The 57,671-nt window shown below is 51.1% G+C and carries 54 protein-coding genes, 1 tRNA gene and 2 pseudogenes (1 of these 57 running past the window's edge); 18 read left to right on the top strand and 39 right to left on the bottom strand.

Features of this window, described 5'->3' with window-relative positions; genetic code table 11:
• A protein-coding gene (locus ACTRXD_RS17175; protein WP_442433006.1) for a hypothetical protein crosses the window boundary here: on the top strand, window positions 1–116 show its 3' end. It extends 127 nt beyond the left edge of the window; 116 of the gene's 243 nt are visible here — the last part of the coding sequence; its start codon lies beyond the left edge, outside the window; its stop codon occupies window positions 114–116.
• A gap of 136 nt (window positions 117–252) precedes the next feature.
• Here the strand turns inward: ACTRXD_RS17175 and ACTRXD_RS17170 are convergent, their stop codons facing one another.
• Window positions 253–1,623 (bottom strand): alanine/glycine:cation symporter family protein, encoded by a 1,371-nt coding sequence (locus ACTRXD_RS17170; RefSeq protein ID WP_442433005.1) that lies wholly within the window; start codon window positions 1,621–1,623, stop codon window positions 253–255.
• 1,309 nt (window positions 1,624–2,932) lie between these two features.
• On the opposite strand from ACTRXD_RS17170, the gene pgm reads away from it, so the two are divergent.
• Complete coding sequence (pgm, locus tag ACTRXD_RS17165) at window positions 2,933–4,582, top strand: phosphoglucomutase (alpha-D-glucose-1,6-bisphosphate-dependent) (protein WP_442433004.1); 1,650 nt, start codon at window positions 2,933–2,935, stop codon at window positions 4,580–4,582.
• Between the two features lie 337 nt (window positions 4,583–4,919).
• Here the strand turns inward: pgm and ACTRXD_RS17160 are convergent, their stop codons facing one another.
• Window positions 4,920–5,216 carry a hypothetical protein gene (locus ACTRXD_RS17160; protein WP_442433003.1) on the bottom strand — a complete coding sequence of 99 codons (297 nt, stop codon included), beginning with the start codon at window positions 5,214–5,216 and terminating at the stop codon, window positions 4,920–4,922.
• Between ACTRXD_RS17160 and ACTRXD_RS17155 the strand changes: the two genes are divergently transcribed.
• Window positions 5,217–6,404, top strand: a complete 1,188-nt coding sequence (locus tag ACTRXD_RS17155; RefSeq protein WP_442433002.1) for an NnrS family protein — start codon at window positions 5,217–5,219, stop codon at window positions 6,402–6,404.
• Here ACTRXD_RS17155 and ACTRXD_RS17150 read toward each other — a convergent pair.
• Window positions 6,362–7,132, bottom strand: coding sequence for a hypothetical protein (locus tag ACTRXD_RS17150; RefSeq protein ID WP_442433001.1), 771 nt, complete (start codon window positions 7,130–7,132; stop codon window positions 6,362–6,364). The genes ACTRXD_RS17155 and ACTRXD_RS17150 overlap by 43 nt on opposite strands.
• Here ACTRXD_RS17150 and ACTRXD_RS17145 point away from each other — a divergent pair.
• From ACTRXD_RS17145 to ACTRXD_RS17135, 3 genes are read left to right on the top strand one after another with little or no spacing between them, the layout of a single operon-like run.
• Complete coding sequence (locus ACTRXD_RS17145; protein WP_442433000.1) at window positions 7,116–7,298, top strand: hypothetical protein; 183 nt, start codon at window positions 7,116–7,118, stop codon at window positions 7,296–7,298. The genes ACTRXD_RS17150 and ACTRXD_RS17145 overlap by 17 nt on opposite strands.
• A 35-nt stretch (window positions 7,299–7,333) precedes the next feature.
• Complete coding sequence (locus tag ACTRXD_RS17140) at window positions 7,334–7,405, top strand: hypothetical protein (protein WP_442433434.1); 72 nt, start codon at window positions 7,334–7,336, stop codon at window positions 7,403–7,405.
• Window positions 7,402–7,584, top strand: coding sequence for a type II toxin-antitoxin system RelE/ParE family toxin (locus ACTRXD_RS17135; protein ID WP_442432999.1), 183 nt, complete (start codon window positions 7,402–7,404; stop codon window positions 7,582–7,584). Before ACTRXD_RS17140 ends, ACTRXD_RS17135 begins: the two co-directional genes overlap by 4 nt.
• Window positions 7,585–8,184: 600 nt before the next feature.
• Here ACTRXD_RS17135 and ACTRXD_RS17130 read toward each other — a convergent pair.
• The 4 genes from ACTRXD_RS17130 to ACTRXD_RS17115 all read right to left on the bottom strand — a co-directional run bounded on the left by ACTRXD_RS17130 (window position 8,185) and on the right by ACTRXD_RS17115 (window position 14,260).
• Complete coding sequence (locus tag ACTRXD_RS17130; protein WP_442432998.1) at window positions 8,185–9,204, bottom strand: hypothetical protein; 1,020 nt, start codon at window positions 9,202–9,204, stop codon at window positions 8,185–8,187.
• 457 nt (window positions 9,205–9,661) lie between these two features.
• A complete protein-coding gene (locus tag ACTRXD_RS17125) occupies window positions 9,662–10,525 on the bottom strand; it encodes a universal stress protein (RefSeq protein ID WP_442433433.1) in 864 nt (287 codons plus the stop codon).
• A 41-nt stretch (window positions 10,526–10,566) separates the two neighbouring features.
• Window positions 10,567–12,015, bottom strand: coding sequence for a SulP family inorganic anion transporter (locus ACTRXD_RS17120; protein WP_442433432.1), 1,449 nt, complete (start codon window positions 12,013–12,015; stop codon window positions 10,567–10,569).
• Window positions 12,016–12,655: 640 nt separating this feature from the next.
• Window positions 12,656–14,260, bottom strand: a complete 1,605-nt coding sequence (locus ACTRXD_RS17115; RefSeq protein ID WP_442432997.1) for a peptide chain release factor 3 — start codon at window positions 14,258–14,260, stop codon at window positions 12,656–12,658.
• A gap of 1,039 nt (window positions 14,261–15,299) precedes the next feature.
• On the opposite strand from ACTRXD_RS17115, the pseudogene pnp reads away from it, so the two are divergent.
• Both pnp and ACTRXD_RS17105 read left to right on the top strand, forming a co-directional pair.
• A pseudogene (gene pnp / locus ACTRXD_RS17110) lies at window positions 15,300–17,424 on the top strand (polyribonucleotide nucleotidyltransferase).
• Between the two features lie 667 nt (window positions 17,425–18,091).
• The gene (locus ACTRXD_RS17105; RefSeq protein WP_442432996.1) at window positions 18,092–19,336 is read left to right on the top strand and encodes an MFS transporter; all 1,245 of its coding nucleotides are present in this window, start codon (window positions 18,092–18,094) and stop codon (window positions 19,334–19,336) included.
• A gap of 47 nt (window positions 19,337–19,383) precedes the next feature.
• Here the strand turns inward: ACTRXD_RS17105 and groL are convergent, their stop codons facing one another.
• Entirely contained in the window at window positions 19,384–21,021 is a 1,638-nt protein-coding gene (gene groL, locus ACTRXD_RS17100) for a chaperonin GroEL (protein WP_442432995.1), read from the bottom strand.
• A gap of 558 nt (window positions 21,022–21,579) precedes the next feature.
• Here groL and ACTRXD_RS17095 point away from each other — a divergent pair.
• The gene (locus ACTRXD_RS17095; RefSeq protein ID WP_442432994.1) at window positions 21,580–22,143 is read left to right on the top strand and encodes a helix-turn-helix domain-containing protein; all 564 of its coding nucleotides are present in this window, start codon (window positions 21,580–21,582) and stop codon (window positions 22,141–22,143) included.
• 962 nt (window positions 22,144–23,105) lie between these two features.
• On the opposite strand, the gene ACTRXD_RS17090 is transcribed toward ACTRXD_RS17095, so the two are convergent.
• On the bottom strand, window positions 23,106–24,401 hold the full coding sequence (locus tag ACTRXD_RS17090) for a hypothetical protein (RefSeq protein WP_442432993.1): 1,296 nt from the start codon (window positions 24,399–24,401) through the stop codon (window positions 23,106–23,108).
• A gap of 241 nt (window positions 24,402–24,642) precedes the next feature.
• Here ACTRXD_RS17090 and ACTRXD_RS17085 point away from each other — a divergent pair, with 241 nt between their 5' ends.
• Entirely contained in the window at window positions 24,643–25,044 is a 402-nt protein-coding gene (locus ACTRXD_RS17085; protein WP_442432992.1) for a DUF2784 domain-containing protein, read from the top strand.
• A 384-nt stretch (window positions 25,045–25,428) separates the two neighbouring features.
• Here the strand turns inward: ACTRXD_RS17085 and cynS are convergent, their stop codons facing one another.
• Window positions 25,429–25,881 carry a cyanase gene (gene cynS / locus ACTRXD_RS17080; protein WP_442432991.1) on the bottom strand — a complete coding sequence of 151 codons (453 nt, stop codon included), beginning with the start codon at window positions 25,879–25,881 and terminating at the stop codon, window positions 25,429–25,431.
• A 460-nt stretch (window positions 25,882–26,341) separates the two neighbouring features.
• Here cynS and fabF point away from each other — a divergent pair, with 460 nt between their 5' ends.
• The 3 genes from fabF to lpxD are packed head-to-tail and all read left to right on the top strand — an operon-like array spanning window position 26,342 to window position 29,069.
• Complete coding sequence (gene fabF, locus ACTRXD_RS17075) at window positions 26,342–27,595, top strand: beta-ketoacyl-ACP synthase II (RefSeq protein WP_442432990.1); 1,254 nt, start codon at window positions 26,342–26,344, stop codon at window positions 27,593–27,595.
• Window positions 27,592–27,963: an acyl carrier protein gene (locus ACTRXD_RS17070; protein WP_442432989.1), complete on the top strand. Its 372-nt coding sequence runs from the start codon at window positions 27,592–27,594 to the stop codon at window positions 27,961–27,963. The genes fabF and ACTRXD_RS17070 overlap by 4 nt, the downstream gene beginning before the upstream one ends.
• A complete protein-coding gene (gene lpxD, locus ACTRXD_RS17065) occupies window positions 27,960–29,069 on the top strand; it encodes a UDP-3-O-(3-hydroxymyristoyl)glucosamine N-acyltransferase (protein ID WP_442432988.1) in 1,110 nt (369 codons plus the stop codon). The genes ACTRXD_RS17070 and lpxD overlap by 4 nt, the downstream gene beginning before the upstream one ends.
• A gap of 38 nt (window positions 29,070–29,107) precedes the next feature.
• Here the strand turns inward: lpxD and ACTRXD_RS17060 are convergent, their stop codons facing one another.
• The 13 genes from ACTRXD_RS17060 to ACTRXD_RS17000 all read right to left on the bottom strand — a co-directional run bounded on the left by ACTRXD_RS17060 (window position 29,108) and on the right by ACTRXD_RS17000 (window position 41,772).
• Window positions 29,108–29,647, bottom strand: coding sequence for a hypothetical protein (locus tag ACTRXD_RS17060; RefSeq protein ID WP_442432987.1), 540 nt, complete (start codon window positions 29,645–29,647; stop codon window positions 29,108–29,110).
• Window positions 29,648–29,668: 21 nt separating this feature from the next.
• Complete coding sequence (locus ACTRXD_RS17055; RefSeq protein ID WP_442432986.1) at window positions 29,669–29,860, bottom strand: DNA gyrase inhibitor YacG; 192 nt, start codon at window positions 29,858–29,860, stop codon at window positions 29,669–29,671.
• 336 nt (window positions 29,861–30,196) lie between these two features.
• Complete coding sequence (locus ACTRXD_RS17050; protein WP_442432985.1) at window positions 30,197–31,921, bottom strand: ABC transporter ATP-binding protein; 1,725 nt, start codon at window positions 31,919–31,921, stop codon at window positions 30,197–30,199.
• Between the two features lie 119 nt (window positions 31,922–32,040).
• Complete coding sequence (def, locus tag ACTRXD_RS17045) at window positions 32,041–32,571, bottom strand: peptide deformylase (protein ID WP_442432984.1); 531 nt, start codon at window positions 32,569–32,571, stop codon at window positions 32,041–32,043.
• Window positions 32,572–32,680: 109 nt separating this feature from the next.
• Window positions 32,681–33,508, bottom strand: coding sequence for a HEAT repeat domain-containing protein (locus ACTRXD_RS17040; protein WP_442432983.1), 828 nt, complete (start codon window positions 33,506–33,508; stop codon window positions 32,681–32,683).
• 83 nt (window positions 33,509–33,591) lie between these two features.
• Window positions 33,592–34,653: a polyamine ABC transporter substrate-binding protein gene (locus ACTRXD_RS17035; protein ID WP_442432982.1), complete on the bottom strand. Its 1,062-nt coding sequence runs from the start codon at window positions 34,651–34,653 to the stop codon at window positions 33,592–33,594.
• 13 nt (window positions 34,654–34,666) lie between these two features.
• Window positions 34,667–35,464 carry an ABC transporter permease gene (locus tag ACTRXD_RS17030; RefSeq protein ID WP_442432981.1) on the bottom strand — a complete coding sequence of 266 codons (798 nt, stop codon included), beginning with the start codon at window positions 35,462–35,464 and terminating at the stop codon, window positions 34,667–34,669.
• Window positions 35,461–36,369, bottom strand: coding sequence for an ABC transporter permease (locus tag ACTRXD_RS17025; protein WP_442432980.1), 909 nt, complete (start codon window positions 36,367–36,369; stop codon window positions 35,461–35,463). The genes ACTRXD_RS17030 and ACTRXD_RS17025 overlap by 4 nt, the downstream gene beginning before the upstream one ends.
• Window positions 36,318–37,418 carry an ABC transporter ATP-binding protein gene (locus ACTRXD_RS17020; RefSeq protein WP_442432979.1) on the bottom strand — a complete coding sequence of 367 codons (1,101 nt, stop codon included), beginning with the start codon at window positions 37,416–37,418 and terminating at the stop codon, window positions 36,318–36,320. The genes ACTRXD_RS17025 and ACTRXD_RS17020 overlap by 52 nt, the downstream gene beginning before the upstream one ends.
• Before the next feature lie 502 nt (window positions 37,419–37,920).
• Entirely contained in the window at window positions 37,921–38,304 is a 384-nt protein-coding gene (locus ACTRXD_RS17015; protein WP_442432978.1) for an STAS domain-containing protein, read from the bottom strand.
• Between the two features lie 74 nt (window positions 38,305–38,378).
• Window positions 38,379–38,711, bottom strand: coding sequence for an STAS domain-containing protein (locus ACTRXD_RS17010; protein ID WP_442432977.1), 333 nt, complete (start codon window positions 38,709–38,711; stop codon window positions 38,379–38,381).
• A 1,879-nt stretch (window positions 38,712–40,590) separates the two neighbouring features.
• Window positions 40,591–40,935 carry an STAS domain-containing protein gene (locus ACTRXD_RS17005; protein ID WP_442432976.1) on the bottom strand — a complete coding sequence of 115 codons (345 nt, stop codon included), beginning with the start codon at window positions 40,933–40,935 and terminating at the stop codon, window positions 40,591–40,593.
• Between the two features lie 228 nt (window positions 40,936–41,163).
• Entirely contained in the window at window positions 41,164–41,772 is a 609-nt protein-coding gene (locus tag ACTRXD_RS17000; RefSeq protein WP_442433431.1) for an IS1595 family transposase, read from the bottom strand.
• Window positions 41,773–42,421: 649 nt separating this feature from the next.
• Between ACTRXD_RS17000 and ACTRXD_RS16995 the strand changes: the two genes are divergently transcribed.
• Window positions 42,422–43,363 (top strand): hypothetical protein, encoded by a 942-nt coding sequence (locus tag ACTRXD_RS16995; RefSeq protein WP_442432975.1) that lies wholly within the window; start codon window positions 42,422–42,424, stop codon window positions 43,361–43,363.
• 39 nt (window positions 43,364–43,402) lie between these two features.
• Here the strand turns inward: ACTRXD_RS16995 and tnpA are convergent.
• The 4 genes and pseudogenes from tnpA to ACTRXD_RS16975 all read right to left on the bottom strand — a co-directional run bounded on the left by tnpA (window position 43,403) and on the right by ACTRXD_RS16975 (window position 45,874).
• Window positions 43,403–43,825: pseudogene (tnpA, locus tag ACTRXD_RS16990) on the bottom strand (IS200/IS605 family transposase).
• Between the two features lie 601 nt (window positions 43,826–44,426).
• A complete protein-coding gene (locus ACTRXD_RS16985; protein ID WP_442432974.1) occupies window positions 44,427–44,669 on the bottom strand; it encodes an STAS domain-containing protein in 243 nt (80 codons plus the stop codon).
• Window positions 44,670–45,424: 755 nt separating this feature from the next.
• Window positions 45,425–45,667: a hypothetical protein gene (locus tag ACTRXD_RS16980; RefSeq protein ID WP_442432973.1), complete on the bottom strand. Its 243-nt coding sequence runs from the start codon at window positions 45,665–45,667 to the stop codon at window positions 45,425–45,427.
• 57 nt (window positions 45,668–45,724) lie between these two features.
• Window positions 45,725–45,874, bottom strand: coding sequence for a hypothetical protein (locus ACTRXD_RS16975; protein WP_442432972.1), 150 nt, complete (start codon window positions 45,872–45,874; stop codon window positions 45,725–45,727).
• Between the two features lie 108 nt (window positions 45,875–45,982).
• Between ACTRXD_RS16975 and ACTRXD_RS16970 the strand changes: the two genes are divergently transcribed.
• Complete coding sequence (locus tag ACTRXD_RS16970) at window positions 45,983–46,171, top strand: hypothetical protein (RefSeq protein ID WP_442432971.1); 189 nt, start codon at window positions 45,983–45,985, stop codon at window positions 46,169–46,171.
• Between the two features lie 14 nt (window positions 46,172–46,185).
• A complete protein-coding gene (locus ACTRXD_RS16965; RefSeq protein WP_442432970.1) occupies window positions 46,186–46,902 on the top strand; it encodes a hypothetical protein in 717 nt (238 codons plus the stop codon).
• 76 nt (window positions 46,903–46,978) lie between these two features.
• On the opposite strand, the gene ACTRXD_RS16960 is transcribed toward ACTRXD_RS16965, so the two are convergent.
• From ACTRXD_RS16960 to ACTRXD_RS16915, 10 genes are all read right to left on the bottom strand, one after another.
• Window positions 46,979–47,386, bottom strand: coding sequence for an NlpC/P60 family protein (locus ACTRXD_RS16960; protein WP_442432969.1), 408 nt, complete (start codon window positions 47,384–47,386; stop codon window positions 46,979–46,981).
• Entirely contained in the window at window positions 47,379–47,909 is a 531-nt protein-coding gene (locus ACTRXD_RS16955) for a hypothetical protein (RefSeq protein ID WP_442432968.1), read from the bottom strand. Before ACTRXD_RS16955 ends, ACTRXD_RS16960 begins: the two co-directional genes overlap by 8 nt.
• Window positions 47,910–48,088: 179 nt before the next feature.
• The gene (locus tag ACTRXD_RS16950; RefSeq protein ID WP_442432967.1) at window positions 48,089–48,538 is read right to left on the bottom strand and encodes a hypothetical protein; all 450 of its coding nucleotides are present in this window, start codon (window positions 48,536–48,538) and stop codon (window positions 48,089–48,091) included.
• A gap of 344 nt (window positions 48,539–48,882) precedes the next feature.
• Window positions 48,883–50,145 carry a phage major capsid protein gene (locus ACTRXD_RS16945; RefSeq protein ID WP_442432966.1) on the bottom strand — a complete coding sequence of 421 codons (1,263 nt, stop codon included), beginning with the start codon at window positions 50,143–50,145 and terminating at the stop codon, window positions 48,883–48,885.
• Window positions 50,146–50,402: 257 nt separating this feature from the next.
• Window positions 50,403–50,837, bottom strand: a complete 435-nt coding sequence (locus ACTRXD_RS16940) for a hypothetical protein (RefSeq protein ID WP_442432965.1) — start codon at window positions 50,835–50,837, stop codon at window positions 50,403–50,405.
• An 18-nt stretch (window positions 50,838–50,855) separates the two neighbouring features.
• Complete coding sequence (locus ACTRXD_RS16935) at window positions 50,856–51,083, bottom strand: hypothetical protein (RefSeq protein WP_442432964.1); 228 nt, start codon at window positions 51,081–51,083, stop codon at window positions 50,856–50,858.
• Between the two features lie 14 nt (window positions 51,084–51,097).
• On the bottom strand, window positions 51,098–51,286 hold the full coding sequence (locus tag ACTRXD_RS16930; RefSeq protein WP_442432963.1) for a hypothetical protein: 189 nt from the start codon (window positions 51,284–51,286) through the stop codon (window positions 51,098–51,100).
• Window positions 51,287–51,341: 55 nt separating this feature from the next.
• Window positions 51,342–52,658 (bottom strand): replicative DNA helicase, encoded by a 1,317-nt coding sequence (locus ACTRXD_RS16925; protein ID WP_442432962.1) that lies wholly within the window; start codon window positions 52,656–52,658, stop codon window positions 51,342–51,344.
• Window positions 52,655–53,458 (bottom strand): hypothetical protein, encoded by an 804-nt coding sequence (locus ACTRXD_RS16920; RefSeq protein WP_442432961.1) that lies wholly within the window; start codon window positions 53,456–53,458, stop codon window positions 52,655–52,657. Before ACTRXD_RS16920 ends, ACTRXD_RS16925 begins: the two co-directional genes overlap by 4 nt.
• 175 nt (window positions 53,459–53,633) lie before the next feature.
• A complete protein-coding gene (locus tag ACTRXD_RS16915; RefSeq protein WP_442432960.1) occupies window positions 53,634–53,840 on the bottom strand; it encodes an excisionase family DNA-binding protein in 207 nt (68 codons plus the stop codon).
• A 130-nt stretch (window positions 53,841–53,970) separates the two neighbouring features.
• On the opposite strand from ACTRXD_RS16915, the gene ACTRXD_RS16910 reads away from it, so the two are divergent.
• Window positions 53,971–54,747, top strand: coding sequence for a hypothetical protein (locus tag ACTRXD_RS16910; protein ID WP_442432959.1), 777 nt, complete (start codon window positions 53,971–53,973; stop codon window positions 54,745–54,747).
• Window positions 54,744–55,868, top strand: a complete 1,125-nt coding sequence (locus ACTRXD_RS16905) for a tyrosine-type recombinase/integrase (protein WP_442432958.1) — start codon at window positions 54,744–54,746, stop codon at window positions 55,866–55,868. Before ACTRXD_RS16910 ends, ACTRXD_RS16905 begins: the two co-directional genes overlap by 4 nt.
• Before the next feature lie 14 nt (window positions 55,869–55,882).
• On the opposite strand, the gene ACTRXD_RS16900 is transcribed toward ACTRXD_RS16905, so the two are convergent.
• Together ACTRXD_RS16900 and pal are read right to left on the bottom strand one after the other, a co-directional pair.
• Window positions 55,883–55,971 (bottom strand) — tRNA-Leu (locus tag ACTRXD_RS16900).
• Window positions 55,972–56,187: 216 nt separating this feature from the next.
• Complete coding sequence (gene pal / locus ACTRXD_RS16895) at window positions 56,188–57,144, bottom strand: peptidoglycan-associated lipoprotein Pal (protein ID WP_442432957.1); 957 nt, start codon at window positions 57,142–57,144, stop codon at window positions 56,188–56,190.
• Window positions 57,145–57,671 lie beyond the last annotated feature (527 nt).

Below are 57,671 nucleotides of genomic sequence, written 5' to 3'. Positions count from 1 at the left end.
GGGTGTTCATGAGCGGATTGTCCGGGGCCGTATCAGGGGTCGTGATTTCCGTGTTGTCTTTTTATCTAACACCCTACGCCTTATTGAAACTGGGGCAATGGTTCGTCCACTCCTGATGCCCGGTCCAACTAAATAGAGGTGCCAACTCTCAACAGTAGAAAAACTCGGCAGGGTTGGGCACAGCGGATGATCTGCACCCGGATAGTTGACCTGGTGGTTTGATGGGAGGTTTGCAGCTTCCCCGACCGACCTTTACACAGGAGGGGGGGTAGGAGACCTCAAGGAGCCTGCGCCTGGGCTTTGCGTGCTGAGGTAGCGCGTCGTTTCCTGTTTAATAATCTTTGCCAATAACAGCAATCCGATGAGATTCGGAATGGCCATCAGGCCGTTCATGACATCGGACACATTCCAAACCAATTCCAACCTGGACGTGGCACCGAGCAGGACCACCGCCACAAAGATCACGCGGTAATACACGATGGCCCTCGGCCCCATCAAAAACTCAATGGCTTTTTCCCCATAATAATTCCAGCCGATCAAGGTCGAATAGGCAAAGAGAGTAATCGAGAGGGTGACAATGAGTTCTCCTGTGTGGCCCAGGGTTTCCCCGAAACTGGCGCTGGTGAGTTGAGCCGCATCGATACCGTGTGTCCATGGAGTCGCAGTCAGGATAATCAACGCCGTCATACTGCAGACGACCAGGGTATCAATGAAGGTCTGCGTCATACTGACCAGGGCCTGCCGGACCGGATCGTCTGTCCGTGCGGCGGCGGCGGCAATGGGCGCGGAGCCCAATCCCGATTCATTCGAAAACACTCCTCTGGCTAACCCATAGCGCATGGCGGCGGCCATTGTGGCACCGGCAAACCCGCCTCCTGCCGCAATCGGATTCCACGCATGATAGACGATACTCATCAGGGCTTGTGGGATCTCCGTCACATGCAGGGCCAGGACAACCAAAGCTGACGTGACATACCCCACAATCATGAATGGCACCAGCACCGAGGTAAACCGGCCAATGGATGTGATGCCGCCCAAGATCACCACCCCGGTCATTCCCATCAACACCACGCCGGTGATCCAGGGTTGGATCTGAAAGGTCGACTCAAGAATGCCGGCCACCGCATTAGCCTGCGTCATGTTGCCGATACCAAACGCGGCACAGGCCGTGAACAAGGCAAAGAGCCAGCCTAACCAGGGCAGCCCGGCACCCTTGGCTAAATAATACATGGGCCCGCCACGCATTCCGTATGCCCCCTGCTCACGGTATTTCACCGCCAGCACGGCTTCGCCATATTTGGTGGCCATACCCACCAGCCCGGTCATCCACATCCAAAAGACGGCTCCGGGCCCACCGAGCGTGATTGCGGCTGCCACGCCGACAATATTCCCGATGCCCACGGTGGCTGATAAGGCCGTCATGAGCGCGGCGAAATGACTGATGTCCCCATTGCCGCCCGGTTCTTTGTGAAAAATTAATTTCAGAGCATGCGGGAGGACACGAAACTGCAAGCCCTTCAGCAGAATGGTCAGATACAACCCGGTGCCGATCAACAGAAGCAACATGGGCGGGCCCCATACCCATCCGGCTACGGTCGCTACGAAGGATTCAAAGGAGTCCATGGGACCTGATTCTCCAATGACGGAAAGATCTGTGATAAGGGCTCGAAGGCATTCTCATCTACAATGACACGTCCACCTTTGACACGACATAGGCGTCGGAATGGTTTGCAGGAAATAAATGGTGAAACGCCGTGCGTCGAACAGCTGGAAAAGGGAAAGAGGAATGATTGCGAGGCACCGCTCATTCTACCAATGAGGTGCATTATGTAAACAGGCCGGTGCGAACCTATGTGGCATGGCTCTTCATGGGTCTGTTGAAAAAAATCGCCAGCGGCGTTCTCGCCATTTTCCCGTGCTCACGTACTAAGCGTACGCTCCGCGCGTAAAAACGGCTGCGGCCTTTCCTTCGAGAGGCCTCATGACAGGACTGGACGGACCCTTCGGGAAGACTCAGGGCATGCTTTTTTGAACCGACCCGGAGCCTTTGAGGAGTAATCTCATCCTGCGCAAATTTGCCCTTGAACATCCTTATTATTCAACACTCCCCTTCATAAAAATGAGGCGTGACCCATGCAGGGTAAAACCTTCAATGGGACATTCACCCATTTGACAAACACCCCCACCAGGCAAGGCCCTCGCCAACTTGTCATGTTAGGGATGATCAGAACTGGTCCATCAACAATTATCTTCTCTCGAATTCGTTTAGGGTTAACGCAAAAGTTGGAGACGAACGAGGATGGGAATAGTTTTGAGATGCTTTGCACCATCATCCCTTTGGCTCCTCGCGAATGGCAGCCATCACATAAAAAGCTTTGATATTTTGGGGTCGGCAAAATGCAGACCATGGCAAAAAAATTCCATCCCCAATTTTTGTGTATAACCTGGTGAATACTGTCGTGCAGCGCGTGATTTTCTAAGGAATAAAAAGGAAATGAGCAGATTGCCTCTGTTTTAAGCATTGTATAAAGATTTTTTTATGCCCCTACAGGAAGTGGTGTAGGTTTTTTGGCGTAGGAGTAAAGGTAGAAATAGGACTTTTTTTCTTGACATGCGTCTCCATACCGATGCCCATTGATGTCCGTGAATAAAAATACGCTGTCAATGATTTTCTTATCCACAGAATTTCGTTAAAGATGTTGATAAGACTGTCATAATGCCTGAGATTTCCAGACCTTCGGTGAGGATTCCTGCCATACAGAACACATCCAAAACGGAGTCGAAGTCTGCACCCGACTCCGGGACACCGCCAGGTCGGTATGAGAAAGAATGAAGGCTTTGAATCCTCTGATGAATCTCGGTAAGGTATGCCTCCTCTCACTGAAAGCAGGAGATAGCACATACATCCCTTTCTGAACGCGGAGCGATCACCATGAAGGTCAGTGCCCTCGCAGGAAAACCCACTCAGCCGTCCATGCTCGCCAACATTCCCCGACTGGTCACCGCCTATTACACGGGACGGCCTGACCCGTCGGTGCCGGAGCAAAGGGTCGCTTTCGGCACATCGGGACACCGCGGCTCTTCCTTGAAGCTTTCCTTTAATGAAGCGCATATCCTGGCCACCACCCAAGCCATCTGCCTGTATCGTCAACAACAGCATATTGACGGCCCTCTTTTTTTAGGCATGGATACCCACGCGCTTTCGGAACCTGCCCTGGCAAGCACGCTGGAAGTACTCGCCGCCAATGATGTGGTCGTGATGGTAGACCGCGACAACGGGTACACGCCGACCCCGGTCATTTCCCATGCCATCCTGACCTACAACCGTGATCGTAAGACGGGGTTGGCCGATGGCATTGTCATCACGCCCTCGCACAATCCGCCTGAAGACGGTGGCTTCAAATATAATCCGCCCCATGGCGGGCCGGCTGATGCCGACGTGACCACCTGGATCGAGAAACAGGCGAACGCGTTGCTGGCCGATGACCTGCGCGGGGTCCAACGCGTCTCGTATGAGAAAGCGCGGCGGGCCTCGACCACCCACCAGCATGATTATGTCGGCTCGTATGTTGGCGATCTAGGCGCCGTGATTGACATGGAGGCGATTCGCGACGCAAAGCTATCCATCGGAGTAGATCCACTTGGTGGCGCAGGTGTGGACTATTGGGGACCTATTACCGAGCGGTACGGATTCCCGGTCACGGTCGTGCATGAAGGCGTGGATCCAACCTTTCGCTTCATGAATCTGGACTGGGATGGGAAGATTCGCATGGACTGTTCCTCACCCTACGCCATGGCCGGCTTGATTGCCTTAAAAGACCGTTTCGATATTGCCTTTGCCAACGATACCGACCATGACCGGCATGGAATCGTCACGCGCACATCCGGGCTGATGAATCCCAACCACTACCTCGCGGTGGCTATTTCGTACCTCTTTACCCAGCGCTCCGGCTGGCGGAAGGATGCTGCAGTCGGAAAGACGGTGGTGAGTAGCAGCATGATTGATCGGGTAGCCGCCAAGATAGGCCGGCGTCTGGTTGAAGTGCCGGTCGGGTTCAAATGGTTTGTGGATGGGCTGCTTGACGGGTCCGTCGGATTTGGGGGAGAAGAGAGTGCCGGCGCATCCTTTTTGCGTCATGACGGAACCGTGTGGACAACCGATAAGGACGGCATCATCCTGGATCTGTTAGCGGCAGAAATATTGGCCAAGACGGGACGTGATCCAAGCCAACTCTACCTCGACCTCACCAAGGAACTGGGCGTCCCGGTCTACCAGCGTATCGATGCCCCGGCCACACCCGCGCAGAAAGCCATTCTGAAAAAGCTCGCACCACAGCAGATTCAGGCAACCGAGCTCGCAGGAGAAAAGATAACCGGCATTTTGACCTCGGCACCGGGAACCGGGAGTGCTATTGGCGGGTTGAAAGTCATGACGGAGAACGGCTGGTTTGCCGCCCGCCCCTCTGGAACAGAAGATGTTTATAAAATTTATGCCGAGAGCTTCCGAGGAGCCTCGCACCTTAAGCAAATCCAGGAAGAAGCGCAAACCCTGATTACCAAGGTCCTAGGAGCGGCAACGTAGTCCAGCTGAATCCCGAAGGATAACGACAGCTTGGTCCAGGTTACAGGCTATGAGCGTTGTCATCCTGAGGGAACCGAAGGATCTAGGTGAGCCGTGGCACCGTCACCCGACACAGATCCTTCGCCGCTGGCTCAGGATGACCACCTGGTATGGACCGCACAAAGTCATAACATATTCATTCTATGTCTACATGGAAAATGACCAAGCCTACGCCAACGGCCCAAGAGATCTTGTCAGTCTGAATCAAAAGTTGTCATTCGGGGAGTGTTGAAAAATAATAATTTCCAAGGGCATATTGACCCACTGGCACGTTGCATATTAGAGGCCTCGGGGCGGTTCAAAAAAGTATGCCCTGAGTCTTCCCGAAGGGTCCGTCCAGTCCTGTCCTGAGGCCTCTCGAAGGAAAGGCCGCAGTCATTTTTGCGCGCAGAGCGTACTTCCAGTACGTGAGCACGGAAAAATGGCGAGAACGCCGCTGGCGGCTTTTTTCAACAGACCCTTTAACCAAACTTGTCCTTTCCTCCCCTTCCACCTCACCCCACCCATATCGCTGGCCGGTGAGCTCCGACTTTTTCAGCCGAACCATGATGCGCGTATCCAATCTCACGAACAACTCTTCAGAACGAAGGATCATATGACCAACCCGACGAACCAAGGGTCCCGCATTCAGGGACTGGCATTTTTTTCATATGGATTTCGACCCTTTTTTCTGAGTGCCGCCGTCTTTGCCGGGGTGGCACTCCCGATCTGGGCCATGATTCTTTCCGGAGTTGACAACACCGATTTCCTGTATGTCCCGCGAGAATGGCATGTGCATGAAATGATCTTCGGTTTTCTTCCGGCCGTAATCGCGGGATTTCTCTTTACCGCCATGCCCAACTGGACGGACCGTCCTCCAATCAAAGGATTACCGCTGATGGTGCTGTGGGCATTATGGCTGGCAGGACGCCTGGTCATTGCCATCCCCTGGCCTCCGCCCATTGTCTGCGCCATCGTTGACGGGGCCTTTCTGGTTGCGCTGGCCGTCATTGTCTGGCGGGAAATTGCCCTCGGGAAGGCCTGGGATCGTTCCCCCATCGGCATATTAATCAGTCTCTATGCCCTCGCCAATCTGCTCTTTCATATCCGGGCTCTGAGCGACGCGGCGACGGATTTCCCCGAGCGTATGGCGCTCTCGGTCATTATCATGTTGTTAGCCCTAATCGGTGGGCGCGTCATTCCCAGTTTTACACTCGATTATCTGAGCGAGCACGGCATGCTCCAACAACCTCCATCCTTTTCCCGGTTCGACGGTGCGTCGATCCTGCTCGCCGCCATTGCCGCTATGGCCTGGACGGTCCAGCCGGATGCCCTGGTGACCGGCTGGATTTTGCTCATAGCGGGATTGGTAAATCTCATTCGTCTGTTGCGCTGGTACGGCTGGATGACCTGGCGTGAACCGTTGGTGCTCATCCTGCACGTGGGTTATGGGTGGCTGGCCATATCGCTGCTTATCCTGGGAGCCGCGATTCTAGGATTTGGATTGCGCCAGGAGGATGCGGTGCACGTACTCACGACCGGAGCCGTGGGCTCGATGACCCTGGCCATCATGACCCGTGCCAGCCTGGGTCATACCGGGCGCCCCCGGCACGCAGACACCATGACGGTTGTGATCTACAGTCTCGTGAACCTGGGTGCGATGCTACGGGTTTTTGGTCCGGCCACCGACCTCTCGACCTCTCTGGTGCTTAGCCTGTCGGCGATGATATGGAGCGGCGGCTATCTGCTATTCGCTGTTATTTATGGACCATTTCTTTTTCGCCCTAGTCTCGACGAGGAGTAAGGGCATACGTCGTAAAAACCTTCCTTTTGTGACAGCGTGATGTTCCATGTTGCCGGGTTTCGCCCCGGCAGGCGAGGTCCTTTTGTTTCGCAAAAGGACCCAAAACCATTAACGCCCCGTCTGGCTTTATTAAAATGTAGGGACGCAGGAGGGTGGACCAACTCGCCGGGCCTGTCCTGAGCTTTGTCGAAGGGCTCAAACAAGGCCCGCCAGCGGATGTGAGCGTCCCTCCGTTGGGCCAGACGGCAGGCCTCGGATCTAAGTCGGGCGACAAGATCCATCCCCAATTCCAATCCGAAGTTCTTGGTCGGAACAGGAACCCTGTCTATGCCATCCTCGAATGGTTGAAGGAGATGCACTCGATCGATGACGGCAACTTGTCCACGCTCGATCGCATAAAAGCCTGCCGAAATATCTTGGCACACAAGCTGTTCTCCATACTGGGGTCCGAAGGTCTCCCAGCGGACTTCGAAGAGTGCCTCTCCGACATGGTTGCCCTGCTCCGCAAGATTGAAGTGTAGTGGATCACGAATGTCGAGATTCCAACGAACTCGGTATTCGAAGGCAAAGATCTTGATGAAGAGGGAATCGTTCCTGGTTCGGTCATGAGCATGCAGCGGACGGCGCTGGGCGCCGCCGTCGATGATGGTGAACGTTAGGAGGACACTTCTGACAGTGTAAATTGCGGTAGGGGAAAGGTATAATCGGAATATGTCATCTGAAACCATACGAGACCGCATTCTGGAGTCCTTGCAGAATTTGCCATCTGATGCGACATATGACGACGCCATTGAGCGACTGGTATTTCTCGCCAAGATTGATGCAGGCTTGGCTGAGCTTGATGCGGGAGAAGGTATTCCGCATGACGAAATCAAGCGTCGGCTCGGGTTGTGACTCAAATCATTTGGTCGCCTCAAGCACTCCGTGATATGGAAGCCATCCGAGCGTACATAGCTGAAGATTCCCCGCGCGTTGCGGAGTTGGTGGTGGGCCGATCGTGAAGACGGTTGAGCGACTTGAGGCGTTTCCGGGATCGGGTCGCAAGGTGCCCGAACGCAATGATCCGGAGATTCGCGAAGTGATTGAGTCCCCGTATCGCATCGTATATCGAATGCGGGTAGGTGCGGTGGAGATTGCCACAGTTTTCCGCGGGTCCCGTCTCTTTCCGGGCCTCCGATAAACAACGGTCCAACAAGCGGTTGGAACGGGCCGCTGAGAAACGCAGCCGCTCAACCGGCGGCCGTTGGGTTACATATGAAAGCCCGTGAAAAATGTTTTCAGTGTGACTACGAGTTCTTCGGTGATGAAGACCCTGCCAGCCTTGGCCATACCGCGTACCACCGCAAGCTGACCCCATGACGATCATGATCTACTGTCTTGTAAATCTGAGTGCGATGATCCGGGTCTTTGTGGGTTCTGGCCCTACAGATTACCAATGTGTATCGAAAATCCATATTGGAGTTGGTCAGAAAAAAAGCGATGGCCAATTCGCACATCAGACTTATTCTACTCAACTCTTGTGTCAACGTGATGTTCTGTGTTGCCGGGTTTCGCCCCGGCAATCGAGGTCCTTTTCTTTCGGGAAAAGGACCCAAAACCATTGACGCCCCGTCTGGCCTTATTGAAATGTAGGGACGCAGGAGGGCGGACCAACTCGCCAGGCTCAAACAAAGCCCGCCAGCGGATGAGAGAGTCCCTACTTGGGCCAGCCGGCAGGCGTCGGACCAAAGTAAGTAAATATTTTCAGTCGGAGATTTGACGAGGATACACGGCACGAAATCTAGAAGTGCGGTCTTGCGATCTCATTCGTTGTTCGACACATGGCATGTTCCAGAACCGGACGGGTCATGGGCGTGTGTGGCGTTGAGGCCAACACTGGCACCTCTCTCCCCTGCTCGATGCTTTGCGGGACGTCATCCGGCCAGAACTGTTCTCTTCTGATTTCCCGGCCATTTTTATCCCGATAGACCAGCTCATCGGTAACCAGATCGTATTCCGGTATGTCGGTCTGTTCCCATCGCTGCACGAAATATTGATAACACAACGTGTACAGCCCGTGATCATTGGCGTTGTGTCGCAAGACGTATTCGGGCATCTCCTGAATATCCAGATCGGTATGGTAATGCTGCATCCAGAGATAGTCTCCAAGAATGACCAATTTCAGAAGAGGAGGATCCGAATAGAGTTTCAGTTTGACGGATTTTCCGACCCCCTGAAGCCGTTTGAGCAATTCAATACTTTGCCTGACGCCCGCTCGATATTTTTCAATCGACATCAATGGATCCGCAATTGCCCGGATACGTGCACTGGCCCCTTGGCTAAAGGGATTCACCAGCATGATGTTGGCTCCCAGGCATTTATCCAGAATGGTCGATAAGTCCCCCACCTGATCACGCAAGGTGTCATACCCGCTTGACCCGATGACCAGGACCGTCCTGCCACGCCCCTGGGTCTGCCGAAGTTTGCGAATCCCATCCTCAGCCCGCCGCGCCCGTTTGGGGAAAAATGACACGAAGCCCGCATCGATCGCCATTTTGGCCAGCTTCCGATCCTGCCAACTCCGTCGGATATAGGTCATCACCACAATCAGTAACGCCGCGACGCCTATTTCCAACGCCACGATCGACATTTTTTCCTTTTCCACTCTTGTCCAATAGGTCAGAAAACTTCTGGCCACGGTAGGGAGCGACATCGCAATCCCCGCACTTAGACACAGAATTACAATATGATAGCCAATGTCAGAGGCATTCTTGATTCCCTCACCGATTTTGGCCACAATCTTTTTTACTATCTTTACCATCACGTATTCTTCTTTCTTTTCACGAAAACACCACAAATAATTTACGCACACGATTCAACATATTCAGATATCAGCTCACCCTGACAACCGTTGCTACCTTATTACACAACTCCTAAATCCTTGTGGGATTGTTCCTGCTTTCAGGAGGCCACGGAGGGTTTGCACAAAAAAATCGTGTAAGTCCCTGTTTCCATTTCGAGGGGTCTGTCGCCCCGGAAAAAGAGGTCTTACACGATAAGCGTTACGGTATCACAGAGTTTTCACTCCGACAAGCGAGGCATAGGCATGCCTGGCTTATTCTTTTTTCTTCTACGATCACCCCTTCGAATGTTGAACATCACTGAGATTCCCTGGCTCATTTACCAAAGCTGCAAGTGGCGACAACCAGTCACAGCTACTCTGTTTTCACTTTTTTAATGTGGTGGTACCAGATTAAAACGAAGTAACGCCAGATACTCTATCGGAGCAACAGCGTCGGAACTTTAGCTGAACGCAACAAGTCGGAGGTTTTGCTGCCGAATACCAGGCTGCGAAGAGGAGAATGGCTGTACGCGCCCATGATCAGCATATCGATGCCCTGCTCATGGACCGCTTTGGCAATGACGCGTTCTGCATCGCCGGGAATGAGTGAAGGAAAAACCTCAAAGTTTGCGGCCTCCAATGTGGTCTTGGCCCATTCAAGCTGTTTAGGGGCACTCTGACTTTCTTTGCCTGACATCAGAAGATACACCGGCAGGCCACGGAAGAGCGGGCTGGCCGCCACCATTTCTACCCCTCGTCGGGTGACGATCCCCCCATCGAAGGCAATCATGACCCGGCGAGGCTCGGTGAAGCTATCGGTGACCGCGAGAATCGGTTTGTGCAGGGCGCGCACCACCCGCTCAACATTGCGTCCCAAATCACGCTGGGTCGACTCCGCCGAGACACCCCGGCGACCCAGGACGAACAGACGCACCCCTTCTTCCTGCTCCACCAAGGTCTCTTCCAAGACCCCGTAGCGTTGGCGAACATCGGGAGATTCGACTCCCGAGACCATGGCCCGCTCCCGTAATTCGTTCAAGAAGATCCGGCCACGCTCACGGGCCGCCTTGCTGCGGGACTCATCCTCATTGGACAGCTCGTTCAACAGCACTTCCTGCGCATCGATCCCGATGGCACCGCTGTGATCGTGGCCGGTTGCAATCTCGGGATGCCGATCGATCACATGGAGAAATTCCAGCGGTGCCGCCATGCGGCATGCCGCCCAGGCCGCATAGTCGGCCACGTATTCGGCAAAATGCGATTGATCGACGCAGGCCAGCACCTTATTCTCGTTCTTGATGACCCGCCACTTTTTCACGTTTTTCACCAGATGTGTTCCTCTCAGTGGCCCATCACCTGTTCCACGGCATCGGGTTTGTCATGGACGGCGAAGCGATCCACCATCGTGGCGCTGGCTTCATTCAGCCCGATGACCTCGACTTCCGTTCCCTCGCGGCGAAACTTGAGGATGACTTTATCCAACGCGCTGACAGCAGTCAGATCCCAGAAGTGGGCACGGCTCACGTCAATGCGAACCTTTTCGATCACTTCCTTGAAATCAAAAGAATTGACAAACCGCTCAGCCGAGGCAAAGAACACCTGCCCGGTAATGATATAGGTGCGCAGACGGCCCTGATTCTCCGACTTCCAGCCAATATGCAAAATCTGTCCGACTTGGTGAGCGAAAAAGAAACCGGACAACAGCACGCCAACGAGCACGCCCTTCGCAAGATCATGAGTGGCCACGACCACCACCACGGTGGCGATCATCACCACGTTGGAGCTTTTGGGATGCTCCCGCAGATTGCGGATTGAGGCCCAATTGAAGGTGCCGATCGCGACCATGATCATCACGGCAACCAGTGCAACCATCGGGATTCGGGCCACCCAGTCACCGATATACACCACCATCAGCAACAGAAACACGCCTGCAACCAGGGTCGAGAGCCGCCCGCGTCCACCCGATTTCACGTTAATGACCGACTGCCCGATCATGGCGCATCCGGCCATGCCGCCGATGAAACCCGAGGTAATATTGGCGATGCCCTGTCCCACGCATTCCCGATTTTTGTTGCTTGAGGAATCCGTCAGGTCATCGACGATGGATGCGGTCATCATGGATTCCAGCAGCCCCACCACGGCCAGGGTGGCCGACACCGGGAAGATGATTCGGAGGGTGTCCCAATGCAGCGGCACATCCGGCAGCAGGAACATCGGAAGGGTGTCAGGGAGTTGGCCCATGTCGCCCACGGTGCGGATATCCAAGCCAAGACCAATGGACACACCCGTCAACACCGTAATGGCTACCAGCGGAGACGGCACACTCTTGGTAAGGTGCGGAAAGAGGTAGATGATGGCCAGGCCGGCGCCCACCATCGCATAGGCCTCCCAGCTCACACCGGTCAGCTCAGGCAGTTGCGCCATGAAGATGAGGATGGCCAACGCATTGACGAAGCCGGTGATCACGGAGCGCGACACAAAGCGCATCAGGGAACCAAGTCGAAACCAGCCGGCAACGACCTGCAGCACACCCGTCAGCACCGTAGCGGCCAACAGGTACTGCAACCCATGGTCTTTGACCAGGGTAACCATCAACAGCGCCATCGCACCCGTGGCAGCCGAGATCATGCCCGGTCGACCGCCGGCAAAGGCGATGACGGTGGCCATACAGAACGAGGCGTACAACCCCACCTTGGGGTCTACCCCGGCGATGACCGAAAAGGCAATCGCTTCAGGGATGAGTGCCAGTGCGACGACGAGACCTGCGAGCAGATCGTTTCTGATATTCATCCCTTCACGGATTTTGGCAACTATCTCTTGTATCATCAATGATCCTTGCTTTGATTCAGACAGATTTTTTCAAAAAACACACGCCAAGGAGCCCTAGGAGTGACGGCTCAAGCCGACCACCCTTTCTGTCCCATCACACAACTCCTGGATGCTTGCTGGAATGTTCCTGTTTTCAGGAGACCAAGGAGGGTTCGAACAAAAAAATCGTGTAGGATCTGTTTCTGCGTCTGGGGTTCTGTAGCCCCTGGAAAGAAAAGATCCTACACGATAGACATGACAGTATCACAGAATACTCACTCACACAAGCCAGATGTGTAAACGAAAAAATATCACAGCCATAAATTCGCACTGGACCAGGCAGCGCTCCTACCAGGACAGTGTATTCAGGCGCAAGCAATGAGACGATCCCGGCTACGCCGGAGAAGAACCCGTAACCGAGATGTACGCTGCTTTCCTGCAGGCCGATCTGGAGAACTAGCTTTACTGTCCCATGAGAATCACACCCACTAAATTGGGCCCTTGGCTGAATGTACACAACACAACAAGCGGGCCATCTTCCGCGCCCCCCCCCACGCGCAATGGGTAGCCGAGCATCTGCACGAGCGAAATCCATCTTCCACTGGAGAGGCGGCCTGCCAATCTATGCCATATCTTTAAAATCGTGTTGCGGATTGCGCTCGCGGGCGAAGTTTTTCGACCAGGCACTCCGGAACAACACCACGGCCCGATCTTGACTGTCTTTGACCACCAGCGCATCGGAGGGAGGCTTAAACGTCTCCACATCACCCACCAGCCACGCGCTGGATTCATAGGGCAGCATATCCACCACCACCTTGACCCGGTATTCACTCTGCAATCGAAACTCCAGGACATCGAACTGCAACCGGCCTACTGCCGCGACAAAAAATTCCAGCCCGTCCAGACTTCGCAGGATTTGAATGGTCCCTTCCCTGGCAAGTTGCTCGATCCCTTTGTCGAACGATTTCCGCATGGTGGTAACGGTGGGGCGGACCCGGGCAAACACTTCAGGTTGAAATTGTGGAAGCGGTTTATAATTAAAGCCGTCCGCCATCGAAATCGTGTCACCGATTTGAAAAATTCCGGGATTGATAATCCCAATGACATCGCCGGGATAGGCTACATCGACCGTATTGCGTTCCTTCGCCACCATACTGTGGGGCCGCGAGAGACGCACCTCCGTGTTGGTCCGATGATGTTTAACCACCACATCCCGCTCGAATCTCCCGGAACACACCCGTAAAAACGCCGTGCTGTCACGATGCCGTGGATTCATATTCGCCTGAAGTTTAAACACATAGGCACTGAAGGGCGTGTCGACCGGATCGATCATGAGCTCGCGGCCATCCGGCGTATCCGCTAATCGGCCGTGAGCCGCAGGCGCGAGTTCGACAAATGCATCGAAAAATGTTTCCACACCGAAATTAGTCAACGCCGACCCGAAAAAGACTGGTGTCACGTTTCCATTTTGAAACGCCTCTCTGGAAAACGGATTTCCAGCGATTTCCAACAATTCCAAATCGTGCGTCAGCTCTTCCCACACATAATCCGGCACACGGCTTTTGAGGGAGGGAGCATCCAAAGCCAACTCTGTCAGATCCGGTTTGGCCGCCCCTCTTGCCGCCGTCCTGGTATACAACAACACCCGCCTTGTCTCTCGATTCACCACACCGAGGAAATCCCGTCCGGACCCGATGGGCCAGTTGATGGGACTGGCGTGAATCCCCAACACGTCTTCCACTTCCGCCATCAGATCAAGCGGAGCCCGTCCGGGCAAGTCCATCTTGTTGATGAATGTCAGCACGGGAATCCGGCGAAGACGGCAGACTTCAAATAGCTTACGGGTTTGCGTCTCTACCCCCTTTGCGGCGTCAATCACCATAATCGCGCTATCGGCCGCCGTGAGGGTCCGATAGGTATCTTCGCAAAAATCTTGATGGCCCGGCGTATCCAACACGTTGATCACGGCCTGTTTATAGGGAAATTGCATCGCCGAGGCGGTGATGGAAATCCCGCGCTCCTGCTCCATTTCCATCCAATCCGACGTGGCCAGTTTCCGGTTTTTGCGGGCTCCCACCATGCCGGCGGTGCGGATCATCCCTGAATAGAGCAGGAGTTTTTCAGTCAGCGTCGTTTTGCCCGCGTCAGGATGGCTGATGATAGCAAAGGTCCGTCGCTTACCGGCCTCGGTCCGAATTTCGTGTTTGACTTGGGGGGTGGGCATCATCGCTCCTGGATTCACATGGCTCTCCCATAGAGGTTATCGACTTACCTGGCAGGCAAACGATGCCCCGGTTTATGTTTCCTCGCTTGTTTCCAGACAGGCCGTGCACTCATCCATTTTAGGATCGCCATGTCGGCTACAATAATGGCGTCGGCATTGGCCGCACATCATAAAACTCATTCGTATCCAATCGTCTTTCTCGCACACATAACAGTTCTTTTCTCGTTTAGCTTTCGGCATCTCGATCCTCCTTCATCGTTATTATGTGATCCTCGGATCATGACAGGCGCAAGGACACCCTCAGAAGGCGCCAGCCTTAAGCCTCAACTCCGGCTGTTTGATCTTCCAACAAAGACTGGACCAACAATACTGACTAATATTGAAGGTAGGGCAGTCTGCGTGCGGCTTGAATACGCCTTTAGCGAACCCGAATCCCGCTAAGGGGAAGCCTTTGACACCCATCATTGTGTGTGTATTCGTTCCTCTGTCTGGTGTCAGTTCAAAGCGAACGGAGCTTTCATGCGCTAAACCAAAAATGTACAGCTTTACTGAACATTCTGTCAATTTTCCAAACAGAGGGATAATTCTGACGGCGATCCATCCATTTTATTCCACGAACCATATCCCCGTCCTGAACCTACACGCGCCAGGCAGACTTCATTGGAACGCTATCGTGAAAATTGCGCCATAGCAACACGACAAAACATTCATACGAAGAGCCTTTCAATGGGTGACACACAAAGGGACCCACCAGATCTGGTGAATGTCGGTGGGAAACTGAGGCACAGAACACCTTGACCTTATGTGTAGCCTTACTGTACATTTGCCTTCCTTGAAACCTATCCCCCACATAATAGATAGAATCCGCAGAAAACCTCCGACAGAGGTACGACACCACCGAGAATCATTAGACAGTCTTGCATCAGCCGACTGGGCGCCCGAGGTGAAGGCGCACAAGGCAGCAGGATTATGGGAAGAGGCAGACTCGACTGCTTCCTTTTCAAGGATCAGGTAACGAAATTTATATCAGAAAGGATAATCAGTGACACATGTGATTAAGGTAGACGTGGCAGGCAGGCACCTGACACTTGAAACGGGGAGAATGGCGAAACAGGCCAACGGGGCTGTCCTGGCCTCTTATGGTGATATTGTGGTACTGGCTACTGCTGTCGCTTCACAAACGGTGAAACCGGGCACGGACTTTCTCCCGTTGACGGTTAATTATCAGGAAAAAGCGTACGCCGTAGGGAAGATACCAGGAGGATTTTTTAAACGTGAGGGGATCCCTTCGGAAAAGGAGGTTCTGACCAGTCGCCTGATCGATCGTCCCCTCCGACCGCTTTTTCCGGAAAGCTATTACTTTGATACCCAGGTGATCGTATCGGTCATCTCGGCGGACGAGACAGGCTTGTCGGACATGGTGGGTATGATCGCGGCGTCCGCGGCCCTTGCCATATCCGATATTCCCTTTGATGATCCCATCGCCGGCATCCGGATCGGCCGCGTCAACGACCGGTTTGTGATCAATCCTGATCTGAAGTCCCTTGAGGCGGGCGATCTCAATCTGGTTGTAGCCGGAACCGCCGAAGCGGTAATGATGGTCGAAGGCGGTGGGAAGGAATTACAGGAAACCGTGCTGATTCAGGCCATCGAGCTGGCGCATAGGGAAATCAAAAATATTGTGACCGCCATATGCGACTTGAGAGATATGACAGGGCGACCCAAACGACCGATCGTGACCGAGCAGATCGATCCGAAGTTGGCCGAGTTTGTGCGGGCATTCGTCGCCATTCCCATTCGCGAGGCAGTCCGCATCCCTGACAAGACGGCTCGCCAGGAGCGAATGGAGCAAATCCTCAATGATGTCGTGGAGCGGTTGAAGTCCGCCGATCCCGATCGCAGCAGACAGGTGAAGCAAGTGTTTGCCTCGCTTGAATATCAGGAAGTCCGTACCATGATGCTGGAGAAGGACCCGGGTAGATGGGCGTGGACCGACAGATATCCGCGCCATTACGTGCGAAGTCGGAGTCTTGCCGCGCACCCATGGGTCAGCGCTCTTTACCAGAGGAGAGACGCAGAGCCTGGTCGTTGTCACTCTGGGCTCCTCGGACGATGAACAGCAAATCAACGCTCTGGAGGGCACGTACTACCGGAACTTTCTGCTTCATTATAATTTCCCACCCTTCAGTGTTGGGGAGGCCAGACCGCTCCGTCCTCCCGGACGTCGGGAGATTGGCCATGGAGCCTTGGCGGAGCGGGCCCTCAAACCGGTCATGCCCAGTCAGGATTTGTTCCCCTATACCGTCAGAATTGTCTCCGACATTCTGGAGTCGAACGGATCTTCCTCGATGGCCACGGTCTGCGGAGGCACGCTGGCTTTAATGGATGCCGGAGTGCCGATCACCGCACCCGTTGCGGGTATTGCGATGGGGCTCATCAAGAGAGGCGACGAGATCATGGTGCTCTCCGATATTTTGGGCCTGGAAGATCATTTGGGCGATATGGATTTAAAGATCACGGGCACTCAGCGCGGCATCACGGCCCTTCAAATGGACATCAAGATCGCCGGCATCACTTTGGATCTCATACGCCAGGCCATGGAACAGGCTCGGAGAGGTCGTCTGCATATCCTAGATCGGATGGCAGAGACCCTGGCGGCTCCCAGATCAACTCTCTCCAGCTTTTCCCCTCGCATGGTGACCTTCACCATTAAGGCCGAAAAAGTTCGCGATGTTATTGGACCAGGAGGGAAGATGATCCGCAGTATCAGTGCGGAGTGCGGAGTCAAGATCAACGTAGAGGATGGCGGCGTTATCTTGATATCCGCAGTAGACGAGGCATCTGTCCAAAAGGCCATGGAATTGATTCGGGGACTGACCGAAGATCCGGAGATCGGAAAACTCTATCAGGGAACCGTGAAGAAAATTATGGACTTCGGCGCCTTTGTGGAAATTCTGCCTGGCAAGGAGGGTCTCGTGCACATTTCCCAGTTGGCCTACTATCGCGTCGAGACGGTTTCTCAGGAGGTGACGGAAGGTGACCACATTCTGGTAAAGGTCCTGGAAATCGACAGGCAAGGAAAAATACGGCTCAGTCGTAAAGCAGCGATAGAGGACACGTCCGGCGCACCGGACGATCAGTTTCTCTCCTCCAGCCTTTCACCCTGACCAATTGTGCATACGCCAGATTCCTTGACACAGGGCAATAGGATTCGAGATGGCAATGCTCAACACCGGCTCCCGTTTGACGCAACTATTATTGGAACCACAGCTCATGGATAACCCCCATGGAATGGCTTCACGCCAAAAGTCAGGCTCAGCGGAGATGAAAAACCTTGATGGTATGCCAATGCCCCGCCTACAGGCCATTCCATATTTCAGAGGAGTTGCGGAAACTGTCGCGAGCGGACCGCGCAATCGGATTGGTTTTCCAGTTATCGTCCCCTCGTTTTCTCCCAACCATGTGCATCATGATACACTCTCCGGACTCGGTGATCTATTTGCGTTCTACCCTCGGCATCCAGGCTATCGCTGAGGAAGAACTTGGGAGCCTGCATTAGAGTCTTTCTCTTATCCCCATTCCAACAACCCAGTTTTCCCAGAAAGCTCCTCATGCACGATTGACTTTAGGCAAGCGGCCCAAAAGCTTTCCATCGGATGAATCTGTTTGCTCACTCAGTTGAGAAGTGTGTCGCTTCAGTACAATCTCAAGAAAGGTGTCCAGCCGGAAAATCTTCTTTGACTTCGGGGTGACTGCCAAACAGGCGCTGAGAGACGGGCATCCCTCTATTCCTTCCCACACATTTTAAACACCACAAACGGAGAACTAGACTCGGTGTCCACCTCAAGCCCCATATTCCGGAAAAATATTGCTCGACGATTACTCGTTTTTGGGTTTCTTCTGACCTTACTCTCTGGCTTTGGTCAGACGTTTTTCATTGGACTGTTCAGCGTGGAATTGCGGGAGTCGCTGGAATTGAGCGACGGAGCATTTGGCATGGCGTACTCATTTGCCACGCTCACAAGCGCGATCTGTATGCTCTGGGCCGGAGGGCTGATCGATCGGATCGCTGTGCCGCTCTATGCCGCTGGATCGGTCGGAGTACTTGCAGCAGGATACCTCTTGCTTCCTCTGGCGGGGAATGTCTTCCTGCTCATGATCGTGCTTTTTCTGCTGCGTTTTGGCGGACAAGGCCTGCTCTCACATACGGCCGTCACCAGCATAGCCGGTTTTTTTGGCCGCGCACGCGGCAAAGCGCTATCCTTCGCCTTGCTCGGACATCCAATTGGCGAAGCTATCCTGCCGTCAATCACTGTGCTGCTTGCCACAACAGCCGGATGGCGTTTCGTTTGGATACTGACCGCCACTCTTCTCCTTCTTACCTGTCCCCTGCTTTTGTATCTTGGCAGCGGAACATCTGCCCCCACCACCCACCAGGGGATTACCGATAACGTGAAGGAGGTCATACAGCGTCGTTCGCATGACGGTTCACGCGGGGATGTCCTGCGAGACCGTCGATTTTATCTCTTGCTCCCTACGCTCCTGACGCCAGGCTTCGTCCTGACCGGCCTGTTCATTCACCAATCCCGCCTGATGGAACAAAAAGGTTGGGACCTCTCCTGGTTCGCCGCGTCATTTGTCATCTTTGCGGCAACTCAGGCGGTAGGCATGTTAAGCGTGGGATCACTCATCGACCGGTTGACCGGCACACGGTTGATGCCGTTTTATCTTGTGCCACTTGGCTTGGCATGCGTGGCGCTCTCCCTTTCCAATGACAGCCTCGTCCTGATCCCCTTCATGGCAGGTGCCGGTCTCACGGCCGGGGTGGGGACCTCGATTGTGACGGCAATGTGGGCGGAAACCTACGGATTGACCCACCTGGGCGCCATTCGCGCGCTCGGGACCTCGGGCATGATTTTCTCTACCGCCCTTTCCCCACCACTCTTCGGCTGGTTGATCGAGCATGGGGCGCGGGTCGTTTCGATCCTGATTGTTTGTGCCATCTCCATTGCGATTGCAAGCACTCTGGCCCGCATCGCAACGAAGAGCAAAGCCCGCAATCCCCTGCGCCTGTCCTAGACCTTAATCCGTTTTGGCCGGGCCAATCCGAAGTCGGCTTTTCGTATTCACACCTGCTGTAGACCAGAATGGTGTTCATCAGGTCTGACGTTTTCAAATCCTGTTTTCTCAACAGGCCGATCAGTGACCATCACTTCAGTCGTGAGCATAAGCCCAGCAATGCTGGCTGCAAAAGACAGAGCGCTCCGTGTTACCTTGGTCGGGTCAATGATCCCTGCCGCCAGCATATCGCTATCGGTCTCTTTGTCTGCGTCAAACCCGATAGAACACTTTTCGTTCCGGAGTCGGTTCAGGACGACCGATCCGGGATGGCCGGCATTGTTGGCGATTTGACGTAACGGCTCTTCCAAAGCCTGCCGCACAATGGCGACACCAACCTGTTGATCGCCGGGAAGCATCAGAGATTCGAGAGCCGGAATACACCGGAGTAAGGCGATACCACCGCCGGGAACGATTCCTTCCTCGACCGCGGCTTTCGTGGCATGCAGCGCATCTTCCAATCGTGCCTTTTTTTCTTTCATCTCTGTGTCGGTGGCCGCACCAATGCGAATGACGGCAACACCGCCACGAAGCTTCGCCTGTCGTTCTTGCAACCTTTCACGATCATTTCCCGGGGTGGATTTGGCTAGTTGAGCGTTAATGTGGTTGAGACGCGTGTCAATCATTTGAGGATTCCCTGCCCCTTCAATGATCGTGGTCTGATTCCGATCAATCTTGACACGCTTGGCTCGCCCCAGATCCGTCACCTTGACAGCCTGAATGGCTATTCCTCGATCCTCGGTGAATGCTTGACCACCTGTAAGAATGGCCAGATCCTGAAGCATGGCCCTCCGACTTTCGCCAAACCCCGGCGTTTTGACGGCAGCGGCCCGAAGGGCTCCTCGCCTCGTATTCATAATCAAGGCCACCAGTGCCTCTCCCACTACATCTTCCGCGATGATCACAAGCGGCTTATGGTGTTGTGCGACTTGTTCTAACAGGGAGAGCAGGTGATCCACCGTGCTGAGTGTCTTTTCACAAATGAAGATACAAGGATTCTCAAGGATCACTTCCATCCGTTCGGAGTCCGTAACAAAGGACGGCGAGATATACCCACGGTCAAACCGCATGCCTTCCACTACCTCAAGCGAGGTGCTGAGGCCCGTGCTCTCCTCAACCGTGATCACGCCATCTTTCCCAACTTGTTCCATGGCCTCAGCGATTATGTCGCCGATCACCGGATCACCGTTTGCCGATATAGTACCAATCCGGGCAATGTCGTGTTGACTCTGACAGGGCTTGCTGAGAGCTGTTAACTCCGCCACTACCACGGTGACGGCCTGATCAATTCCTCGTTTGAGTTCCGTGGCAGAGGCTCCTGCAACCACGTTCTTCACCCCTTCCCGGAAAATCGCTTCAGCCAGGACCGTCGCGGTCGTGGTCCCATCTCCCGTCGCCTCGCTGGTTTTACTGGCCACCTCACGGACAAGTTGCGCACCCATGTTTTCATAGGGGTCTGGAAGATCCAGTTCTTGAGCGACGGTGACTCCGTCTTTGGTAATCAAGGGAGGCCCCCATTTCTTGCCCAATATGGCATGGCGACCTTTGGGTCCTAAAGTGACCTTGACAGCTCGTGCTAACTCTGTGACCCCCCTCAATATTGCAAAACGTGCTTCATCCCTGAATACCATTTCCTTGGCAGACATCGTATACCTCCTTCGTCAAAATACTCCAAACGCTCTGGTTGACTATGGTCGCTTGCGCCTCTCAACCCGGTTTAAGATAGAAACCCGCGCGTTGGCCTTCGTCTCCGCCTAACAATAAATGGTTTGACATACGCGCGGGAACTTGTCTGTCGTTCGACAAGAAAGCCGGGCATGAGGGAGAGGCAGTGAGACATGCTTACCAACCTAAACCAATGGCCGAATTTCTGTCAGTGTGATGGTCACACCTTTAAAACGGAACTCCTCATCAGGCTCAAGACGTAAGAGTCGGAGTGTACAGCATAACTTTATTTGTGTAAAGTAATACTGCAAGAACGTTACGCAGGAAACGAGTCTGTGCTAAGAAGTTCTTTCAGCTCTTCATATCATTACCTTCCAATGACGGGATGCCAGGAACTTCAACTTTTCATTTACAGATGATCAGTCAAACGGTACATTGCCTGTATTGTTGTGGTTTCGTGACCATCCTCACATTCAACGATGGCAGGGTTCAAAGGCGAGCAGTCAGACAATCAGAGAGAAGGAGGCCTCGTAAATTACATGAGTAAGACGAAGACGCGGCATGTCGGTGAGGCCATCAGGAAATTTCGGGAAAACATCAATATGTCAGTGCGGACCCTCGCGAGCAAATGCGGGTTTTCCCCAAGTTTCATCTCCCAGGTTGAGAACGGGCAGAGTTCGCCTTCGATTGCCTCGCTTGAACGGATTGCGTCCGCCCTTGGGGTGACGCTCGTCCAATTTTTTCAATCCACTGAAGCCGAATCTCCTGCGATTATTAAAGCAACCCAAAGGAATACGCTGTCCAGCGGTTGGTCACGTGCAAAGCTTGAACTCCTTAGCCCCGGTGGCGAGAGATCAGGGCTGAACCCGGTCTTGGTCACCCTCGCCCCAGATGGAGCCAGTAGCAAAACCCCTGTCTCGCACCCGAGTCAACAATTTGCTATGGTCTTTGATGGTGCGATCATGCTGACGCTTGAAAATACGTCGGAGTTACTTGAGCGAGGTGACGCAGTCACAATCCCGCCAGCCACCAGGCACCGTTGGCGTAATGAAAGCTCAAGGCCTGCTCAAATTCTGATCGTCTTTACCTCTGTGACTCTGTAGGCAATGGGCGAGAACCCATTGGCACTCTAACCTCATTCACTTCGCGAAACCCTTCCTCATCTCATGATCGGGTGGAGACTTATTTTCAATGGTCGTGACAACCGATCATCGGTTGGTGAATCTTCGACCTTTCCTTAGGAGAGGCAACTCACTCCGGCGAAGATCCGAGGTCGCTGCTTCTAAGGCGTAAGCGATGATCGTCCGAGGTTCAGATTGTCTCCCCTAGATTATCTCAGATCTAGAATTTTCTCGCTCCGTTTTGTTAACCCCTCCTTGCCCCCGAAGACTCGAAACGGCATGAGCACAACCCAAACCGCATGCCTCAAGTGCTCAGGTGCTCAGGTGCTCAGGTGCTCGTTAACTAAGCTTGGCAGGACGGGGCGCCGGTGGCCACGTGGCCGGATGGGTAAAAACTAAAAAGTAATCCGCCGAATACGAATGATACCAGCAAGAATTACAAGAAAGATGGTCTTCGCTATTGTCGGAAATTGGCTTCAGCGCGAGACAGGGTATCCCGGATTTTTAACAGATCACGACCATGGTTTGGCTCTCCACATCCACGGCCAAAACATGACTCTGGCCCTGAGATATTGCCGCGCCGGATCAGTGTGAGACGTGTTGCGGCACTGTCACCCGGAAGCTTTCATAAAAGGGAATATGCTCCTTTATTAATGCTTCAGTAGCAATTGCGGACAACGCAGGAATGTCGGATTGCACAATAAAAGATCCCCGTTGCAAGCGGACGGTGTATTCAGTGGATATATGTTTTGCTTTGAGACACCACGATTTCTCAGCCTCTTCCCTTAGTTCGGTAACCCCGCGGCAAGCCACTGGGAATGGAGTTGGCTCATATCCTCAGCCCCAAGGTGCGGATGGAGAGCACCACCTAAGCCGGCTGACCATTAAATCCGGCTTCATCTCATCCAGAAAGAGGCCTAACCGGTGCTTGGCATCTCCAATCACTAGGGTGCGGAGAGTTCATCCTGGGCCACATGGCCGCGCATGGACTTCTCCGAAATATTATCCTGGATTTCCCGGGCGATGACCCGTGCCAAGATCTCAGCCGGCAGGGCACCCATGGGGAGCCCTCTCGTCTCTTCAAAAAAAGGATCATCAGGCGAGGCCGATCGGTGAATATTGATCAACACCGTGGCCGGTTGAATGGTTTTGTCATGTTCGCCTACGGTGATGGACTGCTCTTTGGGGACCACCCGGGTTCGCGTGGCCCAATCCCGATTATGAATGTCGGCGAATGCAACGTTCCAGATTTTGCCATTGAGCAGACTTCTCACCGCCTTCGGAGTCTGTTCCTGAAAGTATGGTTCCCGCACAATTTTTTGCAGGGCTTCACGCACCCAGGTGTCATACAACTTGGTGGTGGAATCGTTTTGTGCCGGGGGAATCCGTGTGGTGGAACCGGTTTCATAATAGGGTTGTCCTTCCAAACTATTATGCCGGTCGGTGGTGGTTAAATAGGTGCGAAACAATGCTTGAAGCAAATGTTCACGGTCCTCTCCTGACAATGCTGCAATCTCTTGATTGGTCTTGATCGGGGCCTGCTTGAGGTCGCTGGGGACCACCTTCGCTTGACGTTTCGGCGTCGTGTCGCTTTTGCTCACCACCCATTGAAATTCTCTGGCCAGGACGGGCACCAGTTGTTCCGGATGATTAAGATAGCCTTGTTCTTCGAGCGCGGATGCGCTGATGAGGAGATTGACCTGATTGGGCTGTGAGGTGCGGGCCACCAGCAATAAAAACTCTTTGCCCTCCCGGTTCGCGACCTTCGGTTCAATGATGACTTTTTGCAGCGCCGCTTTGGCCAGGGCTTCTTGAAATCTGGCATAGTCAGTCCGATGTTCTATCATGTAATTGAACGCCCCAATAACCGTCTGGAGCGCGTCATCGACCCTGGTTTGTTCCTGGCTGCCCTGTTCATCCGTCCCGACTCCCTCGGAAAGATAAATCTGAAACGGCGCACCCGCAATGGCATGTCCCACGGATTTTTCGGTTCCGGTTTCCGAAACCACGTGGTGGTCTTCGGAACCTTTATGGCTGCCCATGGCCAACGGAACTACCGCTCCCATCCACAGCAATCCCAAGATAACCCCTACAAGACTACTTACCCATGATCGCCTACTGGCATGGGGTCCGATCCGGTGAACAGATCGTAAATCACGAAAGAGCTTTTGCCCCATGCCGGCCGGACGATATGCCTGTGAAGCGAGGGGGGTTCCGAGAAATACGCTATGGTGCCTCACTACCTTTTCCTCCCTTTGCTATTACTTCACTGAAATGACAGACCGGCCTCCAATTGATACTTTACACCCTCACGGTGGGATTACGCTTTTCTCCCCTTCCACGAATCATGAAGACCCTTTACAATTTTTGGTTCGGCAGGGGAAGTCCTATTCCCCCTTGAGGAACCCAGGATGGTACCATCCCGTCAGGAACAAGGCAGACGTTTTTGTCTGTCCTCTCGATCCATTTTGGATCTGAGATTTGCCCGAAACCACCTCAACCGGGGTCCTCAACATGCTTTGGCAAGTCCTGGCTGAATTGGTCCTTCTCATCCACTTCGTCTTCATTGCCTTTGTCTTGTTCGGGGGAATTCTCACTATTTGGTGGCGCTGGATCCCCTGGGTTCATCTACCCGCCGCACTGTGGGCGGCGGCCTTGGAATTCGGGGGGTGGATCTGCCCTCTTACGCCCCTGGAAAACCGGCTACGACAGGCCAGCGGTGAGGCGGGATATACTGGAGGATTTCTGGAATATTACGCCCTACCCGTCATTTACCCCCAGGGCCTTACCCCGGATATGCAATTTTGGCTTGGCTTCGTCGTCGTCCTTTTTACGCTCGTGACCTATGGGTTTGTGGGATGGCGAAAAGCCTCAGGTATTTAATTTCTCTCAGCCAATCCTCAGCGTTTACGTTGAAACATTCATAGTCCCATCATCATATTTCTTTAAACATATAGGGTCTATCTCAAGCCCATTTCGACTGAGATAAAAATTAAAGCTATTCATTATATTTAACTTTAACTACCTAGAATTAAAAATGGTTATTTGCCGCTGCCATAAAGGTGAATATACATTTCAATGGTATAATAATTTAAGTCATTTGTAAGAGTACTCAATCGTGGGTACCCCCACTGCAATTTTCGTTCAAAGAGATCTCCAGCAAAACAACTTAAAGTTAAAACTAAACCATTGCATTATATTCATGGAGACAAAAACTAACCGTGTCCTTCTGTCCTGCCCCCCTGTTTTTATGGTGTCCCCTCCCCGTTATGCAGTCTGTTCGATGTGTGGCAGAAATTTTCCATTCCAAGTCATGACGACACGGTCCTCTCCTTTGTCACCCTTTATCTTTTCAACCGTGAGCTTAAAATCAATCGCCGACATAATCCCATCACCGAACTGCTCGCGCATGATATCCAGAATGGACTCCCCATAATGGGCGCAAACCTCAGTCATGCGATAAATATGTGGCTCCTGTAGGACCGACGGATCATAGGATCGCATGGGAAACTCCCGCATCGCTTTAAGCAAATCCCCGGTGAGTCCAGGAACCAGTTTGACTAGCTTTACTTCTGCCTCCTTCTTGAGTTGCGCCTGCAATCGGAATAACTGGGCAACATAGACATTACACAGCCCGAGGGCTGCTGCTAGCTGATCGTAGGTCTTTCCTGAGGCTTTTTTCGCTGCAAGCAACTGAGCGACAAGTTCCTTTTTATTCATCCCCCCCCTCCCTTCAAGCCTCCGAATGATTAATATTCGAGTGACCCTCCTTGAGTTGGGACACTCGTTTCTGGCTCATGTTCGACAATACGTTAGGCGGTGAATATGGACCTGTCAATCCAACATTCCCGCATAAGTATGGTTTTATACGTGCCAGAGAGACCATGAAGCCTGGCCGGATTTCCTTCTTAAGGGGGAAACTCTCCAACAGCGGTTCAAGGAGTTTCCGTCTACCATTTCCCATTACCATCCCCGACGCCCTGCTCATGCTTTAGGCAATTCATGAATTCATTCATCTCAAATCCCCATGTGCCTGATATATTTTTCTCTCCCACACTCCCTAAACTGAAGAGATCAATATGAGCGAAAAAAGAGCATAAATACAAAATTTATAGGACCCTGCCCCCTCCCTATTTGAACAAGGTTCTGGTAGGTTAGAGTCTTCTTTTTGGAGCAAACTATGGCAGCGCGCGTGGTCATTACCGGGCTTGGCATCGTCTCCCCTATCGGGGTTGGCGTTCCTACGTTTTGGAAGTCCGCCCTTCAGGGCAAAACAGGGATCACGGCGATCTCATCTTTTGGGGATTTCCCCATGGAGTCCTATCGCTCCAGGGTTGGGGGGCAGGTTTCCGATTTTCGCCTTCCGGATCCTTCAGAAGATAAATTCTCATCGCGCGTGGACCGCTATGCACAATTTGCTCTTGCCGCCACACGGGAAGCCATCCAGGATAGTGGACTGGACCTTGAGAAGGAGCCGGCTGAACGGATGGGAGTCATGGCCGGCGTGGGCATGGGTGGCATGATGATGGGGGAACGTGAACTCACTACCCTCTATCAGTCCCGTAAGCCACATCGGGTCCATCCGAACTTTATCCCGACCATTACGCTCAACTCCGCCTCAGGCATTCTGGCGTTGGCTTTTGGGGCAAAAGGCCCGAATCTCACCATTTCTACGGCCTGCTCCTCCAGCATTCATTCAATTGGACAAGCCATGCAGGCCATTCGCCTGAACCAGGCAGACGTCGTCATTGCCTCAGGAGCGGACGCCAGCATTACTCCGTTAGTGTTTGCCGGCTTTTGCTCATTACGCGCCTTATCCACCAAATATAATGACCACCCGGACCAGGCCTCCAGGCCATTCGATCGAGGGCGGGACGGATTTGTGATGGGGGAAGGGGCCGGCACCCTGATCTTAGAATCACTTCGCCATGCGACCCGTCGAAAAGCGAAAATATATGGTGAACTGGCCGGATATGCCGCCACAAATGAGGCGTATCATATGGTGATTCCCAGAGAAGATGGCTCCGATATTGCACGAACCGTCACTCTGGCATTGAAAGACGCGGGCGTTTCGCCCTCACAGGTTGACTATGTGAATGCCCATGCGACATCCACCGTGGTGGGAGACGATGTCGAGGTCAAAGGGTTACGGGCGGTGTTCGGAAAACGCCTGAATACCGTCCTGGTTAATGCCACCAAATCGCTCATTGGCCATACACTTGGAGCGGCCGGAGCGATCGGGACAATTGTCTCGGCCTTATCCATTCAAACTGGTATAATACACCCCACTGTGAATTATGATGACCCGGATCCCGATTGTGCCTTGCCGGGACTTTCTACTAAGGTACAAAAAAAATCTGTTCGGGTGGGCTTGGTGAATGCCTTCGGATTCGGAAGTAACAATGCGGTCCTGGTCTTAAAAAAGTTTTCATGAAATCTAGCGTCAACAAATCCTCTCAACTCAGTCAACAGGTGTACCACACCCTCGGCAAATACCTTCAACGCAATCCGAAAGATCTGCATCCGGAAGATTCACTCCGTGATGATTTGGGATTAGACTCTCTGCAAACCATCGAATTGGTCTATGAAGTCGAATCGGCTTTTGATCTTCAAATACCGGATGAGGACTTCGGGCGACTAACAACCATCGGCGCGGTCATCCTTTATCTGGATGAACGAATACATGGTAAAGGGAGCACCCTCTCCGGCCCTCAAGCCACACCGTTGGCCAAGAATTCACGCCCGACTCCACTTGGCAAAAAACCCAAAAGCCGTCCCACTTCAAAAAAATCACGCACATGACGATAACGTCTTCCTCACGAACCGTGAATATTCCTCTTCAGGAATTAGCCCAAGCCATTCACGCCACCATTCACGGATCCCCTGACATTCTGATATCCGGTCTCTCCCATCTGGAAGGAGCCTCTTCCGGAGATGTCTCCTTTGTCTTGAAGCCTTCATTTCAAAAAGCGGCGCGGCATTCACAGGCTGCAGCCTTAATTGTCACAGAGCCTATTCCCGACGACCCTCGGCCACAATTAATTGTTCCGAATCCACTGGTCGCCGTCACGACATTGGCCCAGAAATTTTTCCTGCCCCCTCTTCCACCACGCGGCATTCACCCCAGTGCGGTCTCCGGACTCGATGTGCGCATTGGTCCGGATGTCTCAATTGGCGCCCTCGTCACAATTGGAGACCGCGTGCTTATCGGATCCGGGGTCACCATCCATGCCGGGGTTCATGTTGGCGACGATGCTATTATCGGGGACGAGTGCATTCTGTATCCCCATGTCTCGCTGCTAAACAAGTGTGTCATCGGCAATCGCGTCATCATACACAGCGGCACCGTTATCGGGAGCGATGGGTTCGGCTATGTGCAACACGACGGCCGTCACCACAAAATCCCCCAATTGGGCCATGTGATCATTGAAGATGACGTTGAGCTCGGAGCTAATGTGACCGTGGATCGGGCAACCTTTGGGAGCACCGTTATTAAGCGCGGTACAAAAATCGATAACCAGGTGCAGATCGCCCATAACGTGGTAATCGGGGAAGACTGTATTCTCGTCGCACAGGTAGGAATTGCGGGCAGTACCACATTAGGCCGCCACGTCATGGTGGGAGGCCAGGCCGGCCTGGTCGATCATGTCACCATCGGTGATCAAGTGAAAATTGCAGCCGGCTCGGGGGTGACCAATAATGTGAAATCCGGTCAGATTGTGGGTGGTCGGCCGGCGGTCGAACATGGCATCTGGCGACGGTCACAGGTCCTTCAATACCAACTCCCCGAATTACGCAAGGAACTCCGGGCTCTTCAGAAACAGGTTCAACATCTTGAATCGCTGCTCACAGAGCAATCTGCATCCAAGTCCACACCTGTCAAAAGTCGTTCAACCTCAAAGCCATAATTCGCAGAGCGGATCCAGGACCCAACAGCGGTAAGCCTTCATCTCTTTTTGCGTGCTGGCAGCAATACCACCCCTTTCCAAAAAAACAACTTTGCCCAAAAGTAGCCTGCCCAGGGCAGGGCAAACGCGGCGACCGGCTCCATATAACCCGTGGCCACGGTTAATCCGGAAAGCGCAAAAAACATTACGATCCCCAGGAAGTACCAGAGCGGAACCAATCCACGACCTCGATGCTCAATGTCATGCTCCGTGATGGCCTTCTTGGCCTTACGGACCGACCGTTGGCTATAGGCTTTCATGCGACTGGCAAAATGTCCGGGAAACTCCCGCAAAAGATACTGTTGGTATTTTGTTTGAACGATTCCCACAAGCACGCCGGCGATGATGAGTGCTGAGCTGTAGGTAAAGGTTTCCCATCCATACGTTCCTGCCCAGAATTGAAAGCCTAAGGCGATCACTCCGACGACGACCGAAATCAATCCCAACAAACTGGCAGGAAGCAGGATATTGGTTCGGACAAACTCCTGGGCTTTTTCCGTATCGTCCTCATGACGTTTAGCCGTGATCATTTTTGGCATAGGTTGGTCTCCATATACAGTCTAGTCGGAAGAGGTTGAGCTTGCCTCAGGATTCGTCTCATCCAACCCATCTTCTTCCGCATCGGGAATGCGATAGCGCTCACTCAACCATCCCTCCAAATCCAGCAATTGACATCGCTTGGAACAAAAGGGTCGAAAGACATTTCCTTCCCATTGTTCCACGTTGCCACACATCGGACATTTCACGGTCATGTCGTTCCTCCGCAGGGAGTGAGGAAAACGCGTGTTGCACCATTGAAGGAACTTATACGTCCTGTGGCCGTACTCACGTCCTCCTCCGTAACCTTAGCCCGCCTAAAGCAGCGGCCACCTTTCCTTCGAGAGGCTTCAGGGCAGGGCTGAACAAGCCTTTTTGTACCCTCCACTTATAATTTCCCGTGCGGGATTCTGTCGCTCATCTAGCCATGAAAAGAAAAATTCGAAAAATATTCAACAGTCCTTCCGATACACCCGGCCCCTTCGTTCATGCCTGCACTCATCGGCCGATAGACCACAGGCCTGGGCAAGCCAGTTTGGTGGGGTGCCATGTTAGACATGAAATTGGGCCTCATACAGACCGGCGTACAATCCTCCTCTCGCCAGTAAGGTTGCATGATCGCCTTCTTCAACGATCTGTCCATGTTCCAGGACCACAATCCGATCCACGGTTTGCAGAGTCGACAACCGATGGGCCACGATAAAGGTCGTCCGCCCCCGCATCAATTCATCCATCGCAATGCGAATCTCAACTTCGGTTTCGGTGTCAATATTGGAGGTGGCTTCATCCATGACCACAATGGGTGGATTTTTGAGCAGCACCCTGGCAATGGCGATACGCTGTTTTTGCCCAACGGACAATTTCACCCCGCGTTCCCCGATCCAGGTGTCATACCCGTCAGGAAGCGCTTGAATAAATTCATGCGCTTGCGCAGCGCGCGCCACGGATTCTATTTGATCGTGTGATGCCGACAAGTCTCCATAGGCCAGATTGGCCCGCACGGTGCCATTGAATAAAAATGGCTCTTGCTGCACAAAGCCGATTTGTTCTCGAAGGTAGAATAATGGGAGATGACGAATATCGTATCCATCCAGTTCAATCCCGCCCTCCCCGACATCGTAATACCGGAAGAGTAGTTTCATGAGCGTACTTTTTCCCACCCCGCTCGGCCCGACCAAAGCCACATGCTCCCCCGGCTCTACCGTCAGTGAAAGATGTTCATAGACCGGCATCTCCGGCCGATAGGCAAATGCCATATCCTTCCATTCGACTTTTCCCGACAACCGGGGTTGAACGGGACGAAGGTGTCCCTGGTCCGGCACGGCCGGCTCTGCATCTAAGATATCGAACACCCGTTCACTGGCCGCCAAGGCATGCTGCAATAAATGATTCACCGAATGGATTTGATTGACCGGGGTATAAAACAACACCAGGTAGGATAAAAACATGACTAGCTCACCAGTGGAGAGACGACCCGCAACCACCTCGCCCGCCCCATACCAGACAATCAAGACGGTTCCCAGGCTTCCGATGAAAATCATTCCCGGAGAATAAATCGACCATAAATACATCGCTTTCAAATTCGCCTGGCTGTATTTGTGGCTCATGTCACGGAAACGCGTCTGTTCGTAGGGTTGCCGATTGAATCCCATGGTTTCCCGAATCCCGGATAAGGAATCCTGCAGATAGCCATTGAGTTCAGCCGCCTGCTGACGGATTTCGTGATAATACCGATGGACCCGGCGGGTAAATCCCACGCCTCCGATGATTAAAATTGGAATCGGCAGCAGCACGAGAACGGCCATTTTCCAGTTCAGCATAAATAAAATAGTGGTAATGCCAACCAGGGTCAACGTCGCCGTTAACATGCCCTCAAGCCCGTCAATAAAAATTCGTTGCACATGCTCCGTATCGTTCACGACACGCGACATGATTTCACCCGTCGATCGGTTTTCATAATAGGTCAACGACAAGCGTTGCAGGGCCGCAAACACTTGTTGTCGAAGCCGATGCACCACCCGTTGCTCAAGCGTGTTGTTGAAACGGATCCGGAGGGAATTACAGAGATTTTTCAATCCATAGGCCAGGAACAATCCGACCAGCACCCAGGTCAGAACATCCATATTTTTTGCCGGGATGACGTCATCAATCACGATTTTGATGAGCCAGGGTGGCAGCAGTTCCAGTGCCGTCGTGACCCCGGCAAAGAAGAAGGTGACGCACACAAGCCCGCGATAGGGGGCCAGGTACGACAGAACTCGGAGGAGTGATTTCACGGGAAGTCTGGAAACCTTTTTTCGTCGACAGATGGCGTGATCCTGATAGGAATCACGGAAATACACTCGTAGAATTGATGAGCAGAAAACGCTCGACGGTTAGCTCTATCAAGCAGGGATTAAATCACCGGGGCGGATTCTTCACGCCAATAGGCATCAAACTCTTCCAATTGGGTCAGGGTCGACATATCAGCCATTCGATCAATGAACAATTTCCCGATGAGGTGGTCCATTTCATGTTGGATACACACCGCATAGAGCCCGTTGGCTTCGAAGTCCTGGAGTACCCCTTGTCGATCATAGGCCTGCACACGGATCATGGACGGCCGAACCACCTTCCCTCGCATATTATCAATACTGAGACATCCTTCCCACATTTCACTCTGTGAGGGACTATAAAACACAATTTTAGGATTTATGAGGACGGTCTTGGGAAAACCACCCTTTCCCTCACATTCCATGACGACAATCTGTTCCGAATGTGCGACCTGCGGGGCTGCCAATCCGATCCCCTCATACTGAACCATCGTCTCAAACATATCATCAAGGAATGCCTGAACCCGTCGACTCCCGATTGATGCAGGGTCCACAGGCGTTGCCTGTTGCCGGAGAACCGGGTTGCCGATTTTTGCTATAGGTAATACTGCCATACACCTTACTCCTTTTCGCGATCGTCTAAATCTGTAATCTCATATGCATGCCACTCCTTCGACCACCGTCCGGCGACGAGCCCAAACTACCCTCTTTGAAGGATCGGTGTTAACTCACATTCTGGTCTGCCGGTGATCGGGGGGGTTCTGCGGATGACGGTGTCACACCCAATCGGTCTTTATTCTCTTCCCACCAAGCCCACCATTCCTTCACCCATTCCTTTCTGTCTTCGGGTGTCGAAACTTCCCAATCATGGATTGAGCCACTGAATTTGGTGAGAACCCAGAAAGAATCCCGCGCGGTGATCGACACATATTGCTCTGGATCTGAAATGGCACTGATAATAACCGGCAGCACTTCTTTTCGAGGCACCCTCCGTGATTCAAACACAGCCGTGTTTCGAATCGTGGAATTGGGGTCTTTCACCATCACCTCGATGGCCGGAATGACTTGGTTGGGGTCCAATCGTGTTGCTACACGCAAGGCATGAGACCGGATTCGTGATTCTTCATCCGGATTCATGGCCACCTCCAGTAAGCCCGGGATTGCAGAAGGATCATTCAACATGGAGAGGGTTTCCACGGCGTTGAACCGGACTCTGGGCACCGGCACTTTGAGCGCTTTCACCAAATACGGGATCGAATGTTTACCAAAAAAGACAAACTCTCCCATGGCCCAGAATTCCTGCCGGCCCTCAAGCATGGGGATAAGCGCTTCCAGACGCTCATGATCCTGGGGCGTTAAAGTTTCAGGTGATTCCGTCGCCTCAACCCCCGTGGATTCTGGGGGAGGAGGAGCATCATAGGGCATTTGCGTCAGATAGACGGGGAAAGGACTTTTCCCTGGTTCCTGAGCCCCCAGCGGGGCACCACACAAGAAAAAGGCGCCAACCACACAACATAATATCTGTGACCAATTGGTGATTCGCTTAGTCATGAACATCCCTTTCGTGAATCCGCGTATATGAAACGTAGCAATCAGATAGTCTAGTAGCAGATGGCTAAAAGGGTCAAGCCAAACTAGTGCACTTTCAGCTCCGTCCAGGCTCGATCATAATAGCGAATGGCCTCCTGCACATCCTCCAACCACTCCATTCTGGCAAGCATATCACTTGGCGGATAGACAGCTGTATTCGTGCGAATGTCTGCCGGCAGACGATCCCGAACATGTCGATTGGCTGAGGCAAATAATAGTCGCTGCGATGTGGCAAGCGCCACCTCTTCATCTAAAAGGTAATTGATAAAGTCCATCGCCAGGGCTTGTTGACGGGAACTGGCCAAGACCGCCAGACAATCCGTCCACATCATTCCGCCTTCCTGGGGGAGGGCATACCGGATTGACGGGTGTTCACGCATCGCTCTGGCGATCGGCCCGCCCCAGGCATGCGCTAATACCACCTCACCGGCCACGAGAAGTTGATCGAACTGTTCACTCGTATAGGCCTTGACCAATGGCTTTTGCCTCATCAACTTGTGTTTGGCTTGTTGAATGGCCTGGGGATCGACACTATTGAGCGAGTAGCCTAAGGTCTGAAGTGCCATCCCGAAGACTTCCCGTTCATCATTCAACAAACTAATTCGACCGGAAAATTTCGGATCCCATAGGGCTTCCCAACTGGTTGGCGGTTCCGTCACTACATCTGCATTATACCCCATTCCAACCGTGCCCCATAAATAGGGAATGGCAAACCGGTTTGTGGGATCAAACGAGAGCTGTCGGAGATGAGGCTCCAGATCCTGCACATGAGGAATTTTTGCCGGATCTAACTCAGCCAGTAATCCCAACCGTCCCATGATGCCCGCCATAAAATCAGATGGCACCACAACATCATACCCTGTCATGCCGCTCTGCACTTTGGCTAATAACTCTTCATTGCTACTAAAGGTATCAATCACCACCCGAACCCCTCGGGTCGCTTCAAATTTGGCCACCACGGACGCATCCACATAATCCGACCACGTAAAATAATACAGTGTAGAGTGCCGGGAAGAGGGGGAATCCGGGGATGTGGAAGATTCCGAACATCCTCCCGCCACCAGGAGGGTCCAGAGGACGACATACAGAGGTATCAGATTTCTCACATGCAGTCTTTCATCAATAGGAAGATTCAGCCGAGGCCGGTGTGGACCGCTGCTGAACAAACCAGGACAACCCCACGCACAGCATGGAGACCACCACCATAACCGCCGACAAGGCATTAATCTCCGGAGTCATCCCGGTTCTGATCATCGAAAACACTTTGAGTGGTAACGTCGTCGAACCGGGACCGGCCACAAAAAATGTCACCACAAAGTCATCCAAAGATACGGTAAAGCCTAACAGGCCTGCCCCCCAGATGGCCGGGCGTAATAAGGGAAGCGTAATCCGGGTGAGCACCTCCCATGAGGTGGCACCCAAATCACGGGCCGCGTCTTCCCAAGCAGGGTCCAGCTTACGGAGTCGTGCCCTGACGATGACGATGGTCAACGGGAGATTAAAGACCATATGTCCGATAATAATGGTACCAAACCCCAGGTGAACCTGACACAAGACAAACACCATCAATAAGGCCACACCCAATAAAATTTCCGGTATGACCAGGGGCAATACCAGGATCATATTGACCCAGGATTGTTCCGGTCCTTGACGGGTTTCCAGACCAATGGCGGTTCCCACTCCAAGGATGAGAGCCATTCCGGTTGAGAGCAAGGCAATGACCACACTATTGACGGTGGCCTCGAGAATCGCCTGGTCCATCGCCAGCTTTTCATACCACTGTAACGTGAACCCTTTCCACGCTACTCCCATCGTGGAGGCGTTAAAGGATAGCCCGATCAGAATGACCACGGGCAGATATAAAAACACCATGACCAGCAGGCTCATCACAATGAAGCTGGACGGCATCCGTTTCATGACGGATCTTTCTCAACGGACGTACGACCCAACAGAAACCAGAGGAGAAGGACAGTTCCCATTAATCCGAAAGAAAGCGCGGATCCAAACGGCCAGTCTCGTGCGACCAGGAATTCTTGTTGGATGAAAGTCCCCAGCATCATGTTTTGTCCTCCACCCAACAGATAGGGCGTAATAAAGGCCCCGAGGGAAGGAATAAAGACCAACACCCCACCCGCCAGAAAACCCGGAGTACTGAGAGGAAGCAGCACATGTCGAAACATTCCGGACATGGACGCATATAAGTCAAACGCCGCATCCTCCAATTGCGGAGAAATACGTTCTATGGCCACCACCAGAGGAAGCACCATAAAGGGCAGATAGCCATAAACCAGTCCCACGAATACCGACAGATCGGTGAATAATAGAGAAAGTGGCTCATCTAACAATCCCAACCTGATCAACAGGCCATTCAGAATACCGTCCGCTCGAAGAATTAGCACCCACGCATAGGTGCGAACCAAAAAATTGGTCCAAAATGGAACCATCACAAGAGTCAGCAATATGAGTTGCCAGGGCCGGGAAGCCCTGGCCAGACAATACGCCAATGGGAACCCCACGACCGCACAGATGAAAGTCGTCAATCCCGCCAAGAAAAGAGACCGGAAAAATATCACTCCCACAAGCGGATCGAAGACACGTTGATAATTTTCCCAGGTGGGGATCCAGGTAATTCCCCCGTACATTCCCCGACTCGCCAGACTTACACCAAAGACCAATATCAGCGGGAGAAAAAAGAACAGGCCTAAAAAGAGACTTGCCGATAGGAGGGACAGTTTGACAGGAAAAGCGGAAGGTGTGTCGGAACGATTGTTCAGCATGGTGCCGGATGGGCGGGCAAGACCAGTCCCTCCTGTGCCCGCCATTGCACATATACCGGCTGACCAACGGCCAATGGCCTGGCCTGCGCTTCGGCGATTGGCACACGAGCCATCCAGATCGCCTCGTCTCGAAGCCGGACATGATACACCACTTCATTCCCGGAAAAAGCGACTTGGTGCACAATCGCCGGAAGTCTATTCTCATATCCGTTGGGGGACATGTCAGAGGACACATGGAGGCGCTCTGGGCGAACCATGACGGTGACAGCCCCCTGGAGAAATTCATGCGGTGAACATGTGACCTTCACGGGTGCCAAGACTTCATGATCAACCCGACACCATCCAGCTTCACAGGAGGCGATGGTACCGGACAAGACATTGGAAAGACCGATAAACTGAGCCACCATCGAAGATACGGGGCGATCATAGATCTCCTGCGGCGTCCCCACTTGCAAGACCTTCCCACCCTGCATGACCGCAATTCGATCAGACAGCATGAGGGCCTCATCCTGCTGATGAGTCACGCAAATAAATGTCGCTTTCACCTCCCTTTGTAACCGCTTCAGCTCTCCTTGCATCTCCTGACGTAACTGCTGGTCCAAAGCAGCCAAGGGCTCATCCAACAGCAGGACCACGGGACGATTCACCAGGGCTCGTGCGAGCGCCACCCGTTGCTGCTCCCCTCCCGACAATTGCCCTGGAAGGCGCTTCTCCTTTCCTTGCAAACGCACCAGAGCTAACATATGACTCACCGCCGTGTGGATATGGGCTTGACGTTCCCCTTTCATGTGTAAACCGAAAGCCACATTCTCAAATACTGACAGATGCGGGAAGAGCGCATAGTGCTGAAACACCATATTTACCGGTCGCTTATGAGGAGGGTCTAAGGTGACAACACGTTGCTGAATAACAATGTCCCCTTCGTCGGGACGATCTAATCCGGCAATTAATCGAAGGATGGTGGTTTTCCCCGACCCGCTCGGCCCCAATATAGAAAAAAACTCTCCGCTTTGGATAGACAAGGACACATGATCCACCGCCCGCACGAGGCCATGAGTTTTGGCAACCTTATCGAGTACGACGCTTTCATTCACGAGCCAGAGATCCCTTCCGGGAGGAATGGACAAATCACCAGGGTGACGATTCTAGGAAGGGAGGAAAATGGAAGTCAATGCAGGGTCAACGGCCTTGCCATGCCCACTGCAACCCCATGAAGTGGAGCGGGATGCTAGAAAAATCTATGGCGACTGTCGAGATGGCTGGAGATCCGCTTTAGGCATTTGAGGAGGTCGTGCGTCAGGGATTGCAAAACCGCTTTTTGAACTGTCGGATTTTGGTCATGAAGTGCCTTCCTTAAAGGACCAAGCTTTAGAGGTTGAGCAGAAATTTGATTGGCTCGTCATCCCATGAAGGACAGCATACAACCAAATGACCGGATCATCATGAAAGAGAAGATTGGACATGGATCGTTCGACGGTGAGTTGCCCTGTTTTTACCACACATACCGCACCTCCATTGGGGAAGGAGGGCTACTTGCGGCCAACGAGTGTTCAGGCCTTCATTCCCTCGTCTTGACTAATTACCACACACCGCTTTTTACCCCGGTCGCTGTGGAAGAGCTGAAGATTCCATCTGACGTTGCTCAAAGGCCACCACGGCATCAACCGAGTCATAGATAGGCACGATCTTGGGAAAATTGACAAATGTTAACATTTCACGGACTGCCGGCTTTGGATTGACCATACTGAGTCGAATGTGCTTCCGATTGAGGTGATGATAGGTGAGAAATAATTTGCCTAAGGCACGACTATTCAGGGTGGTCAAAGCTTCCATATTCAGAATGATGTGTTTGCCTTGTATTTCCTGGACTTGTAAGACAGCCGCCTCTAAAGCAGGTTCCGCAGACCCATCAAAGCATGTCCCGAATGTAATAACATGCATATCGTCCATGGGAGTCGGTTGGGTAGGCATCGTAGACATCACGATTTGATAATTTCCATTTCGGTTTTCCTCCTCGGCAACTTAAAAAAAATTCATTTCTCATTCCCAGAGGATCAGGCAACCGATCGGACTTCAGGCTTTTCCTGCATAATCGGAATAATGGTGGCTAAACCCGCCAGGTCCAAAAGTCCCCGAACAGAGGGCTTTGGATTGATCACCGTCAAGGCCATGCCTTTTCTTCGAAGCGAATGATAGAGCAACAACAGTCTTCCAATGCCTGCACTATCCATAGACGATACTCGTGAAAAATCCATGACGACGCGATGGCAAGGTCGCCCCTCTCCCGCCGCCAACGCCGTTTCCACCGGGACCCGTCCAAATTTATCGAACCGACCAGAAAGCATCAAGATTCTCGTTCCATTCTCCCACCGTGCTCGTACCAACATGCACCTGTCCCTCCTTTATTGTCCGTGACACATTTTGGTATTGAATAGCCCTTACTTTACTATCCTTCAAACCAGATAATCAGCAACAGATGTGCCACGCTCACATTTGAGAATATTCCGGGCTCCGCATTTTTCATATCAAAATTTCCTTCAAAAAACAGGTGTGTATAAGACAAAGCATGCCACTAGGCTCTCGACCTCCTACCATCCGTCAAGCAGACCTTACCCAATGGGTAAAAACGTTCTATGGGAGTGTTGAATAATAAGGATGTTCAAGGGCAAATTTGCCCAGGATTAGATTACTCATCAAAGGCTCCGGATCGGTTCAAAAAAGTCCGTCCAGCAAGGCCGCAGCCGTTTTTACGCGCGGAGCGTACGCTGAGTACGTGAGCACGGGAAAATGGCGAGAACGCCGCTGGCGGCTTTTTTCAACAGACCCTCTATGGGAAATCTAATGGACAGTGCAGTTTCCTGCCCCCACATGTAACACCACAGTGGAATAATAGGGGTTCCCCACAGACAAGAAAGGCGATGACGGGCCTGGGGTCAACGCGCTAATAGCTGGGAAGCCTGAGGGAAAGCCAAAAAAAGCGGCAATCTACTTCCCCTCCTACAAACATCCTGGAATGCTTTTTTTCGAATTTTTTTGCGCTTCCCTAGTTTCATCCGTTTTGGCCCTCTTCTCACACCTACTAACTAATTTCATTCTCCTTCTTTGAGAGACCGAAAGAGGAGGGCATCCTGAATTTCGTCCTTGTCATCAAACTAGTTTCCCCGTGTGAATAAGATACGGTCTGTATTAAATCCGATACTTCGTTCTGCATGGTTAGATCGAAACTTCCCTTTCGCAACCTCCCCTGTTTCTTTTTATAAAACAATTAGTTAGTAGCCTGACAGCCGGTCAGTTGGATACGCGGAAATGTGTGGCATTAAGGTTGCTTTTTACATGAACCAAGAACAAAAAGAAGACAATGGAGGAACAAGGAGGACACCATCATGGACTGGACCACATTATGGATAATCGAAACGGTATTAGCCTTTTTGGGAGTTTTCTCCCTTCACTGGTTCCGGGGTTAGGCAAACACATCTCTCAATTTAGAGGGGTGATCATCAAGACCAATTATTGAGAAAGGATTTGTAGGCGATGCTGACTCACGCACTCTCCTGGTGTCCAGTAGAAGCAGTCAATTGGGGGAAGCTTTCCCCAACCTATCCTTTTCGATTCAATGGGCCAGGATACCTTTACTGTTTGTGGTGTGCACATTACATTCGATTGGTTGCGGTCTCGAAAGAAGGGGCTAAGTGTTCCGACTGCCACCGTGACTTGGCTGTTGCCCCTAGTTAATTCTGGCAGAACTTCAAGGTAGGACCTACACCCTCAACCGTTTTTTATGTTTCCAAAGAAACAAATTACAGAAATTTAGAAAATTCCGATTGGGAAGGATTCAGTCAGTGGCTTCTTGATAAGAGAGAAAGCCCGCAAGGTGAATGGTTAATTAACGCTGATGCGAAAAACTGAAAAATACATAACCAATTTACACCGGAAAAGAAACACGAAAACAATACAATCTGAAAATTTACGGCCCAAGGTAAAGCGCTCACTTTGTCATGCTCAAAACCTTCCACTAAACTTCATCCTCCCTGGAGATATTCATCCTCGGTGACTATTACATCTTGCAGCCGTTGTGAAGGTGTCCATGCGGATTCGTGACAGACTAAACCCGGGACATAAGATAAATACCCTACCTGAGGTAGCCCTAAGACGACATATTTCCTAAAACAAATGAAGAGTTTGCTTCCTGTTAATCCTCGGGGCCTGGATTAGAGGCTCAAAGAGCAGAGCATCATGCCGATGTCTTAAGGAGGAAGCAAAGGCATTCTAACCGTAGATTTCCTGTCGGACCGCCTCGTGCTCAGACGCATAGACCGGAATGCAGTCGGAAAGGTGACAGCCTTCCAATGCGGCTCGGACATTAGGAGAAGGCCCCACGATACTTAGCCCAATGCGTTGGGGCTGTAGTTTATGGTACCAGAGGTACAAGAGCCCGAGACCCACCGAGTCAATCCCGGTGATTCCCATGAAATCCAGGATGATGTGTTGACATCTCATACCTTTGGTGCCGAGGATCAGGTCCCCGATACCAATTGTTGATTGTCGATCAAATCGTCCCGTGAAGATGATAACGGTGGATTGGTGATTCAGTTTTTCGCAGACTTGGAGCATATAATCTACCTCTTAATTCGTAAAGCACCAAAATGGGAATTTTTAATGCGTAGAGCTATATTCAATCTTTTCCGGATAGGCCTAACAATTACTCGTTAAGACTAGAGGTAGGTATCAGTGATCTTCTTAAACAACCTACACACAAAAAAAAGAACGACTCAGGGAATTCCAAAAAAGGACGGGGGATACGGGCTATTTCCAGTCGTGGATATGGGAGGGCCTAGGAATTTAGTACGGGGGACAACCAGAGCCAAACTCAAGCCATCGACAACTCTCACCTCGAACACGAGGGTGGGTAAGCAACAATAGGTCAAAATTCAAACCGATTTTGTGATAAAGAAAATCGGCCGCAAGCAGACCAAAGAGAACGATAGGCCGAAGACACCAAATTCTCCGTTCGGTGATGAAATCGGCATTCGATTTTTTCAGATACATCGGAAAATGGAATTTGGCTACGCCCTGATAGTGAGACAAAATATGTTTGGCCTTACTCCAGAATCCCTCAATCCCATTAATGTGGTTCTTCACCCGTCGACGGCTCACAAAGATTTTTGAATGATTGATCGTATGATGTTTGCCATAGGGTTTCAAGGACTGATAGCCCCGAAAGGCATCGGTGTAGTAGATTGAGCCTTTCCGGTTTTTGGCTTGGATATGCCGCATGAGTTCTTCCGCACTGCCCGATTCCACGACTTTGGTGTAGACGTGGTGGTCCCGCTCCAAGAGCCCAAAGACGACACGTTTGCCCACCGCGGCTCGGCCCCGTTTGCCTTTCCGCCGACCGCCAACGTAGGCCTCATCCAGCTCGATCGCTCCCTTGAGTTTCCCCCTTCCAATTCGGCCAGATGGTATAGGGCTTCTCGCAGACGTTTGTACACACTGGTGACCAATTTAACGTCGACCTCCAGATCCCGACTTAGACGGTAAGCCGGTTGGAATTGATAAAAGCCCTGCAAGATCGTGACCTCCCGACGGAGGCGACTGAGACTGTTGCTCTTGCCACAGATTTGGCATTTCACATAGCCCAGACTCATATGCAGGATTTTGAACAATTCGCAAACAATACACTTGCGACTACGCAAAAAGTTGGCCGCACAACTAAAAACCGTATTTCGTCCTGTAGCTATGCGCCCTTTCTCGCACACTTTGGTTACGAAACGCCCTAATTACCTTTTTTAAAATATGGCTTTTTTATGGTGATCATCTTAAAACATCCGAGAATTTGACTCGATCAGATATACATCGTATCGGTTTGGATACAGTCATACCTTCCTTAAACGTCTGGGGACATTCCTGGGATGAACTCTCCCTACCCGTCTCACACTTAAATCTTCATAAATTTCCAGGTTAATGGACACTAAGCTCCAATGGCATATGAATTGCTTTTTGGCACTAATGAATTAGAAATCCATCAGGGAAATATGGAATACCTCGATGGGACCAAGCCTACGGTGATAACTGAGAACATTGGAGAAAGAAGATGAGAATGAGGGGGAAAATACTCAAGAAAGGTTTTGCTAAGGTCATGCTTCGAGTTGGAACATGGGGTATCGCTTTAATGTTACCCATGGCCGGTTGGGGTCAAACCACGTTTAACGTCTCCCAAAAAGCTGATCGGATGGTTTTAGTAGCACAACCTAAAGGCAAAAATGTCATAAAAGCATTTGGGTATCGAGGGCCCTCTTTGCCTACCTTGACGAAGCCCTCCACATTTCCAACGGCCAATATCTCACGGACGCGGAGTGACACGTCGGTTTCGCCTTTGGACACCTTGCGAATACCGACTAATACGAGCTTGGCAGAAGAATGTCTAGTCGATTTCTCAGATTACGATGCCTTAGATCTCTTGGGGTTCAGTACCCATCCATATGCCGAAGATACCTTTGCCTTTACCCCCTGGTGGCACCAAGCCTGTAATGGGCTCATGTATGTCGAAGTCCGTCCCATCTGGACACCCCTGAGCATGAGCCATTTTCATTTAGGCTACGAAAATCCACATATTACGACTTGTCCAGGAAGCTTTAGTGAGTGGGGCATTATCCAGGATGATGGTACCTGCCAAGAAATTGATCCACGGGAAGAACCCCGAACCCTCCACCCCCATGAGGGTCATAGGCCGACGCACATCTTTGTGACGGATGGCGGAATCAATGACAAGAAACTTTTTCAACTCAACCGGATCAGAGTTGAAAGCGACCAGGCCATACAGTTGTGTTACAAACCAATGCAAGAAATTGAGAGCCCTTGGGAATCTAATGGACCTGGTGGGACGACTTCTCCAGGGATTTGGTACTGCTGGGATGAACTTCCCACTGGTAATTGGGATTTATCGGATTGGACGGGTCATATTACCGAAGTGAAAATTCAAGCCAGTCACGGTAGCTTGGGTATCTATCAGATTGATGACATTGGAATTGGAATTTACTAGAGCGATAATAAATAATTCCCGCCGCAAGCGGACGGGGTATTAGAAGAGGGCTAACTGGTGATTTGCGTACAACTTTTGATATGCCTCCCCTTGTTGTTTGACATATTTCCCTATCATATTTTCAATGCCATGTTGACCCACGGTGCTTGCGTAATACCCATCCGTCCATACCTCACCACCCCATAATTGCTCTTTGACCTGAGCGGTGCGCCGAAAGATCTCTCTGGCGGTCACCTTCGTCACTCTATACCCGGGAACGGATTGGACCAGAAAATGGACATGGTTTCTATCTGTCCCAATCTCCAGAAATTTCACCTGCTACCGCGGTTCGATTTCTAGACAAACCTCCTGCAACACGTTGTCGACGGCTGAATCAAAGATCGCACGGCGATATTTGGCAGGAAAAAGCAAGTAATACAACAACACCGTAACATTATGGCTCTTGTGAATGTACTCGCTCACCCGAGTAGTTTACGCCGCAAGCGGCGGGGAATATACCCGCAGGTGATTAAACTATTCCTCCCCGTCCAATTTGGTTCGTCTACACCTCCATCTTCCTGGGCAGGTTGGAGTATACCCGGTCACGTACTGGGATGTGGATGAAGATCAAGTACAGGAGGAAAGTCCAAAGAAAATACAACTGTTTAGACGATACATGTTGGGGTAGGGATTCGATAGCTAGGTACATGGGTCACAATCCTTCCTCGGATTGATCCCCATCACACTCACTGCACTGGATAAGCAATCATCCTTCCCCATTCTAAGGACCGCGGGTGTTTCCGGGGTCCGTATTCTTCGAGGCGAGAATCACGCGCCTTTGTTTCTTGATGATGAGAAATGGCATCTCAAGACGTTCAGATTTCAACTTAATTCACTCTCAGCAGAATTCCTCCTCTCATGTGTAATGCAGATTTGGGGAGCGGACCTGGCGGTAAGTACCCTGTATAAAATGACCGTAAGGCGACAGATTCCCACTAAAATGTGGCATTTACTGAAGTTCGAGCTAAGCGTTCTGGATAAGTGGATTAAAGATCACACCGTCATACCCATGCCCAGGGGGTAGTTAGGAGGAAACGGAATTGGGGGCAGGATGATGACGGATCGCTTCAGGAATGGACAAATAGATAGAAATGAGTTCCATCAAATGGAGAGATTCCATCGTATTGCGGACCATGGGGGACGGTGCCACGATACTGAGACGCACTTGATTGATATGCAAAGCGTGGTACCACGTAAAAAGGTTGCCAACTCCGACAAGGTCCATGGTGGCCACTTTGGAAAGATTGAGGATGACGTGGCGACACATTCCCTGCTGGGCCTCCTCAATAAATTCTTCAAGCCTCAGGGATTAAAGGGCATCCAGATGTCCGGAAAGAGTCAAGACTCTCGTGGTTGGATGGTTGGAGCTATCGAAGTCCTGCATAAGAGGTTTATCGGTAAGAAATAAGAGAGAGTGGAGAGTCTTTTTTGGAAAAAAGATAATTCATGGAAGGAGCGGGCATATTTGATCACGCCAAACCGGACGATTGGATCAAACAGCCAAAAGTGATGCCGCAACCTAGAAAACTCAGTTACACTAGCCTCAAAAGCCCCTCCTCAAACTCTTCCCACTTCAGGAGAAATACTCGCTGCAAGCTGTTGATTCAATTGGTGCCGGAGACCGGGGTCGAACCGGTACGAGCTGGTAAGCCCGAGGGATTTTAAGTCCCTATAATGAGTGTGATTAAGCGGGATTGTTCAAGACTCAATTCCATGAAAAATAAGGCGAATCTCAACAAATCCCACTCAATCCCATTCCATCAAATTGTGATTAATTGGTGTGACAAAGTGTGACTAAAAGTGTGACTAGGGCAAATCCCTAGGAAGCATTTTCAGGACCGGATGGACGGAATAGAATTCTCACACAATTGCCCGAGAAGGCACGATCTCGTGTTGAGCCGATCAACCGGTCAGGTGGAGGCGAGAAACATAAAGGGCCAACCCCCTGCAGAGCTAGCCCTTTATTATGGAACACTCGGTAGGAAAATTTTTCCTACTTCACTTATTGGAGGCTGGCCATCGTTACGCCACCTTTCGCGTCTTGGCTTTCTTTTTTGGAATTTGGTGCACGGGTTCAAGAGTTTCCCTGACTAAAAAGGTGGGGGAATGCGAGTCCGTCCGATAGGTTTTCAAATCCTCCTTGGCGGCCTTTAATGAATAATGGAGCTGCCCTCCAATAATCTCAAAATCCCGCCCACTCGCCTTTCGACATTTTGCACACGAACAGCCGACGGAATAGGTAACTTCATTTCGTAACTTTTTCATGGCAGCCCTCCTGGTGATAAAGAAAATGGTTATGTTTGAATCAACTGCGCCAATGCCTCACCCGCCTTTCTTTTTGGGTTGAGCAAATTCCCGCTCTAACAATGCCCGGATAAACCCGCTCACCGTGAAGCCTTGGGCTTTTAGGCCGTCCAGTTTTTTACACAGAGATTCGGGTAACGACACAAGCCTTCTCGCCATACGTTCCATGCACTCACCCCCTTTCGATTAAGATGATATATAACATCTGTGATATCTTTATATACTCTGCTGCTACCTGTTGTCAAATGTATCAGCAATCGGGTAAGGTCCTCCCCCATGTCAGACGACACCAAAGATTATTTACTTCGAGGAATCCGGGTTGAATTGGCCGAGAAATTGAAAGTGGCTTCGACCCTGCACCACATGACCATGAAAGACTATCTCCTCCAGCTACTTGAAGAGCATGTCCAGGAATTAGAGGCCAAAGGCCTTACCCTGTCCCTGGAGAAGAAAAAGAAAAAATAAAAAGCTATCTAGTGATGGACGATTCAGATAACCCTGAAGAAGTTAGGCTACGCCGGTTTACCTTAATTGTAGGTGCCATTTTTTTTATTTATATTTGTGGCGAAGTAAATTTGGATTCTACAAAAGTTACCTTCTTCTGGTTGGGCGAATTACAATTAAAAAATATTTCTGTTATTAAACTTATAATTTGGGGAATGGCCCTCTATGCCTGTTCCCTTTTTATCTATCGAGAGTGCTATTTGAAATACCCGCCGTTTCGGGTTAGGGAATTACTTAAAAAATTTGGGGTTCTTGTAGCATTTCTCCCTCTTGATGAAAGGCACCCACATGCTGTGAAAGTAGATTTACTATTAAGGCAAAGTCTCAAAAATTCACGTTCTGAAACGATAGAAGAGCAAATTCAGGAAATACCTTATGTCCATTTAAAAGATTTTATGGTTTTCTTAAATTCGGAATATGAAAAGGATGATGTAGCTACCAAGAAACAAATTAATTATCGAGTCTTGGAGCGATACTTTCCCTTCATAAGAGAGACTCACTTGGGTATTGAAGTTCCGGGACAGGGAGGGCATGGAACTAAAAAGGTATCCATTAAAACATTAGACAAAAAGACAGAATTATTTTCGAAAATTGAAGATTTTATTTATTTTCTTCCCTTGCTTCCCTATATACTCAGCTTAGTTTTTCTTATTGGCTCTTCCTTGTTTTCCTTAAAAGTCTTTCACGGGTGATGCATCCTATTTCTTCTGTGAAAATGCAGTTTAAGCGGAAACGGCGCCTCTAAATTGCCGCAGGAGCCGCACATCGTCACTCTTGAGCCATCCCACCATATCGATAGATCCCGCGCAATCGACACCGCCAAGAGGAAATGCAGAGGCGTTCGACATGTGAAGCGCTCCCCATTGTCGCGTGGAGGAAAAGGCCCACGTTGTCCACGGCCAGCCCTAAATGCGGCAATCGGCTAGGCATCTGGAAATGGAGGATATCGAACTGTATGGGATGGGGCACATCCACCAGCACCCAGCGCTCAAGGTGGTCGTGGGCTTCCGAGTCAATGGGTGTCTCATCATCCAGGAAAGCCGGTAAGGGTATGCCCTTGGCATCCAACAACACCGCCCGCACAAGCCCATAGCAATCATATCGATCTGGACCCCTGCCCCTTGTCCGAAATGGCAAGCCGATCCACTGATTCCAATCAAACAGGGTCTCACTCATCGTTCAATTGGTCGAGAATGGCCTGGAGCAAGTCCTTGAGCTTGTCCCGGTCATAGTTGCGCGAGAGGTATTCCTCTAAGGCCAGCTTGGCGACTGAGCGAAGAATGCCCGGGTTGCGGTCTTGCAGGCCGAGGCCGGTAGCCAACATCAGATCTTTGAGTGTGGCGGCCGTGGAGGGATTGTGCAGTCCAAGCCGAGAAAACCTGGGCAGATTCTTACCCAACCAATTCATGAGAAGTTGGGTGTCTGGATCCTCCTGGTCAAGTTCCTTAAAAATGGCGGCAAGCTCATCTTTGCTGGTGGGAAAGGGTACATCAGACAAACGATGCTTTCGATCGTAATAGATCAACCCGGTCATCGCGGTCATGTCCTCGCTGGTAAATCCCAGCGCTTCAGATTGCTCGATCTGTCGGCAAATCGCCGCATACAAGAATTGCCGACGCTCATCCAGGCTCCATTGCGCCACTTCCTCTCGAATGAGCCTGCTTTCCGTCTGTGCCCGTTGCGCTGCCGTGATAAACATCTCAGTTGTCCTTGTAAGGGAATGGTGCAGGTGGAAACGGCGACTTCATTTGGCCACAGGAGGCACAGATAAAGCCGATCCTGAGAGAAGGCCCACACAAAGGCAAAAGTCCCTCCTCGGTCAAGCCTGGTTTCAATGATCCGCCACAATACCGACAAGTCATGGTCGGAATGGAGGTGTCAATCATTTTCAGTTTCCTCCCAGGGCTTGGGACCGAGAGGTTCAGATCCACGCCCTTTTCGTGCTGAATAAATCGATTGTTGTGTCATCCGCATTTTCGTACCGAGTGAGGCCAAGGTCCGGCTTTCCGCTTCCGCCATCTTACAGAGTAGGGCATACTCTTCCATGTCCAAGGTGGGGGCATTCTCAATTTGATTTTTCAAATGGGCAATGCGCCTGGCAGTCACGGCATGCCTACAGTATTCCGCCAAAATCAAATGGGTTTCCGCTGGGAAATGATCTGCCGGCAGCTTATTGACGATTGAATGCCAAATGACTTTCTGTTCCGGCGTCAATTCGTCTGGCGGTTTGGCTCTCGGAAAGGAAAGGACATCGCCTTTCGGAGCGGATCCAGCATCGGGAGGAATCGCGGTTAACCCTCTATTTGCCCCTCGTCCGCGTACGCCCATAAATTATTTCCTTCGCAAAAGTTTTTTTGGTCCCAAACAAAAATCCTTGCCACAAAGCACACGTGAAGGCCCACGCCGGTCCCTGAAAATTTCCCTCAAAAACCGCAAAAACAACACTTTAAAAATATTCATATGTGAATAGAGAAAATTGTTCTGAGGCTGGACCAGGGTGCTTCTATTTATTTCAGACATAATAAGTAACCATGCCTTGATCTGAAGACAGGCAGAGGACCGAAGTCCTCCACCTGCTCCCAGCCTGCCACACCGGGGAAGGAATCCCGCTATTGCTGGACGAGAGACAATAGCTTGAAAACCCAGCATGACAGGCCTGGCAATTCATCTTCCTAGCTTGCACTTGCCTTCAATAGTTTGAGAGCCGAGAAGTTCACCACATCGCCCCCGACATATTTATAGGCAAAAATCTTCGTGGTGCCTTTTTTGGTGTACGGATCACGCAGGACTCGGATCCCCGGCTTATCGACAATTTGATAGCCATCCATGAAATTGCCGAACGCCACCGGGTAGGAGTCCGCTCCAAAATCCGGCATGGCTTCAAGAATGGCAATCGGATGCCCTAACAGTTGATTGGGAATGCCAGGAACGAGGGATTGTGTGAACAACCATCGGCCTTCTGCATCCTTCAGTTTCGCCAATCGGCCTTCACTGGTGGAGTTCATGACCCACGTTGCGCCCGATCGCAAGGCCGAATTGAGGCTCTGCCGTAAATCAATCAATGCGCCAGGATCATCCCCGCCGATGCCGGAGTTGGTTGGGAATCCCCCAGCCTGGCCGGTTGGTACATATTGGAGTTTGTCAGTAGATCGGTCAGTATCATTCTGAGTTGTGGCCGTGGTCCGATAATCCATAAACCCCCGGGGTTCGAGAATGCCACCACCAATCACGAACGCAGTATTTTCTGCCCTTCGGAACCGTTTGAAAATTCGATCTTCCACATAGGCCAGCACGTCAATGGCACCCATGTCGATCAATTTGTTGGTCAGCGGCACCAGGGCAAACACCTCTCGCAGATAATTCGAATATTCGATGAGGGTGCCGACCGCCGTCTCCGCCCGCTCCACCGCTTCATGGCCCCAACCGGACAGGAACTCATCGTCATCACGAAGCCCTTGGTAGGCATCGCCCATTAAGACGTTCTGCACTGCGGCTAAGGCCCTCATCGGGTTTTCCATAAAGAGCTTTTCCTTGGGCATCATGTCGCGTTCGGGCACCACCCAATACCCTCCATGCGGATCTGACCCCACACTCAGGCTGTCTCGAATGCTGCTCTTGTCCAGGGCACTTTGCCCATACTGCAAATAATCCCGGACCGCATTTCGATACTCCGCATATTCATGAGCATTGAGTTGTGGGGCTCGATCGCCTTTCAGGTCTTTAAGGAGGGCGTTGAATCCTTCATAAGCCCGCGTTTGGCCATTGGCCTGAGAAAGACCGCTGCCTCCGCCAATTTCGAGGCTAACCATCTGCTTGACCAACTCGTCGTATTTGTTTTGGAGCTGTTTGACTGTAGCGTCATTTTTATCTGACCGACCCTGAAAGGCCCGTAGTGTTGCAAGAATTTCATCGATGAGTTTTTTTAATTCATCCATAATGGTCTCCATTGATCGCACATAGGCGAACAAAAATGTTGTTGACAAAAAATGTACTGAATGAGGTTTTTTCTCGGCCAGCGTCCCGCTGTCGAGGAGTCTCCAACATCCCGCTGGAAACCATGTATGGTGGGTAGCTCCACAATCGCTCGTGAAGCCTCTCCTGGACATCACCGTGGTGTAGTCCAGAATTATCAAGATTATATCTCATCGATTTTTCCATGACAATTAAAAAAGTCAAATGTCTTGTTTAAATTTTAATTCAGATCTGGTTCGATCCGTGGATTTTTCAATTCCTTGGCCACGCCTTCGAGAATGTTCCTAAACGGTTCCGGGTTGAACCCCTGCAAGCTATATTCGTGCAAGGTGTGTTGAAGGAGTTGGATCAGCACATGGGGATTCATCGGTTCATGGTCCTGAGGTTGGCCTTCGGGATACGCCAGCATGTAGGCGCCCATATTGACCAGATCTCCACCTAACGCCAAACGCTCATCCGTGGACGTGGTGGAGCGACTTAGCAGCAAGGCTTTCAGTGCGCTCGTGATCGCATTCGGCTTCACACCGGCGAGTGTCCATTGATTACACTTCACACTAAGCCATTCCAAAATTTCTTTGGCTGTTTGCTTCTCATCCAAGCTGGTGAAATGTGCCCGGGCTTCTTCGAACCCTGGTTCATTATGTTTTTCATCCATTGGTCATTGCTCCTTTTTTCAGCTCAATAATTTGGAGACGGTATCAAATGCGCTCTTCACGCCTTGATATTGCGATGCACAAGCTGGACAGAAAACCGACTGGCATTCCTCGCCCGAGCTGAAACACACCGTCCAATTATGCCCAACCCCGTTTTCCGCGCCCTCCTCCATCACACCGCACCAGTCACAACCCGCCTCACGCTGCCTGTGCTGTTGCCATCGTCGTGTTGCTATTTGTACGTCCATTGGCCGATCTCCTTTCAGGATTGATTGAGGAGTTGTTGAATACTGGCGAGTTCACGATTGACGGCCTCTTTGTCATTGCAACGATAGGCCGCTTCACAAGAATCAATGGACCGATAAACCGCCTTGCCAAGCAGTGTTTTGGATGGAATGCCCTTTGCCGCCCGGCGTGCGTCGTTGATAGCTTTTCTCAAATCATTGGACATGTGTTTCCCTTCCTGTGTTTTTGAGTAGGGTTTCATCAGTCACCAAAGACTTCAATCATGCTGGAATTCCAATTTGATCTTTAAAGGCGGAATTCGACCCGATCCATTCAACAATAAGCTCACCGGTTGGCCCATTCCGATGTTTCCGGATAAGTATCTCGCCTTTGCCTTTATAAGCCGATTCCGGGTTGTAAACTTCATCCCTATAGACCATGAGCACCAAATCCGCATCCTGTTCAAGCGAGCCGGAATCCCGCAAATCGCTTAGGCGTGGCCGCTTGTCATCTCGCTCTTCACATTTCCGATTCAATTGACTGAGAGCTACAACACAAATTCCAAGTTCTTTGGCCAAGATTTTCAATTCCCGAGAAACTTTCCCTAAAGCTTCGTTGCGATTGGTTCCTCGTTCATCAAGGGAAAGCAGTTGCAAATAATCCAAAATAAGCACATCCACACCATTTTTCATTTTCAGTAAACGAGCCATAGACTTTATTTTTTCAATAGTCAGACTCGAGGTATCACAAATTTTGATTGGAAGATGTTCTAAACCTTCAGCAACAAGGGTTAGCTCCTTCCATCCGAGTTTGGTTAAATTCGCATGACTCAGGACTTTCATAGTCAAATTGTCATGAGAGAGGGAAATAAAGCGTTGAATCTGTTCTTCTACGCTCATTTCCAAACTGAGAAAGGCTACTTGCGCCCCCGCCTTAGAACCTGCCAGAGCGAAGAGGCACGCCAATGATGTTTTCCCCATGGAAGGCCTGCCAGCCAGAATGATTAGATTTTCCGGTTTCAATCCAGAAATACGCAGATCAAGCGCATGCAAGCCAGTTGAATACCCATTTCGAAGTTCACCGCGCTGGCGCCTGTCCATCAGATCCAGGAATTTATGAATGCCCTGAGTCATCCCTACAAATTGCCCACGGTCTGGCGTTAACCCTTTGAGCATGTTGGTATAAAATTCCGCCACCAGTGCTTCAGGATCAGGGTGTTCTTGGGCTTGGAGATAGCCGGCGTAAAATGCCTTGCGGACCATGCGCCGCTTCCAAAAGTTTTTAATGATTTCTGAATGGCGGACAAGGTTTGAAAGGGAAATATATTCCCCCGCTAGTTCGGCCAGAAAGCTCGAGTCGCCGATTTTTTCTAATTGTTTGGCTTGCCGCAAGGCATTGCCGACGGTAATGATGTCCCGGTCAATTCCCTGGTCTTGCAGGCGTAGGGATGTCCCATAGATCACCTGATGCTTCTCAAGATAAAAATCTGAAGGGGTTAGAATGGGCCGCACAATGCTTAAGGCGTCGTTGTGGCAGACTACCGAAGAAAGGACTGATCGTTCCGCTGCTTCGTCGTACAGATCAACGTGGCCGCTCATGTCAAAACTCCGCTGGTCGTTGGGATTGTGTGCTCAGCGCAAAAGGGATTCCCGTTGACGAGCCCAACCACGGTCGCTTTACAAGGCCTCAAGCTGTCACCGTCCGGAATGCGTTTCCAACAACCTTTGGATCCCGTAGAGGAACCGTGTCCATTCACACTCTCGCCCGGGTCAATTTTGTTCAACCAGGCCAAGGCAAATTTCATTGTTAATTTCCGGCCCTTTGCCTTTGGCAGCGTCAACCACACTTTCATCTTCTCCAATTCCCGCTGAAGGTCGACCCCAGAATAGGCGGGACTTGTGAGTATTTCTTTCTGCCACCACTCCTCAAAACTTTGCCGGGTTGGCCGTTTTGGCTTGTCCAAAATGGCACTACTCTTCTCTTCTTTCTTAGGATTAGGAGAAGGAATAGGAGAAGGAATAGGATGTAATTTTTCATCCTCCCGCAAGGAATCCTTCATGCTCCCTTTATCCTCCCGCTTCTTGTTATATTTCGCCCAGTTAGGGGCATAGATGAACAACTTCATGTCTTGATCAACGCCGACTCTAAGCCAATTGATGTTGACTAGATGTTCGTATGAACCCCGGATGATGCCTGCCTTTGTTTGACATGATGCGGCCAACAACCCCAGATCAAACCCCCGATGAAGATCCCAAAAATTGTCCGTTCTATCGAGAGTGGCTAGAGCCTCCAGCCAAAACCGAAGCCCACCCAATCCGAATTTTTTGACATATTCCCGAAACTCAGGATCCCTATTTATTTCTTGTGACAAGTGGAACCAACGTTTAATTGAAGGCATCACCCTTTACCTTTAAGAATCTTTACGTCTTGAATCAGCATCGCAATGATTCGCTCGATTCGCTCAATCCGCTTCCTGTTTTCAATTTCATAAACCGAATGCCACGGCTGGCACTCTTTCTGAGAACGCACTCCTCGCCATACCCTGGAGCACGGGAAGTCCAGATCCGCGTATTTCACTTGGATGAGACTCCATCAGAGGCAGAAACCGGTTCATATACTCGCCCAAGAATCCGCTGCACTTCGCTCTCAGGAATGGCAATGATCCTTCCTACTTTGTGGAACCGAATTTCCCGGTTGAAGAGTTTTTTCCGAATCGTGCTGGTCTTGTAGCCAACGCGTCTGGCGAATTCGTCAACTCTCAAGATTTTTTCTCCCATCATTTCCTCATCCTCCTCAATCTTTGATAATCGTTGTCACTGGTATTATTGATGTGCAACAATGGATATATTACGTCAATGGTTTTTATTTTTAAACCATGACACGAATAAAGTTGATAAAAGGAAAAATCCCATGACAAGAAAGCAGGAGAATGAAAAGATATCGGTGGAGGAAATAGCTTATGGAGCGCAACTGAATAAGGCCCATGAGAGAATTGGACAGACAGTTCCGCAGGCTATTGAGTGGCTTTTATCCTTTGCCCAAACTGACATTGCGTCGTTGAGTGAAGGCGCATTGATCGACCTAGGATATGAATTAAATGTTTTAGGAGATTTTCGACTTACTACCAGTCGGCCAGAAGAGGACATTCCAGATTTTGGACTTTCTATACAGGATTGGGAGGGACGGAATCGATTACAAAAGAAGGTACTTGGCGAACCAGTGGTTGACTATCTCTTGAAAATTTTTCTTGATGACCCACAACGACGGTCACCAATGAATCGACCGAATCTTGTACAGGTCAAACATCTGCAACAATCAGTCGTCGAATATCTTACACAGATAGTTGGAAAAGAATTTCTTTACGTAACTCTGCCAACCCCATACCGTGTCCAAGTCCTTATGTTCCCCACCCATAATATTTTGGGCACTCTCTCACTTTTTACGAGGCCAGAAGACCTTTTTATTATCAATGCCACCTTGTTATTAGTTCATGCTGCACCTCGGATTAGACGATGCCCGGAATGTCAAAAGCTTTTTCTGGCGGATAGAAAAAACAAAATGCATTGCTCTCCTCGTTGTCAGAATACCTCCGCTGTTCGCCGACTGCGCCAATCATTGCCCAAGCGACATGGGAAACCAGGTAGACCACCAGGAACCACCAAAGCCGCACAAAGGAGGACGTCATGAAAAAGAAAAAAAAGAAAACGCCAGGTGTCATTGAACGTCCGGCCGGTTCTGGAAAATGTTATGTCCGGATCAAGCATCGAGGAAAAGACCGACTCATCCGCGTAGCCAGCGAAGCCCAAGGAAAAGCCCTGCAGATCAGATTACGGGCAGAAATATTAGAAAGCCGGTATCAGCCTGAACGAGTCAGGCCGTTGACATTGAAAACCTGGATTGATCGCTGTTTGGAAGGCACGACCAATAGGGATAAGCAGCATGAGGAACAACGGACAAAATATTGGAGTGGAGTCTTTGGAGAGAGATACTTGACAGAGTTGACCAGTGAAGATATCCGGCATCACCAAGCCAAAATGTTGGCCTCAGGTGATTGGAAACCGGCTACCGTGAATCGCTATCTATCGGCACTTCGGCGAGTGCTTACGTTGGCATTGAATGATGGGAAAATCTTGCGCCATCCCATGAGGGGCATCAAATTCCTTGCTGAAGAACAAAGGGATACCTATTTCTCCGATGAAGTCCTACAGAAGATTCATGGGCTTATGGAGCCTCAGACCTGGAAGGAGGTTCATTTCGCAATTGAGACCTGTCTGCGAGCTTCTGAACAGTATTCCTTGAAATGGGCTGACGTAAATTTTGAATCAAAATATCTCACTATCCCTCTTTCCAAATCAGGGAAAACCCGTCGCGTTCCATTGAGTGAACAGGCCCTTAGTATTTTGCGGTCTCTCGATTCGCTTGAATCAGCCTGGGTCTTTCCGGATCCTATCGACTCGCTCAAATCGAAAAACCCCTATCATGCCGGAGACCATCTCAAGCGCATTCTGAGAAAAGCCGGACTTGCCGGTAATTGGCATTTGCTCCGGCACACTGGCGCCACCCGCCGACTTCTAGCCGGAGTCGACCTGGTCACGGTCAGTAAAATTCTCGGACATCGCACGATCAACACCACAATGAGGTATTTGCACTTGGTCCAAGATCACATGGCCTCGGCCATCAACCGAGGATCATTGGTTATGGATGAGACCGGAGGGAATACTCAGAGCGAAGGTGTGACTAAAAGTGTGACCAACGTAGCAGACCCTACAGAGGAGCACGTAGGAGAGAATGAAGGGAAATGTGTGTAAGTGGTTGTTTTTCCTGGTGCCGGAGACCGGGGTCGAACCGGTACGAGCTGGTAAGCCCGAGGGATTTTAAGTCCCTTGCGTCTGCCTATTCCGCCACTCCGGCATCGCAAAGATTGGCGACGAGACTGTACCACTCCTTAAAAACCGGTGCAAGATTTTCAGACAGAAACATCGGTAGGGGATAACCTCATGCATCCCCTAGTTAATTCGTTTTTTCATTTGGTTTGATGCCGGGGGTACAGATCAAAAAACAAGAGGATGCGAATGTTTCGCATCCTCTTGTTCATGGGCCGCTGAGGGTCCTATGAAAGTCAAATCTTTAATTGACTCGAACAACCATGTGATTGCGCCGATTCTCCTGGAAACAATCTTCACTGTCCTTTTGACAAAACGGTCGCTCTTTGCCGTAGGAAACAATTTTTATCCGGTCCGGTTGCACACCCAGATTCACTAAATACTCCCGTGCCGCATCGGCCCGCTTTTGACCAAGCACCAGATTATAATCCTGTGTCCCCCTTTGGTCGCAGTGACCCTCAATCGTCAAGGCCTTTCCAGGATTCGCCTGTAACCATTGCGCTCCTTCTTCAAGATACTTGGCGGCGCTGCTGGAAATATTCCAACTGTCGAAGGCAAAGTAAATATCCTGGACCTGCCCATGTTGGATCCCCATGGAACCACTAAAATTCGACTCAATTATCGAGCCATTCGTATCGGCCCTCCCTATTCCCACTGAAGCCCTCCCTGGCTGACTACGGCCATTGACAATGTTCGAGTCAGGATCGACATACTCCGGAGACGGTCCGCCATGTTCCTTCTTATATGTTTCACCCCAGGTCGCAGGATTCACTCCCCCTTGAGAGCTATCATTGAGAGCCGCGGACTTTGACGGATCACCATAAAAATCCCGGCTATTCTTGCCGTTTCCCAAATAGGCATTTGCCCAAGCTTCTGGATCAGGATTTTGACTGGGCGCCAAGCCATTTTCAAATCCAGACACAGATCCATGATTAGGACCAGATCCATCCACGCCAGAGTATTGGTGTCCATAGTTTGAACCACCTTGGCTCAATGTTCCTTCCGTTCCCCGAATGGTTTCTGGATTGGAATTTGGATCTGCTCCATTGACTCTGTCTTGAGAATCGGAACCATTTGGATGCTGAGAAGCCTGGACTCCATTGACCAATCCACCATTTCTTCCACTTCCCCCAACTGATCCGTTGGCCTGATTCATAATTTTATTGGGATCGAATGCATTTCCATCTTCACTTGTAGCCATCCCATCCCCTTCCGAGTTGGCCCCAGTTCGGACCGAGTGGCTACTACATCCCGAAGCCATAAGGACCCCCAGTATGACAACGACTATTAAGTTGCTACGATTTGGACAAACCCACATGAGATCCTCCTGGTGCAATGGTGACTGTTTGTATCATGAGGTAAAGGGGAAGATTGGTCCTTCATCCTCCTGAACGGAATGATTTCTGAAAGAAATCTGCTTAAATTTCGTTCATTCTCCTGCAATAGACACGTGCAAATCCTTATCGGTTGCTTTGCAGAAAAGTTAAGGATGCCCCATAACATATGGAATATGGCCCTATTGACCATTGTACGGGGAGCACCACGTATCAGTTCCACCTCAAAAACATGTATGAAATGGGAATAGACTGATCTTCCCCCGGTTTTGTGGACACGTCATTAAGTATGGATAATGTACTGAAGGAGGTGTCGATGGGAGGATCACGGAGGAGTTTTACCAAAGAGTTCAAGGTTGAAGCCGTTCGGCTTCTGACGGAGGGTAGAAGTAGC

The organism is Nitrospira sp. T9, assembly GCF_052156535.1.
Classification (GTDB): Bacteria; Nitrospirota; Nitrospiria; order Nitrospirales; family UBA8639; genus Nitrospira_E.
This window is presented reverse-complemented; position numbering and strand designations above follow the sequence as displayed.

Bases quoted from the DNA above. Each gene is read 5' to 3' on its own strand.
- ACTRXD_RS17170 (WP_442433005.1), bottom strand. From the start codon at position 1,623: ATGGACTCCTTTGAATCCTTCGTAGCGACCGTAGCCGGATGGGTATGG.
- pgm (WP_442433004.1), top strand. From the start codon at position 2,933: ATGAAGGTCAGTGCCCTCGCAGGAAAACCCACTCAGCCGTCCATGCTC.
- ACTRXD_RS17160 (WP_442433003.1), bottom strand. From the start codon at position 5,216: ATGATCCTTCGTTCTGAAGAGTTGTTCGTGAGATTGGATACGCGCATC.
- ACTRXD_RS17155 (WP_442433002.1), top strand. From the start codon at position 5,217: ATGACCAACCCGACGAACCAAGGGTCCCGCATTCAGGGACTGGCATTT.
- ACTRXD_RS17145 (WP_442433000.1), top strand. From the start codon at position 7,116: ATGTCATCTGAAACCATACGAGACCGCATTCTGGAGTCCTTGCAGAAT.
- ACTRXD_RS17150 (WP_442433001.1), bottom strand. From the start codon at position 7,132: ATGGTTTCAGATGACATATTCCGATTATACCTTTCCCCTACCGCAATT.
- ACTRXD_RS17130 (WP_442432998.1), bottom strand. From the start codon at position 9,204: ATGGTAAAGATAGTAAAAAAGATTGTGGCCAAAATCGGTGAGGGAATC.
- ACTRXD_RS17120 (WP_442433432.1), bottom strand. From the start codon at position 12,015: ATGAATATCAGAAACGATCTGCTCGCAGGTCTCGTCGTCGCACTGGCA.
- ACTRXD_RS17115 (WP_442432997.1), bottom strand. From the start codon at position 14,260: ATGATGCCCACCCCCCAAGTCAAACACGAAATTCGGACCGAGGCCGGT.
- groL (WP_442432995.1), bottom strand. From the start codon at position 21,021: ATGTCTGCCAAGGAAATGGTATTCAGGGATGAAGCACGTTTTGCAATA.
- ACTRXD_RS17095 (WP_442432994.1), top strand. From the start codon at position 21,580: ATGAGTAAGACGAAGACGCGGCATGTCGGTGAGGCCATCAGGAAATTT.
- cynS (WP_442432991.1), bottom strand. From the start codon at position 25,881: ATGAATAAAAAGGAACTTGTCGCTCAGTTGCTTGCAGCGAAAAAAGCC.
- fabF (WP_442432990.1), top strand. From the start codon at position 26,342: ATGGCAGCGCGCGTGGTCATTACCGGGCTTGGCATCGTCTCCCCTATC.
- ACTRXD_RS17070 (WP_442432989.1), top strand. From the start codon at position 27,592: ATGAAATCTAGCGTCAACAAATCCTCTCAACTCAGTCAACAGGTGTAC.
- lpxD (WP_442432988.1), top strand. From the start codon at position 27,960: ATGACGATAACGTCTTCCTCACGAACCGTGAATATTCCTCTTCAGGAA.
- ACTRXD_RS17060 (WP_442432987.1), bottom strand. From the start codon at position 29,647: ATGCCAAAAATGATCACGGCTAAACGTCATGAGGACGATACGGAAAAA.
- ACTRXD_RS17055 (WP_442432986.1), bottom strand. From the start codon at position 29,860: ATGACCGTGAAATGTCCGATGTGTGGCAACGTGGAACAATGGGAAGGA.
- def (WP_442432984.1), bottom strand. From the start codon at position 32,571: ATGGCAGTATTACCTATAGCAAAAATCGGCAACCCGGTTCTCCGGCAA.
- ACTRXD_RS17040 (WP_442432983.1), bottom strand. From the start codon at position 33,508: ATGACTAAGCGAATCACCAATTGGTCACAGATATTATGTTGTGTGGTT.
- ACTRXD_RS17030 (WP_442432981.1), bottom strand. From the start codon at position 35,464: ATGAAACGGATGCCGTCCAGCTTCATTGTGATGAGCCTGCTGGTCATG.
- ACTRXD_RS17025 (WP_442432980.1), bottom strand. From the start codon at position 36,369: ATGGCGGGCACAGGAGGGACTGGTCTTGCCCGCCCATCCGGCACCATG.
- ACTRXD_RS17015 (WP_442432978.1), bottom strand. From the start codon at position 38,304: ATGTCTACGATGCCTACCCAACCGACTCCCATGGACGATATGCATGTT.
- ACTRXD_RS17010 (WP_442432977.1), bottom strand. From the start codon at position 38,711: ATGTTGGTACGAGCACGGTGGGAGAATGGAACGAGAATCTTGATGCTT.
- ACTRXD_RS17005 (WP_442432976.1), bottom strand. From the start codon at position 40,935: ATGCTCCAAGTCTGCGAAAAACTGAATCACCAATCCACCGTTATCATC.
- ACTRXD_RS16995 (WP_442432975.1), top strand. From the start codon at position 42,422: ATGAGGGGGAAAATACTCAAGAAAGGTTTTGCTAAGGTCATGCTTCGA.
- ACTRXD_RS16985 (WP_442432974.1), bottom strand. From the start codon at position 44,669: ATGTGTCGCCACGTCATCCTCAATCTTTCCAAAGTGGCCACCATGGAC.
- ACTRXD_RS16980 (WP_442432973.1), bottom strand. From the start codon at position 45,667: ATGAAAAAGTTACGAAATGAAGTTACCTATTCCGTCGGCTGTTCGTGT.
- ACTRXD_RS16975 (WP_442432972.1), bottom strand. From the start codon at position 45,874: ATGGAACGTATGGCGAGAAGGCTTGTGTCGTTACCCGAATCTCTGTGT.
- ACTRXD_RS16970 (WP_442432971.1), top strand. From the start codon at position 45,983: ATGTCAGACGACACCAAAGATTATTTACTTCGAGGAATCCGGGTTGAA.
- ACTRXD_RS16965 (WP_442432970.1), top strand. From the start codon at position 46,186: ATGGACGATTCAGATAACCCTGAAGAAGTTAGGCTACGCCGGTTTACC.
- ACTRXD_RS16960 (WP_442432969.1), bottom strand. From the start codon at position 47,386: ATGAGTGAGACCCTGTTTGATTGGAATCAGTGGATCGGCTTGCCATTT.
- ACTRXD_RS16955 (WP_442432968.1), bottom strand. From the start codon at position 47,909: ATGTTTATCACGGCAGCGCAACGGGCACAGACGGAAAGCAGGCTCATT.
- ACTRXD_RS16950 (WP_442432967.1), bottom strand. From the start codon at position 48,538: ATGGGCGTACGCGGACGAGGGGCAAATAGAGGGTTAACCGCGATTCCT.
- ACTRXD_RS16945 (WP_442432966.1), bottom strand. From the start codon at position 50,145: ATGGATGAATTAAAAAAACTCATCGATGAAATTCTTGCAACACTACGG.
- ACTRXD_RS16940 (WP_442432965.1), bottom strand. From the start codon at position 50,837: ATGGATGAAAAACATAATGAACCAGGGTTCGAAGAAGCCCGGGCACAT.
- ACTRXD_RS16935 (WP_442432964.1), bottom strand. From the start codon at position 51,083: ATGGACGTACAAATAGCAACACGACGATGGCAACAGCACAGGCAGCGT.
- ACTRXD_RS16930 (WP_442432963.1), bottom strand. From the start codon at position 51,286: ATGTCCAATGATTTGAGAAAAGCTATCAACGACGCACGCCGGGCGGCA.
- ACTRXD_RS16925 (WP_442432962.1), bottom strand. From the start codon at position 52,658: ATGAGCGGCCACGTTGATCTGTACGACGAAGCAGCGGAACGATCAGTC.
- ACTRXD_RS16920 (WP_442432961.1), bottom strand. From the start codon at position 53,458: ATGCCTTCAATTAAACGTTGGTTCCACTTGTCACAAGAAATAAATAGG.
- ACTRXD_RS16915 (WP_442432960.1), bottom strand. From the start codon at position 53,840: ATGATGGGAGAAAAAATCTTGAGAGTTGACGAATTCGCCAGACGCGTT.
- ACTRXD_RS16910 (WP_442432959.1), top strand. From the start codon at position 53,971: ATGACAAGAAAGCAGGAGAATGAAAAGATATCGGTGGAGGAAATAGCT.
- ACTRXD_RS16905 (WP_442432958.1), top strand. From the start codon at position 54,744: ATGAAAAAGAAAAAAAAGAAAACGCCAGGTGTCATTGAACGTCCGGCC.
- pal (WP_442432957.1), bottom strand. From the start codon at position 57,144: ATGGCTACAAGTGAAGATGGAAATGCATTCGATCCCAATAAAATTATG.